General features: G+C 70.7%; 52 protein-coding genes, 4 tRNA genes and 2 pseudogenes (2 of these 58 only partly in view). 18 read left to right on the plus strand and 40 right to left on the minus strand.

All coding sequences use genetic code 11. From position 1 onward, the window contains the following. The 10 genes from NP777_RS28030 to NP777_RS28075 form a co-directional block, all read right to left on the minus strand. A protein-coding gene (locus NP777_RS28030) for a DNA-directed RNA polymerase subunit beta' (protein ID WP_256652953.1) crosses the window boundary here: on the minus strand, positions 1-2071 show its 5' portion. It extends 1853 nt beyond the left edge of the window; the window shows 2071 of its 3924 coding nt (coding positions 1-2071); its start codon is at positions 2069-2071; the stop codon falls past the left edge of the window. A gap of 98 nt (positions 2072-2169) precedes the next feature. Next, positions 2170-5652: a DNA-directed RNA polymerase subunit beta gene (rpoB, locus tag NP777_RS28035; protein WP_256652954.1), complete on the minus strand. Its 3483-nt coding sequence runs from the start codon at positions 5650-5652 to the stop codon at positions 2170-2172. A 609-nt stretch (positions 5653-6261) separates the two neighbouring features. Further along, positions 6262-6651: a 50S ribosomal protein L7/L12 gene (gene rplL, locus NP777_RS28040; protein WP_256652955.1), complete on the minus strand. Its 390-nt coding sequence runs from the start codon at positions 6649-6651 to the stop codon at positions 6262-6264. Positions 6652-6735: 84 nt separating this feature from the next. Further along, positions 6736-7299, minus strand: coding sequence for a 50S ribosomal protein L10 (rplJ, locus tag NP777_RS28045; RefSeq protein ID WP_037952871.1), 564 nt, complete (start codon positions 7297-7299; stop codon positions 6736-6738). A 275-nt stretch (positions 7300-7574) separates the two neighbouring features. Continuing rightward, positions 7575-8408, minus strand: a complete 834-nt coding sequence (locus NP777_RS28050; RefSeq protein ID WP_256652956.1) for a hypothetical protein — start codon at positions 8406-8408, stop codon at positions 7575-7577. Positions 8409-8615: 207 nt separating this feature from the next. After that, on the minus strand, positions 8616-9335 hold the full coding sequence (gene rplA / locus NP777_RS28055) for a 50S ribosomal protein L1 (protein ID WP_256652957.1): 720 nt from the start codon (positions 9333-9335) through the stop codon (positions 8616-8618). A gap of 95 nt (positions 9336-9430) precedes the next feature. Beyond that, positions 9431-9865: a 50S ribosomal protein L11 gene (gene rplK / locus NP777_RS28060; protein WP_020869305.1), complete on the minus strand. Its 435-nt coding sequence runs from the start codon at positions 9863-9865 to the stop codon at positions 9431-9433. Positions 9866-10045: 180 nt separating this feature from the next. Next, on the minus strand, positions 10046-10882 hold the full coding sequence (nusG, locus tag NP777_RS28065; protein WP_256652958.1) for a transcription termination/antitermination protein NusG: 837 nt from the start codon (positions 10880-10882) through the stop codon (positions 10046-10048). An 84-nt stretch (positions 10883-10966) separates the two neighbouring features. Further along, positions 10967-11257: a preprotein translocase subunit SecE gene (secE, locus tag NP777_RS28070; RefSeq protein WP_037952862.1), complete on the minus strand. Its 291-nt coding sequence runs from the start codon at positions 11255-11257 to the stop codon at positions 10967-10969. 107 nt (positions 11258-11364) lie between these two features. Beyond that, positions 11365-11437: transfer RNA gene (locus NP777_RS28075), tRNA-Trp, on the minus strand. A gap of 181 nt (positions 11438-11618) precedes the next feature. Between NP777_RS28075 and NP777_RS28080 the strand changes: the two genes are divergently transcribed. Beyond that, on the plus strand, positions 11619-12857 hold the full coding sequence (locus tag NP777_RS28080; RefSeq protein ID WP_256652959.1) for a pyridoxal phosphate-dependent aminotransferase: 1239 nt from the start codon (positions 11619-11621) through the stop codon (positions 12855-12857). A gap of 232 nt (positions 12858-13089) precedes the next feature. Then, positions 13090-14127: an adenosine deaminase gene (locus tag NP777_RS28085; protein WP_256652960.1), complete on the plus strand. Its 1038-nt coding sequence runs from the start codon at positions 13090-13092 to the stop codon at positions 14125-14127. A gap of 6 nt (positions 14128-14133) precedes the next feature. On the opposite strand, the gene NP777_RS28090 is transcribed toward NP777_RS28085, so the two are convergent. The 6 genes from NP777_RS28090 to NP777_RS28115 form a co-directional block, all read right to left on the minus strand. Then, a complete protein-coding gene (locus tag NP777_RS28090) occupies positions 14134-15189 on the minus strand; it encodes a UDP-N-acetylmuramate dehydrogenase (RefSeq protein WP_256652961.1) in 1056 nt (351 codons plus the stop codon). A 166-nt stretch (positions 15190-15355) separates the two neighbouring features. Continuing rightward, the gene (locus NP777_RS28095; RefSeq protein WP_256652962.1) at positions 15356-15790 is read right to left on the minus strand and encodes a MaoC family dehydratase; all 435 of its coding nucleotides are present in this window, start codon (positions 15788-15790) and stop codon (positions 15356-15358) included. After that, positions 15787-16260, minus strand: a complete 474-nt coding sequence (locus NP777_RS28100) for a MaoC family dehydratase N-terminal domain-containing protein (RefSeq protein WP_256652963.1) — start codon at positions 16258-16260, stop codon at positions 15787-15789. The genes NP777_RS28095 and NP777_RS28100 overlap by 4 nt, the downstream gene beginning before the upstream one ends. Positions 16261-16344: 84 nt before the next feature. Further along, on the minus strand, positions 16345-16509 hold the full coding sequence (gene rpmG, locus NP777_RS28105; RefSeq protein WP_009715907.1) for a 50S ribosomal protein L33: 165 nt from the start codon (positions 16507-16509) through the stop codon (positions 16345-16347). A gap of 87 nt (positions 16510-16596) precedes the next feature. Then, positions 16597-16669 (minus strand) — tRNA-Met (locus NP777_RS28110). 59 nt (positions 16670-16728) lie between these two features. After that, positions 16729-16801: transfer RNA gene (locus NP777_RS28115), tRNA-Thr, on the minus strand. A gap of 228 nt (positions 16802-17029) precedes the next feature. Here NP777_RS28115 and NP777_RS28120 point away from each other — a divergent pair. After that, on the plus strand, positions 17030-18310 hold the full coding sequence (locus NP777_RS28120) for a hydrolase (protein ID WP_256652964.1): 1281 nt from the start codon (positions 17030-17032) through the stop codon (positions 18308-18310). 24 nt (positions 18311-18334) lie between these two features. After that, entirely contained in the window at positions 18335-19000 is a 666-nt protein-coding gene (locus NP777_RS28125; protein WP_256652965.1) for an NAD(P)H-binding protein, read from the plus strand. Between the two features lie 32 nt (positions 19001-19032). Here NP777_RS28125 and NP777_RS28130 read toward each other — a convergent pair whose 3' ends face one another. Beyond that, positions 19033-19491, minus strand: coding sequence for a DUF3574 domain-containing protein (locus tag NP777_RS28130; protein ID WP_256652966.1), 459 nt, complete (start codon positions 19489-19491; stop codon positions 19033-19035). Between the two features lie 494 nt (positions 19492-19985). Further along, positions 19986-20831 carry a DUF1206 domain-containing protein gene (locus NP777_RS28135; RefSeq protein WP_391858590.1) on the minus strand — a complete coding sequence of 282 codons (846 nt, stop codon included), beginning with the start codon at positions 20829-20831 and terminating at the stop codon, positions 19986-19988. A gap of 174 nt (positions 20832-21005) precedes the next feature. Between NP777_RS28135 and NP777_RS28140 the strand changes: the two genes are divergently transcribed. Continuing rightward, positions 21006-22247: an amidohydrolase family protein gene (locus tag NP777_RS28140; protein ID WP_256652967.1), complete on the plus strand. Its 1242-nt coding sequence runs from the start codon at positions 21006-21008 to the stop codon at positions 22245-22247. Here NP777_RS28140 and NP777_RS28145 read toward each other — a convergent pair. Further along, positions 22244-22696: an MscL family protein gene (locus NP777_RS28145; RefSeq protein ID WP_256652968.1), complete on the minus strand. Its 453-nt coding sequence runs from the start codon at positions 22694-22696 to the stop codon at positions 22244-22246. The two genes, NP777_RS28140 and NP777_RS28145, sit on opposite strands and share 4 nt — an antisense overlap. A gap of 529 nt (positions 22697-23225) precedes the next feature. Between NP777_RS28145 and NP777_RS28150 the strand changes: the two are divergent. Beyond that, a pseudogene (locus NP777_RS28150) lies at positions 23226-23405 on the plus strand (glycoside hydrolase family 30 beta sandwich domain-containing protein); the annotation flags it as partial. A 16-nt stretch (positions 23406-23421) separates the two neighbouring features. On the opposite strand, the gene NP777_RS28155 reads toward NP777_RS28150, so the two are convergent. Genes NP777_RS28155 through NP777_RS28165 form a run of 3 tightly spaced genes read right to left on the minus strand, consistent with a single transcriptional unit; the run spans position 23422 to position 25282 of the window. Further along, the gene (locus NP777_RS28155; protein ID WP_256652969.1) at positions 23422-24306 is read right to left on the minus strand and encodes an oxidoreductase; all 885 of its coding nucleotides are present in this window, start codon (positions 24304-24306) and stop codon (positions 23422-23424) included. Positions 24307-24326: 20 nt separating this feature from the next. After that, a complete protein-coding gene (locus NP777_RS28160; RefSeq protein ID WP_256652970.1) occupies positions 24327-24521 on the minus strand; it encodes a hypothetical protein in 195 nt (64 codons plus the stop codon). Continuing rightward, the gene (locus NP777_RS28165; RefSeq protein WP_256652971.1) at positions 24518-25282 is read right to left on the minus strand and encodes a GntR family transcriptional regulator; all 765 of its coding nucleotides are present in this window, start codon (positions 25280-25282) and stop codon (positions 24518-24520) included. Before NP777_RS28165 ends, NP777_RS28160 begins: the two co-directional genes overlap by 4 nt. A 333-nt stretch (positions 25283-25615) precedes the next feature. Between NP777_RS28165 and NP777_RS28170 the strand changes: the two genes are divergently transcribed. After that, a complete protein-coding gene (locus NP777_RS28170) occupies positions 25616-26521 on the plus strand; it encodes an alpha/beta fold hydrolase (RefSeq protein WP_256652972.1) in 906 nt (301 codons plus the stop codon). Between the two features lie 197 nt (positions 26522-26718). Here NP777_RS28170 and NP777_RS28175 read toward each other — a convergent pair. After that, positions 26719-26800 (minus strand) — tRNA-Tyr (locus tag NP777_RS28175). 189 nt (positions 26801-26989) lie between these two features. On the opposite strand from NP777_RS28175, the gene NP777_RS28180 reads away from it, so the two are divergent. Then, entirely contained in the window at positions 26990-27478 is a 489-nt protein-coding gene (locus NP777_RS28180; RefSeq protein WP_256652973.1) for a YajQ family cyclic di-GMP-binding protein, read from the plus strand. A 72-nt stretch (positions 27479-27550) separates the two neighbouring features. Here the strand turns inward: NP777_RS28180 and NP777_RS28185 are convergent, their stop codons facing one another. The 12 genes from NP777_RS28185 to NP777_RS28240 form a co-directional block, all read right to left on the minus strand. After that, positions 27551-27943 (minus strand): YccF domain-containing protein, encoded by a 393-nt coding sequence (locus NP777_RS28185; protein WP_256652974.1) that lies wholly within the window; start codon positions 27941-27943, stop codon positions 27551-27553. Further along, positions 27940-28806, minus strand: coding sequence for a zinc metalloprotease HtpX (gene htpX / locus NP777_RS28190; protein WP_256652975.1), 867 nt, complete (start codon positions 28804-28806; stop codon positions 27940-27942). Before htpX ends, NP777_RS28185 begins: the two co-directional genes overlap by 4 nt. A 146-nt stretch (positions 28807-28952) precedes the next feature. Next, positions 28953-30524: an NADH-quinone oxidoreductase subunit N gene (locus NP777_RS28195; RefSeq protein WP_256652976.1), complete on the minus strand. Its 1572-nt coding sequence runs from the start codon at positions 30522-30524 to the stop codon at positions 28953-28955. Further along, positions 30521-32158 carry a complex I subunit 4 family protein gene (locus NP777_RS28200; protein ID WP_256652977.1) on the minus strand — a complete coding sequence of 546 codons (1638 nt, stop codon included), beginning with the start codon at positions 32156-32158 and terminating at the stop codon, positions 30521-30523. Before NP777_RS28200 ends, NP777_RS28195 begins: the two co-directional genes overlap by 4 nt. A 3-nt stretch (positions 32159-32161) precedes the next feature. After that, on the minus strand, positions 32162-34180 hold the full coding sequence (locus NP777_RS28205) for an NADH-quinone oxidoreductase subunit 5 family protein (RefSeq protein WP_256652978.1): 2019 nt from the start codon (positions 34178-34180) through the stop codon (positions 32162-32164). After that, a complete protein-coding gene (gene nuoK / locus NP777_RS28210; protein ID WP_256652979.1) occupies positions 34177-34578 on the minus strand; it encodes an NADH-quinone oxidoreductase subunit NuoK in 402 nt (133 codons plus the stop codon). The genes NP777_RS28205 and nuoK overlap by 4 nt, the downstream gene beginning before the upstream one ends. After that, positions 34578-35183 carry an NADH-quinone oxidoreductase subunit J family protein gene (locus NP777_RS28215; RefSeq protein ID WP_256652980.1) on the minus strand — a complete coding sequence of 202 codons (606 nt, stop codon included), beginning with the start codon at positions 35181-35183 and terminating at the stop codon, positions 34578-34580. Before NP777_RS28215 ends, nuoK begins: the two co-directional genes overlap by 1 nt. Then, a complete protein-coding gene (locus NP777_RS28220) occupies positions 35180-35872 on the minus strand; it encodes a NuoI/complex I 23 kDa subunit family protein (RefSeq protein WP_256652981.1) in 693 nt (230 codons plus the stop codon). The genes NP777_RS28215 and NP777_RS28220 overlap by 4 nt, the downstream gene beginning before the upstream one ends. After that, positions 35872-36837, minus strand: a complete 966-nt coding sequence (locus NP777_RS28225) for a complex I subunit 1/NuoH family protein (RefSeq protein WP_256652982.1) — start codon at positions 36835-36837, stop codon at positions 35872-35874. Before NP777_RS28225 ends, NP777_RS28220 begins: the two co-directional genes overlap by 1 nt. Beyond that, positions 36834-38150, minus strand: coding sequence for an NADH-quinone oxidoreductase subunit C (locus NP777_RS28230; RefSeq protein ID WP_256653025.1), 1317 nt, complete (start codon positions 38148-38150; stop codon positions 36834-36836). The genes NP777_RS28225 and NP777_RS28230 overlap by 4 nt, the downstream gene beginning before the upstream one ends. Before the next feature lie 341 nt (positions 38151-38491). Then, positions 38492-39145, minus strand: a complete 654-nt coding sequence (locus NP777_RS28235; protein ID WP_256652983.1) for an NADH-quinone oxidoreductase subunit B — start codon at positions 39143-39145, stop codon at positions 38492-38494. 35 nt (positions 39146-39180) lie between these two features. Then, entirely contained in the window at positions 39181-39603 is a 423-nt protein-coding gene (locus NP777_RS28240) for an NADH-quinone oxidoreductase subunit A (protein WP_256652984.1), read from the minus strand. A gap of 180 nt (positions 39604-39783) precedes the next feature. Between NP777_RS28240 and NP777_RS28245 the strand changes: the two genes are divergently transcribed. The 9 genes from NP777_RS28245 (at position 39784) to NP777_RS28285 (ending at position 52377) form a co-directional block, all read left to right on the plus strand. Further along, positions 39784-41058 (plus strand): sensor histidine kinase, encoded by a 1275-nt coding sequence (locus NP777_RS28245; protein ID WP_256652985.1) that lies wholly within the window; start codon positions 39784-39786, stop codon positions 41056-41058. A gap of 235 nt (positions 41059-41293) precedes the next feature. After that, positions 41294-42637 (plus strand): sensor histidine kinase, encoded by a 1344-nt coding sequence (locus tag NP777_RS28250; RefSeq protein WP_256652986.1) that lies wholly within the window; start codon positions 41294-41296, stop codon positions 42635-42637. Between the two features lie 211 nt (positions 42638-42848). Beyond that, positions 42849-43562: a response regulator transcription factor gene (locus NP777_RS28255; protein ID WP_256652987.1), complete on the plus strand. Its 714-nt coding sequence runs from the start codon at positions 42849-42851 to the stop codon at positions 43560-43562. Positions 43563-43813: 251 nt separating this feature from the next. Then, positions 43814-45766: a 2-oxoacid:acceptor oxidoreductase subunit alpha gene (locus NP777_RS28260; RefSeq protein WP_256652988.1), complete on the plus strand. Its 1953-nt coding sequence runs from the start codon at positions 43814-43816 to the stop codon at positions 45764-45766. Continuing rightward, positions 45759-46841, plus strand: a complete 1083-nt coding sequence (locus tag NP777_RS28265) for a 2-oxoacid:ferredoxin oxidoreductase subunit beta (RefSeq protein ID WP_256652989.1) — start codon at positions 45759-45761, stop codon at positions 46839-46841. Before NP777_RS28260 ends, NP777_RS28265 begins: the two co-directional genes overlap by 8 nt. 106 nt (positions 46842-46947) lie before the next feature. Beyond that, complete coding sequence (locus tag NP777_RS28270; protein WP_256652990.1) at positions 46948-49077, plus strand: APC family permease; 2130 nt, start codon at positions 46948-46950, stop codon at positions 49075-49077. 151 nt (positions 49078-49228) lie between these two features. Beyond that, positions 49229-50086: an SDR family oxidoreductase gene (locus NP777_RS28275; RefSeq protein WP_256652991.1), complete on the plus strand. Its 858-nt coding sequence runs from the start codon at positions 49229-49231 to the stop codon at positions 50084-50086. A gap of 137 nt (positions 50087-50223) precedes the next feature. Next, a complete protein-coding gene (gene rarD, locus NP777_RS28280) occupies positions 50224-51240 on the plus strand; it encodes an EamA family transporter RarD (protein ID WP_256652992.1) in 1017 nt (338 codons plus the stop codon). Between the two features lie 195 nt (positions 51241-51435). Next, positions 51436-52377 carry a M28 family metallopeptidase gene (locus NP777_RS28285; protein ID WP_256652993.1) on the plus strand — a complete coding sequence of 314 codons (942 nt, stop codon included), beginning with the start codon at positions 51436-51438 and terminating at the stop codon, positions 52375-52377. A 133-nt stretch (positions 52378-52510) separates the two neighbouring features. Here the strand turns inward: NP777_RS28285 and NP777_RS28290 are convergent, their stop codons facing one another. The 5 genes and pseudogenes from NP777_RS28290 to NP777_RS28310 form a co-directional block, all read right to left on the minus strand. Then, the gene (locus tag NP777_RS28290) at positions 52511-53458 is read right to left on the minus strand and encodes an ABC transporter permease (RefSeq protein ID WP_391858592.1); all 948 of its coding nucleotides are present in this window, start codon (positions 53456-53458) and stop codon (positions 52511-52513) included. Next, complete coding sequence (locus NP777_RS28295) at positions 53445-54428, minus strand: ABC transporter ATP-binding protein (RefSeq protein ID WP_256652994.1); 984 nt, start codon at positions 54426-54428, stop codon at positions 53445-53447. The genes NP777_RS28290 and NP777_RS28295 overlap by 14 nt, the downstream gene beginning before the upstream one ends. 72 nt (positions 54429-54500) lie before the next feature. After that, on the minus strand, positions 54501-55754 hold the full coding sequence (locus tag NP777_RS28300) for a LolA family protein (protein WP_256652995.1): 1254 nt from the start codon (positions 55752-55754) through the stop codon (positions 54501-54503). Positions 55755-55974: 220 nt separating this feature from the next. Further along, entirely contained in the window at positions 55975-56985 is a 1011-nt protein-coding gene (locus NP777_RS28305) for a polyprenyl synthetase family protein (RefSeq protein ID WP_256652996.1), read from the minus strand. Between the two features lie 333 nt (positions 56986-57318). Continuing rightward, positions 57319-57483: pseudogene (locus NP777_RS28310) on the minus strand (NAD(P)/FAD-dependent oxidoreductase); the annotation flags it as partial. A gap of 115 nt (positions 57484-57598) precedes the next feature. Between NP777_RS28310 and fahA the strand changes: the two are divergent. After that, a protein-coding gene (gene fahA / locus NP777_RS28315; RefSeq protein ID WP_256652997.1) for a fumarylacetoacetase crosses the window boundary here: on the plus strand, positions 57599-57671 show its beginning. It continues 1178 nt past the right edge of the window; only the first 73 of its 1251 coding nucleotides appear in the window; it begins with the start codon at positions 57599-57601; its stop codon lies off the right edge, out of view.

The raw sequence follows: 57671 nt of genomic DNA on the forward strand, positions 1-57671 counted from the left end.
CCGAGTAGTCGACGAACGGGTAGTCCTCGGGCAGCAGCTCGTTGAAGAGCGCGCGGCCCAGCGTGGTGCGCAGCCGGAAGCTGTCACCGGGCTGCCAGGCGCCCGCGGCGGAGCCGCTGTTGTCGGCAGCGCCCTCCTCGGCCACCGGCGGGGTCCAGCCCCGGGGCGGGACGGTGCCGATCGGGAAGCGGATGTCGATCTTCGCCTGGAGCGAGAGCTCCCGGGCGTCGAACGCCATGATCGCCTCGGCGCTGGAGCCGAAGGAACGGCCCTCACCGACGACCTCGCGCTCCTCCTCGTCGGTGGTGAGGAAGAACAGGCCCAGCACCATGTCCTGGGTCGGCATGGTCACCGGACGGCCGTCGGCCGGCTTGAGGATGTTGTTCGAGGACAGCATCAGGATGCGGGCCTCGGCCTGCGCCTCCGCGGACAGCGGCAGGTGCACGGCCATCTGGTCACCGTCGAAGTCCGCGTTGAACGCGGTGCAGACGAGCGGGTGAATCTGAATGGCCTTGCCCTCGACCAGCTGCGGCTCGAACGCCTGGATACCGAGGCGGTGCAGGGTGGGCGCACGGTTCAGCAGCACCGGGTGCTCGGCGATGACCTCTTCGAGCACGTCGTACACGACCGTGCGGCCGCGCTCGACCATGCGCTTGGCCGACTTGATGTTCTGCGCGTGGTTCAGGTCCACCAGGCGCTTCATCACGAACGGCTTGAAGAGCTCCAGCGCCATGGCCTTGGGCAGACCGCACTGGTGCAGCTTGAGCTGCGGGCCGACGACGATGACCGAACGGGCCGAGTAGTCGACGCGCTTACCGAGCAGGTTCTGACGGAACCGGCCCTGCTTACCCTTCAGCATGTCGCTGAGGGACTTCAGCGGACGGTTACCGGGGCCGGTGACCGGGCGACCACGGCGGCCGTTGTCGAAGAGGGCGTCAACAGCCTCCTGAAGCATGCGCTTCTCGTTGTTGACGATGATCTCGGGGGCGCCGAGGTCCAGGAGCCGCTTCAGCCGGTTGTTCCGGTTGATCACACGGCGGTACAGGTCGTTCAGGTCGGAGGTCGCGAAGCGGCCACCGTCCAGCTGCACCATCGGACGCAGGTCCGGCGGGATCACCGGGATGCAGTCCAGCACCATGCCGTTGGGGCTGTTCCGGGTCTGCAGGAACGCGGAGACGACCTTCAGGCGCTTGAGCGCACGGGTCTTCTTCTGGCCCTTGCCGGTCCGGATGATCTCGCGGAGCTTCTCGGCCTCCTCGTCGAGGTCGAAGGACTCCAGGCGCTTCTGCAGCGCCGCGGCGCCCATGCCGCCCATGAAGTACGTGCCGAAGCGGTCACGCAGCTCGCGGTAGAGCAGCTCATCGCCCTCCAGGTCCTGGACCTTGAGGTTCTTGAAGCGGTTCCACACCTCGTCGAGACGGTCGATCTCACGCTGGGCGCGGTCGCGCAGCTGCTTCATCTCGCGCTCGGCGCCCTCGCGCACCTTACGGCGCACATCGGCCTTGGCGCCCTCGGCCTCGAGCTCGGCGAGGTCCGCCTCCAGCTTCTTGGCGCGGGCCTCGAGGTCCGCGTCACGACGCTGCTCGATCTGCTGACGCTCGACGGAGACATGGGCCTCCAGCGAGGGCAGGTCGCGCGTGCGGCGCTCCTCGTCCACCCACGTGATCATGTAGGCGGCGAAGTAGATGACCTTCTCGAGGTCCTTCGGGGCGAGGTCGAGCAGGTAGCCCAGACGGCTGGGCACGCCCTTGAAGTACCAGATGTGGGTGACGGGAGCGGCCAGCTCGATGTGGCCCATCCGCTCACGGCGCACCTTGGCGCGGGTGACCTCGACACCGCAGCGCTCACAGATGATGCCCTTGAAGCGGACGCGCTTGTACTTCCCGCAGTAGCACTCCCAGTCCCGGGTCGGACCGAAGATCTTCTCGCAGAAGAGTCCGTCCTTTTCGGGCTTGAGGGTGCGGTAGTTGATGGTTTCCGGCTTCTTGACCTCACCGTGGGACCACTGACGGATGTCATCAGCGGTGGCGAGGCCGATCCGCAGCTCGTCGAAGAAGTTGACGTCGAGCACTTGTCGTCAATCCCTCTTTCAGGGTCGTGTCTTCGGGTCTGACTGGGGGTCCGGGGAGAGGCCGGGGCGCCCTGTGGCGAGTGCCCCGGCCAGACCCGTCAGACCTCTTCGACGCTGCTCGGCTCGCGCCGGGACAGGTCGATACCGAGCTCCTCCGCAGCGCGGAAGACGTCCTCGTCGGTGTCGCGCATCTCGATGGACATGCCGTCGGACGACAGCACCTCCACGTTGAGGCACAGGGACTGCATCTCCTTGATGAGCACCTTGAAGGACTCGGGGATGCCGGGCTCGGGAATGTTCTCGCCCTTGACGATGGCCTCGTAGACCTTCACGCGGCCGGTCACGTCGTCGGACTTGATGGTCAGCAGCTCCTGGAGGGCGTACGCGGCGCCATAAGCCTCCAGCGCCCACACCTCCATCTCGCCGAATCGCTGACCACCGAACTGAGCCTTACCACCCAGCGGCTGCTGGGTGATCATCGAGTACGGACCGGTGGACCGGGCGTGCAGCTTGTCGTCCACCAGGTGGTGCAGCTTGAGGATGTACATGTAGCCGACCGAGATCGGGTCCGGGAACGGCTCACCGGAGCGGCCGTCGAACAGCCGGGCCTTGCCGGACGACTGGACCAGGCGGTCGCCGTCGCGGTTCGGGATCGTCGAGTCGAAGAGACCGGCGATCTCGTCCTCGCGGGCGCCGTCGAAGACCGGGGTCGCGACGTTGGTACCGGGCTGGACCTCGTCGGCACCGATCGCCTGCAGCCGCTGCATCCACTCCTCGGAGCCCTCGACCTTCCAGCCGCGGGAGGCCAGCCAGCCGAGGTGGATCTCCAGGACCTGTCCCGGGTTCATTCGGGACGGGACACCCAGCGGGTTGAGGATGATGTCGACCGGGGTGCCGTCCTCCAGGAACGGCATGTCCTCGACCGGGAGGATCTTCGAGATGACGCCCTTGTTGCCGTGGCGGCCGGCGAGCTTGTCACCGTCGGTGATCTTGCGCTTCTGCGCCACGTAGACGCGGACCAGCTGGTTCACGCCGGGCGGCAGCTCGTCGCCCTCCTCGCGGTCGAAGACGCGCACGCCGATGACCTTGCCGGTCTCACCGTGCGGCACTTTCAGCGAGGTGTCACGGACCTCACGGGCCTTCTCGCCGAAGATCGCGCGCAGCAGGCGCTCCTCCGGGGTCAGCTCGGTCTCACCCTTCGGGGTGACCTTGCCGACCAGGATGTCCCCGGCGATGACCTCGGCGCCGATGCGGATGATGCCGCGCTCGTCGAGGTCGGCCAGGACCTCCTCGGAGACGTTCGGGATGTCCCGGGTGATCTCCTCGGGGCCCAGCTTGGTGTCCCGGGCGTCGACCTCGTGCTCCTCGATGTGGATCGAGGAGAGGACGTCGTCCTGCACCAGACGCTGGCTGAGGATGATCGCGTCCTCGTAGTTGTGGCCCTCCCACGGCATGAACGCCACCAGGAGGTTCTTGCCGAGCGCCATCTCGCCGTCCTCGGTGGACGGGCCGTCGGCCAGCACCTGGCCGGCGATCACCCGCGCGCCCTCGTCCACGACGACCTTCTGGTTGAAGGAGGTGCCCTGGTTGGAGCGGGAGAACTTGGCCACCCGGTAGGTGGTGTAGGTGCCGTCGTCGTTGGCCACCGTCACGTAGTCGGCGGAGACCTCCTGGACGACACCGTCCTTCTCGGCCTTGATGACGTCGCCGGCGTCGACCGCGCAGCGGTACTCCATGCCGGTGCCGACCAGCGGGGACTCCGCCTTGATCAGCGGCACGGCCTGACGCATCATGTTCGAGCCCATGAGCGCGCGGTTGGCGTCGTCGTGCTCCAGGAACGGGATCATCGCGGTCGCGACCGACACCATCTGGCGCGGCGAGACGTCCATGTAGTCGACGTCGTCGCCCGGGATGTAGTCGACCTCACCGCCACGGCGGCGGACCAGGACGCGGTTCTCGGCGAAGTGCAGATCGTTCGTCAGCGGCGCGTTGGCCTGCGCGATGACGAAGCGGTCCTCCTCGTCGGCCGTCAGGTAGTGCACCTCGTCGGTGACGACACCGTCGACCACCTTGCGGTACGGGGTCTCGATGAAACCGAACGCGTTGACCCGGCCGTACGAGGCGAGCGAGCCGATCAGACCGATGTTCGGGCCTTCGGGCGTCTCGATCGGGCACATGCGGCCGTAGTGCGAGGGGTGCACGTCACGGACCTCGAAGCCGGCCCGCTCACGGGAGAGACCACCGGGGCCGAGCGCGTTCAGACGGCGCTTGTGGGTCAGACCCGACAGCGGGTTCGTCTGGTCCATGAACTGCGACAGCTGGCTGGTGCCGAAGAACTCCTTGATGGAGGCGACGACCGGCCGGATGTTGATCAGGGTCTGCGGCGTGATCGCCTCGACGTCCTGAGTGGTCATGCGCTCGCGGACGACGCGCTCCATACGCGCCAGACCCGTGCGGACCTGGTTCTGGATCAGCTCGCCGACGTTACGGATGCGGCGGTTGCCGAAGTGGTCGATGTCGTCGGTCTCGACGACCACGGACTGGCCGTTGTCCCCGACGGTCTCGGTCTCACCGGCGTGCAGCTTCACCAGGTACTTGATCGAGGCGATGACGTCCTCGACCGTCAGCACGCCCGCGTCCAGCGGAGCGGCCGAACCCAGCTTCTTGTTGACCTTGTAGCGGCCGACCTTCGCCAGGTCGTAGCGCTTCGGGTTGAAGTAGAGGTTCTCCAGCAGCGTCTGCGCGGCCTCCCGCGTGGGGGGCTCGCCCGGGCGCAGCTTGCGGTAGATGTCGAGCAGCGCGTCGTCCTGGCCCTGGGTGTGGTCCTTCTCCAGGGTGGCGCGCATGGACTCGTACTCGCCGAACTCCTCGAGGATCTGCTCGGTGGTCCAGCCGAGCGCCTTCAGGAGGACGGTGACGGACTGCTTGCGCTTGCGGTCGATGCGGACACCGACCATGTCGCGCTTGTCGATCTCCATCTCCAGCCAGGCACCACGGGAGGGGATGACCTTGACCGAGAAGATGTCCTTGTCGGACGTCTTGTCGATGGAGGAGTCGAAGTAGACACCCGGCGAGCGGACCAGCTGCGAGACGACGACACGCTCGGTGCCGTTGATGCAGAAGGTGCCCTTGTCGGTCATGAGCGGGAAGTCGCCCATGAAGACCGTCTGGGACTTGATCTCGCCGGTCTCATTGTTGGTGAACTCGGCCGTGACGAAGAGCGGAGCGGCGTAGGTGAAGTCACGCTCCTTGCACTCGTCGATCGAGTTCTTCGGCGGCTCGAAACGGTGATCACGGAAGGTCAGGGACATCGACCCGGAGAAGTCCTCGATCGGGGAGATCTCCTCGAAGATCTCTTCCAGACCGGACTTGGTGGGGACGTCCTGACCGCTGTCCAGCGCAGCCTCGACGCGAGCCTTCCACGCGGCATTGCCGAGCAGCCAATCGAAGCTCTCGGTCTGCAGCGCGAGGAGGTTCGGAACCTCGAGAGGCTCCTTGATCTTCGCAAAGGAGATGCGCAGCGGGGCGGTGCTGGCGCCATTGTTCGTATTGGCAGTCGAGGCGTTGCGCGAGGCGGCCAAGAGGGGGTCCTTCCGAGGGCTCGGACTCACTACGCGCGTACCGGTCCCACCGAGAGCCCATGGATGAAATCCCAGGTCAGAGGGTTTTCATCGGTAGTGCTCGAAGGTAGGTATGCCCCTGGTGACGGGCAGGGAGCAGCTAACAGGCAGCGCAAAGGGTCAGTGTAGCCACTTGGCACACTGATGTCCAGCGCCGAGTTTCTGAGACCGGCAGTGCCAATCTCTCCCTCCGGTGAGGGGCGCGCCCCTCGTTGTCTTCTCACGCCCTGTCGGCAGCCCGCGCTGTCGATGCGCATATCGATACTGCCCGCTTCGCCGACGATCCATGCCTCGGACTTTCGGATCGGTGTGACGTCGCGTCCTGAGAATTGCGCGCTGCGTGCCGTTCGTCAAGGCCCCCCACTCCGGCGAGATCGTCACAGGGCGTGGCGACGGGCAACGAAGATCACCCTACCTCCACAAGCCCATAAGGCAATGTAACCGTCACGGGAACGCCGAAGGGCGACCACCCGAACGGGTGATCGCCCCTGGCGTGGAACCGGGCCGCACCGCCGGACGTCCTACGGGCGTGTGGCGGCGCGCCGCGAGGTCATCCGACCTCGCGAGGGGTCACTTGACCTCGACGGAGGCGCCGGCGCCCTTGAGGGACTCGGCGGCCTTCTCGGCGGCGTCCTTGGCGACCTTCTCGAGAACGGGCTTCGGGGCGCCGTCCACGAGGTCCTTGGCCTCCTTCAGACCCAGGGAGGTCAGCTCACGCACGACCTTGATGACCTGGATCTTCTTGTCGCCGGCACCGGTGAGGATGACGTCGAACTCGTCCTTCTCCTCCTCGGCCGGGGCAGCGGCGCCCGGGGCACCCGGGGCGGCGGCGACGACGGCGGCCGGGGCGGCGGCGGTGACGTCGAACTTCTCCTCGAAGGCCTTCACGAACTCGGAGAGCTCGATGAGGGTCATTTCCTCGAACTGCGACAGCAGGTCTTCCTGGCTGAGCTTCGCCATGGTGGCGGTCCTTCCACTAATTCGGCGGGTGGTGCCGGATGTACATGTCGGCGGGCTTCCGGGCCCGCTGCGACCGGGGCCTGATTACTCGGCGGCCTCGGCCTCGGCGGGAGCCGGGGTGTCGGCACCGCCCTGCTCGGCCTGCTTCTGCCGGAGCGCCTCGGCGGTCCGGACGAACTTCGACAGCGGGGCCTGGAAGAGCGCGGCAGCCTGGGACTGCTTGGCCTTCATCGCACCCGCCAGCTTGGCGAGCAGCACCTCACGGGACTCGAGGTCCGCGAGCTTCTTGATCTCGTCGGCGGACAGCGCCTTACCGTCAAGGACACCGCCCTTGATGACGAGAGCGGGGTTGTCCTTGGCGAAGTCACGGAGACCCTTCGCCGCCTCGACCGGGTCACCGGTCACGAAGGCGACGGCCGACGAACCCGCGAACAGGTCGTCGAGCTGGTTGATCCCGGCCTCGTTGGCCGCGATCTTGGTCAGCGTGTTCTTCACCACACGGTACTGAGCGTTCTCACCGAGCGAACGGCGCAGCTCCTTCAGCTGCGCGACGGTGAGACCGGTGTACGCGGTTACGAGAGCCGCGTTGGAGTTGCGGAACTTCTCCCGCATCTCGTCGACGGCTGCGACCTTGTCAGGACTCGCCATGAGCCTCGGCCTCCTTCCGGGTGATGAGGACCGCTTCGGCCTGAAGGAAGGAGACTGACAACGCGAAAACGCCCCGGCGCAGGCGCTCGGGGCGTAACTCGACCGGCACGGACCCACGGCCCGTTCGGGAGTGCAACCTTAAGTCACCTACGCAGGTCGCCCGCAGCTAGCGGATCCTTCAGCCACCGGAATCCCTTGCGGGACACGGCGACAACCAGCGGTCTTTGGCTTCGTCAAGAGATTACGCGAACGGGCCGCGGCCAGGCAAATCGGCTCTACTGCTGGAGCATGTCCTGGAAGTCCACGGTGTCCGAGGAGGACGGCTCGGTGACGGTCACGCTGGTGCCGTAGTCCGAGTAGAAGACCGTGGAGTCGTAGGCGCCGTTGTTGCTCTGCGCCTGCTCACGCTTCTTGACCAGCAGGTTCTCCTCGTCCACCCACAGGTCGATGGTCTCGGTGTCCATACCGGAGGACTCCAGCTGCTTCTGCAGGGCGTCCAGGTCCGACTGGCCGAGCTCCTTGGACTGCATCTTGGCGATCTCGGAGACCTTGACCGTGCCCGTGTAGTGGGTGGCCTTGACGCCCTTCACGTCCTCGCTGCCCACGCTCTTGACCTTGCCCGTGGCGAGCAGCAGCTCCACCGAGCGCGACGGGTTGTTGTTCTGCATCTGGTCCTTCAGGAAGGCGCCCGAGGGGCCCGCCTTCTGGGCCAGCACGTCGTAGTCGTACTTCACCCAGTGCTTGCCGCTGCCCGCCTGGGCGGCGAACTCGTCGCCCATGTTCAGGAACATGGCGTCCGGGGTGTACTTGGCGTCCATCGGCTTGCCCGCGATCGGGGAGGAGGCGATGGCGCCACCGTTCTGGGTGATGGACATGTTGGCCCGGATGCCGTTGGCCCAGTCCATGTCGCCGGACATCTGCGAGTTCTGCTCGCCCATCTTGGTGGTGCCCTCGACCTTGGCCGAGTTCTTCTTGTCCGTCTGCTGCGAGGCGAGCTTGAGCGCCGCCAGCGGGCTCATCGCGGACTGCCCGGACTTGTCGCCGCCGGTCTTGTCGCCGGCCTTGTCACTGTCGGACTTCTCGCTCCCGCACGCGGTGAGGCCGACCATCAGAACGAGACTTCCAGCGGCTATCGCCCATCGCGCACCAACATGAGTACCGCGCACGGCTCCCCCTAGTTTTTATTTCTCTTTTACGTGTACCGCAGAGTGACTCTAGCGGAGGGGACCGACAACGGAAGACGCCGGGCCCCCGCACCATCGACGCGGTGCGGGGGCCCGGCGGTTGCACACCGTGGTGCGCTGATCAGGGGCGCCTCAGATGGCGTCTTCCTCGACCAGCAGGTTGCGGGTGCGGTTGGCGTCCAGCGGGATGCCGGGGCCCATCGTGGTGGTGAGGGTCGCCTTCTTGATGTAGCGGCCCTTCGCGGCGGACGGCTTGAGACGGTTGATCTCCTCGAGCGCCGCGGCGTAGTTCTCCACCAGCCGCGTCTCGTCGAACGAGAGCTTGCCGATGATGAAGTGCAGGTTCGAGTGCTTGTCGACGCGGAACTCGATCTTGCCGCCCTTGATGTCCGTGACGGCCTTGGCCACGTCGGGGGTGACGGTGCCGGTCTTCGGGTTCGGCATCAGACCACGCGGACCGAGCACCCGGCCGAGGCGGCCGACCTTGCCCATGAGGTCCGGGGTGGCGACGACGGCGTCGAAGTCCAGGCGGCCCTTGGACACCTCGTCGATGAGCTCGTCGGAGCCGACGATGTCGGCGCCCGCGGCCTCCGCGGCCGCAGCACGGTCACCGGTCGCGAAGACCAGGACCCGGGCGGTCTTACCGGTGCCGTGCGGCAGGTTCACGGTGCCACGGACCATCTGGTCGGCCTTGCGCGGGTCGACGCCCAGGCGCATGGCGACCTCGACGGTCGCGTCGAACTTGGTGGTGGAGGTGTCCTTCGCCAGCCGGACGGCCTCGAGCGGGGCGTATGCGCGCTCCCGGTCGATCTTGGCGTCCGCAGCGCGGAGGGTCTTGCTGCGCTTGCTCACTCTTGCTCCTGATGTCTGTGGAGTTCGTGGTCCGGGCCAGCGCTTGGCCCTGCCACAGGGGGTCGCGGGGGCTGTCGGCCCGCACGCGCGAGGTGTCAGCCCTCGACCGTGATGCCCATGGAGCGGGCGGTGCCGGCGATGATCTTCTCGGCGGCGTCCAGGTCGTTGGCGTTCAGGTCGGGCATCTTGGTGGTGGCGATCTCACGCACCTGGTCGCGGGTGATCTTGGCGACCTTGGTCTTGTGCGGCTCGCCGGAGCCCTTCTCCACGCCCGCGGCCTTCAGGATCAGCTTGGCGGCCGGCGGAGTCTTGGTCACGAAGGTGAAGGAGCGGTCCTCGTAGACCGTGATCTCCACCGGCACGACCATGCCGCGCTGCGACTCGGTCGCGGCGTTGTAGGCCTTGCAGAACTCCATGATGTTGACGCCGTGCTGGCCCAGCGCGGGGCCGACCGGCGGGGCCGGGTTCGCGGCACCGGCCTGGATCTGGAGCTTGATCAGCCCCGTGACCTTCTTCTTCTTGGGAGGCATGCTCTCTCCGGGTCCTAGTGAGAGGTTGTTCGCCTCCGAACCGGATCATCCGGATGGAGGCATACCGCACAACGATAACGGGTATAGCTGTGCGCCTTAAAACCGAGCAGGTCAGACCGGCCGTAAAAGCCCGTCTGACCTGTTCGGAAGTTCTCGTGAAGAGCCTCAGTCCGGAAGGACTCAGTTCTTCTGGATCTGGTCGAAGCTCAGCTCGACCGGGGTCTCCCGGCCGAAGATCTCCACCAGGCCCTTGACCTTCTTCGAGTCGGCGTTGATCTCGTTGATCGTCGCCTGGAGGGTCGCGAACGGGCCGTCGGTGACCGTGACCGAGTCGCCCACCTCGAAGTCCAGCACCTGGACCTCGACCTTGCGGCTCGGCGCCGGCACGCCGCTCTCCTCGGCGGCGGCCTTGGCGGCCTTCTCCTCGGCCTCGGGGGCGAGCATCTTGACGATCTCGTCCAGGGTCAGCGGGTACGGGTCGTAGGCGTTGCCCACGAAGCCGGTGACGCCCGGGGTGTTGCGGACGACACCCCACGACTCGTTCGTCAGGTCCATGCGGACGAGCACATAGCCGGGCAGCTTGTTCTGCCGGACGTTCTTGCGCTCGCCGTTCTTGATCTGGACGATCTCTTCCTCGGGGACCTCGGCCTGATAGATGAAGTCCTCGACGTTCAGCGAGACGGCACGCTGCTCCAGGTTGGCCTTCACGCGCTTCTCATAGCCCGCGTAGGTGTGGATCACGTACCACTCACCGGGCAGCCCGCGCAGTTCCTGGCGGAGCGCCTCGACCGGGTCGACCTCGACCTCGGCCTCGGTCTCGACCGCTTCGTCCGCCTGGGCCGCCTCGGTCTCGAGGGCGTCCTCGTCCTCGACGCGCAGCGCGTCCTCCTCGGCGGGAACGCCCGCCGAGGCGTCGGCCGCTGCAGCCTGGTCGGAGTCCGCCGCCTCGACGATGTCGAGCTCGTCCTCACGGGACTCGACGGGCTCGGCGGCGTCGTTCAGGTTCGGGTCAGACACTGTGGCTGCTTCTTCCTGGCTTCAAAGGGGGTGGAACGTGCGAAAGGGGCGACGCCGGAACAGCGGCCGCCTTTCGCGAGGGTCTCAGCCAAAGACGTACTTGATGGCGTTGTTGAACCCATAGTCAATCACGGTCACGATGCCGATCATGATGACGACGAAGACGATCACCACGCTGGTGTACGTCGACAGCTGACTGCGCGTGGGCCAGACGACCTTCCGCAGCTCAGCGATGATCTGGCGGTAGAAAAGCGCGAGCCGGCCGAAGGGCCCCTTCTTCGCGCGCTTGCCACCACGACGACCTCGCTTGGTCGTCTCCTCATCCTCGGGACGACCGCTTTCAGGCGTCGCGGTGGAGCCAAGGGCTTCCGTCACTCGTCCTCACCTGAATCCGGGTCGTGGCCGTGCCGCGTCCGGCCCGGCCGCACAGCGGTGCTTGTCCTTGCGTACGCATGCACGCACCCTCATCACAGTGCGTGTAGCAGGGCCGGAGGGACTTGAACCCCCAACCGCTGGTTTTGGAGACCAGTGCTCTACCAATTGAGCTACGACCCTTTGCGGCACTCCCAACCTACCGCATACATCCGGCTGCACGGAGTGTGCGGTCGGATCCGGCTGTTGATCGGCCAACGACGGATGAGTGTACGTGCTTGACGGCCGGGCGTCGAACGAGAAGCGCGCGAAGTCTCCGCAAACCCGTGTGCCACCCATTTCGCCCGTCTGCGACGATGCATCCATGACCGCTGCTACTCCCCCAGTACAGTCCCCGACCGACCGGCGGGTATCGGCCCGGATCGGCTCGATCTCCGAGTCCGCGACCCTCGCCGTCGACGCCAAGGCCAAGGCCCTCAAGGCCGCGGGCCGCCCGGTGATCGGCTTCGGCGCCGGTGAGCCCGACTTCGCCACGCCCGACTACATCGTCGACGCCGCGGCCGCGGCGTGCCGCGACCCGAAGTACCACCGCTACACCCCGGCCGGCGGCCTCCCCGAGCTCAAGGCCGCGATCGCCGCGAAGACGCTGCGTGACAGCGGGTACGAGGTCGAGGCGGCCCAGATCCTGGTGACCAACGGCGGCAAGCAGGCGATCTACGAGGCGTTCGCCGCGATCCTGGACCCGGGCGACGAGGTCATCGTCCCCGCGCCCTACTGGACCACCTACCCGGAGTCGATCCGGCTGGCCGGCGGTGTCCCGGTGGAGGTCGTCGCCGACGAGACGACTGGCTACCGCGTCTCCGTCGAGCAGCTGGAGGCGGCCCGCACCAAGAACACCAAGGTGCTGCTCTTCGTCTCCCCCTCGAACCCCACCGGCGCGGTCTACAGCCGTGAGCAGATCGAGGAGATCGGCCGCTGGGCCGCCGACAACGGGCTGTGGGTGCTGACCGACGAGATCTACGAGCACCTGGTCTACGGCGACGCCGAATTCCACTCGCTGCCGGTCGTGGTGCCCGAGCTGCGCGACAAGTGCATCGTGGTCAACGGTGTCGCCAAGACGTACGCGATGACCGGCTGGCGGGTGGGCTGGGTCATCGGCCCCAAGGACGTCATCAAGGCCGCGACCAACCTCCAGTCGCACGCCACCTCGAATGTGAGCAATGTCGCTCAGGTCGCCGCGCTGACCGCCGTCTCGGGCGACCTGGACGCCGTGGCCGCGATGCGCGAGGCGTTCGACCGCCGCCGCCGCACCATCGTGCGGATGCTGAACGAGATCGACGGCGTCGAGTGCCCGGAGCCGGAGGGCGCCTTCTACGTCTACCCCTCGGTCAAGGGGCTGCTCGGCAAGGAGATCCGCGGCAAGCGGCCGCGCACCACCGTCGAGCTGGCCGAGATCATCCTGGAGGAGGCCGAGGTCGCGGTGGTACCGGGCGAGGCGTTCGGCACCCCGGGCTATCTGCGGCTGTCCTACGCACTGGGCGACGAGGACCTGGTCGAGGGCGTCTCCCGGCTGCAGAAGCTGCTGGGCGAGGCGAGCGCGTAAGGCGCGAGGCACATAAGCGGGTTCCCGGCCATGGCCGGGAACCCGCTTATGTGTTCAGGCCAGTCCTCGTTCGGAGAACGGGCTGCCTGTCCGCAGACCTGTGCGGCAGTATCTGCAGGTGACTCCTCCCCCGAAGGGGCTTCTCACTCGACCGCTGTGTGGTCTCATGACGGACAAGCCCTGCCCGGCGCCCAACGGCACGGAGTGAAGCCTAGCAGTAACGGAGAGTTGATTGGAACGCGTTCGTGATGTCCGCCGCTTGCCCAAAGCGCATCTGCATCTCCACTTCACCGGCTCCATGCGCCCCGGAACCCTCCTCGAACTCGCCGACAAGTACGGCGTCCACCTCCCCGAGGCGCTGAACGGCGGTGAGCCGCCGAAGCTGCGCGCCACCGATGAGCGCGGCTGGTTCCGCTTCCAGCGGCTGTACGACATCGCACGCTCCTGCCTGCGGGAGGCCGACGACATCCGGCGGCTGGTGCGCGAGGCGGCCGAGGAGGATGTGCGGGACGGGGCCCAGTGGCTGGAGATCCAGGTGGACCCCACCTCGTACGCCCCGCGCCTGGGCGGGCTGACCCCCGCCATGGAGGTCATCCTGGACGCCGTCGAGAGCGCCTCCGCGGCGACCGGGCTCGGGATCAGGGTGGTGGTCGCCGCCAACCGTATGAAGCATCCGCTGGAGGCCCGCACCCTGGCCCGGCTCGCGGTGCGCTTCGCGGACCGCGGCGTCGTCGGCTTCGGCCTCTCCAACGACGAACGGCGCGGATTCGCCCGTGACTTCGACCGGGCCTTCGCCATCGCCCGGGAGGGCGGGCTGCTGGCGGCGCCGCACGGCGGTGAGCTGTCGGGCCCCGGCAGCGTGCGGGACTGCCTGGACGACCTCGGCGCGGCCCGGGTCGGCCACGGGGTGCGCGCGGCGGAGGACCCGCGGCTGCTCGCCCGGCTCGCCGAGCGCGAGGTGACCTGCGAGGTGTGCCCGTCGTCGAACGTGGCGCTCGGGGTCTACGAGAAGCCGGAGGACGTCCCGCTGCGCACGCTGTACGACGCGGGGGTGCCGATGGCGCTCGGGGCGGACGACCCGCTGCTCTTCGGCTCGCGGCTGGCGGCGCAGTACGAGCTGGTGCGCGAGCACCACGGCTTCACGGACGCCGAACTGGCCGAGCTGGCACGTCAGTCGGTGCGCGGCTCGGCCGCGCCGGAGGAGGTCCGGACGCGGATGCTGGCGGATATCGACGGCTGGCTGGCGGGCCCTGACTACTCACATGAGTAGTCAGCCTCAGATGCTCACGCCCACCGTCACCGGCTCGTTGACCAGCCGGATCCCGAACGCCTTCTCGACCCCGGCCACCACCTCGCGGGCCAGCGCCAGCAGGTCCTCGGTCGTGGCCTCGCCCCGGTTGGTGAGGGCGAGCGTGTGCTTGCTGGAGATCCGGGCCGGGCCGGTGCCGTAGCCCTTGGTGAAGCCCGCCCTGTCGATCAGCCAGGCCGCGGAGGTCTTGATCAGGCCATCGCCCGCCGGGAAGGCGGGCGGCACGATGTCCGGGCCCAGGCGTTCTGCGACACGGGCCAGGAAGGCGGCGTGGGCGTCCTGGTCGAGCACCGGGTTGGTGAAGAAGGACCCCGCGGACCAGGTGTCGTGGTCCTCGGGGTCGAGTACCATGCCCTTGCCCGCGCGCAGCCCCAGGACGGTCTCGCGGGCGACGGCGGCCGGCACCCGGTCCCCCACCTCGACGCCGAGCACCCGCGCGGTCTCGGCGTACCGGACGGGCGCGGAGAGCCCGCCCGCGTCCTCCAGTTCGAAGCGGACCCGGAGCACCACATGGCGGTCGGGGTCGGCCTTGAAGCGGCTGTGGCGGTAGGAGAAGGCGCAGTCGGCGTTCGGGATGGTGACGACCTCGTCGGCGCGGCGGTCGTAGGCGATCACCTCGGCGATCGTGGCGGAGACCTCCTGGCCGTAGGCGCCGACGTTCTGTATCGGCGTCGCACCCGCGGAGCCGGGGATTCCGGCGAGGCATTCGATGCCCGCGAGCCCCGCTTCGACCGTACGGGCCACGGCGGCCGACCAGTTCTCGCCCGCGGCGAGCTCCAGGCGGGTGCCGTCGAGCGCGAAGCCGCTGGTGGCGATGTGCAGGGCGGTGCCGTCGAAGCCCTTGTCGGCGATGACCAGGTTGCTGCCGCCGCCGATCACCAGCAGCGGGGTCCCGGCCGCGTCGGCCGCACGGACCGCGGCGATGACCTCGTCGTCGGTCGTGGCGGTGAGCAGCCGGTTGGCCGGTCCGCCGAGACGGAAGGTGGTGAGGGGCGCGAGAGGGGCGTCGTGGAGTTCCTGCACGCGCTCAAGGGTACGGGGGCGCCCCCTGGGCTCCTGCCGGCGGCTGCCCCCGGTGTGGGGAATCCGGGGGCCGGCGGGCCTGCGGGCCGTAAGGGGCTCGGACGGACCGCACGCGCTCCGGCGTGCTCTCATCCGCCCGGGGGCCGCATCGGGCGCGGTCGGGGGCTCAGACGAGCCGTACCACGGCGCGGGCCCGGCCCAGCACCTTCTGGCCGGCGCTGGTCGCCGTGATGTCGAGGCGCACCGTACGGGCCTCGTCGTCCAGTTTGGCGGTCACCTTGGCGCCGATCTCGATGACCGCGCCCTTGTCGTCGTTGGGGACCACGACCGGCCGGGTGAAGCGGACGCCGTACTCGACGAGGGCGCCGGGGTCGCCGGCCCACTCGGTCACCACGCGGGCCGCCTCGGCCATGGTGTAGGCGCCGTGCGCGATGACGTCGGGGAGGCCGACCTCCTTGGCGAACTGCTCGTTCCAGTGGATCGGGTTGAAGTCGCCCGACGCTCCCGCGTAGCGCACGAGGTCGGCGCGGTTCACCCGGAACTCGCGCGTCGGCACCTCGGTGCCGACCTCCACGGCGTCATACGAGATCTTGGCCGTCATCTGCTCTCCTCCTCCACCTCTGCGTCAGCGGCGCGGGCCACCAGCGTCGTGAACGACGTCGCTACATGATCACCCGCCTCGTCGTGGACCTCGCCGCGGACGGACAGGATGTCGTTGCCGGCCAGCGACTTGATCGAGTCGATGATCGAGGTGACCCTCAGCCGGTCCCCCGCGCGGACCGGGCGGGTGTACTCGAACCGCTGGTCGCCATGGACCACCCGGCTGTAGTCCAGTCCCAGCTGCGGGTCCTCGACAACCTGCTTCCCGGCCGCCTTGAAGGTGATCGTGAAGATGAAGGTCGGCGGGGCGATCACATCGGGGTAGCCGAGGCCCTGGGCCGCCTCGGGGTCGGTGTAGACCGGATTGGTGTCACCGAGGGACTCGGCGAATTCCCGGATCTTCTCCCGGCCGACCTCGTACGGGGCGGTGGGCGGGTAGGTCCGCCCCACGAACGACTGGTCGAGCGCCATCGGCGCACACCTCCTGCGATTGAATTACCAACGAAACGAGGCCGCCCCCCGCGAGTGGGGGCGGCCTCGAATGAGAGTTTATTGCTATCGCGTCTCACGGTGCGCGGTGTGCGCGTTGCAACGCGGGCAGTGCTTCTTGATCTCAAGACGATCCGGGTCGTTGCGCCGGTTCTTCTTGGTGATGTAGTTCCGCTCCTTGCACTCCACGCAGGCCAGCGTGATCTTCGGGCGGACGTCGGTGGCAGCCACGTGAGTGCTCCTTGACGAACGGACTAGGGGATTAACGCAGAAAGAGTAGCCGATCGAAGGACCGACCCCACAATCGGCTACTGTCAGTAGCGGTGACCGGACTTGAACCGGTGACACAGCGATTATGAGCCGCTTGCTCTACCGACTGAGCTACACCGCTTCGATGCGAGTGACTCCCCGCTCGACCAGCGTAGCGGAACGGGAAGCCTCACACATCAGAGCCCCAATACGGAATCGAACCGTAGACCTTCTCCTTACCATGGAGACGCTCTGCCGACTGAGCTATTGGGGCGAGCGATGAAGACATTACACGGTCGGCCGCCGAAGGTGAAATCCGTATCGGCCCCTCGTCACCCTGAACTCATGCACCACACCGGTACGACTATTCGGCTCCTCCGCGAAGCCGCCCCCACCTCGTCCTAGGCTTCGCTTCGCACCCGCGTGATCTTGGCTGCGCACGCATCCGGCGCGTGCCCGGCGCGTCACCCGTCGCGTGCCCGGCGCGAATCCCAGGAGCGCGATGCCCGAGAGCCAGCAGCAGCCGCAACAGCCGCCCAGGAACGGCGGAGCGGCCCCCGGTGAGCCCACCGCCCTGGTGCTCGGCGGCGTCCGGCTCGCCGACGGGCGCACCGTGGACGTCCGGCTCAGCGGTGGGCGGATCGAGGCCGTGGGCACGGCGGGCAGCCTCGTTCCCGGCACCCGGCTGGACCTCGGCGGCTATCTGCTGCTGCCCGCCCCCGCCGAACCCCACGCCCACTGCGACACCGCCCTTACGGCCGACATGGCGGGCCCGGTCCCGTACGCCCCCGGGGACGTCCAGCGCCGCACCGTCGAGGCCGCCCTGCTCCAACTGGGCCACGGGGCGACGGCGCTGCGCACCCATGTCCGCGTCGGCGGGGTGCACGGACTGCGCTCCCTGGAGGCGGTCCTGGAGGCCGGCCGTGCGCTGCGCGGGCTCACGGAGGTGAGCGCGGTGGCGGTGCCCAGGGTGCTGACCGGCGCCGCCGGGGCGGACGGTCTGGCGATGCTGCGGGACGCGGTGGGGATGGGCGCGTCGGTCATCGGCGGCTGCCCCGACCTCGACCCGGATCCGACCGGCCACGCCGAGGCGGTCCTCGACCTCGCCGCGCGCCACGGCTGCGCCGTCGATCTGCACACGGACGGTGACGACCCGGCCCGCCTCGCCCGGCTCGCGGCGATGGCCGGGGGCCTGCGGCCGGGCGTCACGATCGGCCCCTGCGGCGGGCTGTCCCGGCTGGCCGCGGAGACGGCGGGGAGGATCGCCGAGCGGCTGGCGGCGGCCGGGGTGACCGTCGTCTGCCTCCCGCAGGGCGACTGCGCCGGGCTGGAGCACCAGGGCAGGCGGGGGGCGCGCACCCGCGCCTGCGCGCCGGTGCGGCTGCTGCGCGCCGCGGGCGTCCGGGTGGCCGCGGGCAGCGGGGCGCTGCGGGACGCGGTGAACCCCGTGGGGCGCGGCGATCCCCTGGAGGCCGCCTTTCTGCTGGCGTCCCGGGGCGAATCGCGGCCGGAGGAGGCGTACGAGGCGGTGTGCGCGCGGGCGCGGGCCGCGATGGGGCTCGCCGAGGTGCGGGTGGAGGCCGGATTCCCGGCGGAACTGCTCGCGGTGCGCGGGGACGGCCTCGCCGGGGTGCTCTCGCTCGCGTACAGCAGGGTCGTGGTGCACCGGGGGCGGGTGGTGGCCCGTACCAGCGCGGTGCGGGAGTACTGCGACTCGGCGGCCGCGGCGGCGCTGGATCTGCCCCGGCAGGCGCGGCCGCAGAGCGGCGGCGAGCAACAGTAGGCCGCACGGCGTACGGTCGGGATCATGCGCATTGTCATCGCTGGTGGACATGGACAGATCGCGCTGCGGCTGGAGCGGCTGCTCACCGCGCGCGGAGACGAGGTGGCGGGCATCATCCGCAAGCCGGAACAGGCGGGCGACCTGCTGGCGTCGGGCACCGAACCGGTCGTCTGCGACCTGGAGTCGGCCTCGCTGGAGGACGTGGTCAAGCATCTGGAGAACGCGGACGCGGCCGTCTTCGCGGCCGGGGCGGGCCCCGGCAGCGGTGCCGCCCGTAAGGACACCGTCGACCACCGGTCCGCGGTGCTCTTCGCGGACGCGGCCGAACGGGCCGGGGCCCGGCGGTTCCTGATCGTCTCCTCGACCGGCGCCTCCCACGAGCCGCCGCCGGACACCGACCCCGTCTTCGCCGCCTATCTGCGCGCCAAAGCCGCGGCGGACGACGACATCCGCGCCCGGGACGGCCTCGACTGGACCGTGCTGCGCCCGGGCCGGCTGACGAACGACCCGGGCACGGGCCGGGTGAAGCTGACCGAACGCGCCGGCCGCGCCGAGATCACCCGCGACGATGTGGCCGCGGTCCTGGTCGCTCTCCTGGACGAGCCCCGTACGGCGGGCCGCACGCTGGAGCTGATCAACGGCGACACGGCGGTGGCGGACGCGGTGGGGGCGGTCGCCGGGCAGGGGTGAGGAGCCGGGGCGGTCCGGCCCGGCCCGGCCCCTCAGAAGTCCACCCGGGCCGGGGCGTCGGCACGGGCCACGGACTCCTGGGCGTACTGCCGCTCGTACGCCGTCCGGATCCGCTCGATCCGCGGGTCCTGCGTGTCCGCCTCGGACGCCGGGTAGAGCAGGATCACCTCGTACGAGCGCTCCCGCTCGATCGTCCCGTTCTCGTCCCGCCACTGCCCCCGGCCGTCGTGGATCGTCAGGCCGGCGGGGAACCGCGGGGTGACCTGCCGGTCCACGAAGGCCAGGAACTGCTTCTCGGTGACGGGCGGCCCGCCGTCGGGGCGCTCGGTGCCGAAGAAGAGCCGGGTCTCGACGTAGGGCTTGCCGCGGCCCACGGCGCCGGAGGCCGCCGCGGCGGGCGGGTCGTCCAGCGCGGCGTACGCGGCGACGGGGGTGGCGGCGGCGAGGACGAAGGCCGCCCCGACGGCGGCGAGACGGACGCGTGGCTTCATGGTCGGCATCGTCCGATCGTCCCGGCGCCGGGGACCTCCGGGAAGAGCGCCTTACGGTGCGCGTTACGTGCGAGGCGCGGGGCGCGTACGTGCGAGGCGGGGGACGCGTACGTGCGAGGCGGGGGACGCGTACGTGCGAGGCGGGGGACGCGTACGCAGGAGGCGCGGGACGCGTACGTGCGAGGCGGGGGACGCGTACGTGCGAGGCGGGGGACGCGTACGCAGGAGGCGCGGGACGCGTTCCTGCGGGGCGCGGGACGCGTACGTGCGATGCGCGGGACGCGTTCCTGCGGGGCGCGGGGCACGGTCGTGCGAGGCGCGGGACGCGTACGTGCGGGACGCGTTCCTGCGAGGCGCGGGGCACGTTCGTGCGAGGCGCGGGGCACGTTCGTGCGAGGCGCGGAGGCCGGCCCGGCCCGGTGTCAGGCGGCAGCGGCCCGGCCCGGGACCACCGTCGGAGGCCCGCCCCGGGACCGCGCGGCCCGGAGCGTCGCTCAGACCCTGCGCCACCGCGCCAGCGCGAACGAGAACACCCCGAAGAGCGCCAGCCCCAGCGCCACCGCCATCAGCAGCCAGGGCCCCGCCGCCGTCCCGGCGAAGGTCCGCAGGGTGTCGTCGATGCCCTTCACCTTGCCCGGGTCGTAGCGCACCGCGGCCGTGAGCGCGAAGCCGCCCGCCACCGCGAACACCGCCCCGCGGGCCACCCCGCCGCAGATCCCGAGCGCCTCCACGGCCCGCCGCGTCCGCCGGGACATCGCGCCCGCCTTGAGGTACTTGCGGAAGCCGCGCCGGATCGCCCGTACCGCGATCCACACCCCCGCCACCGCCACCGCGGTCCCGGCGGCGGCGACCAGCCACCGGCCGTACGGCAGGTCGAGCACGCGTGCCGTCACGTCCTTCGACTGCCGGTCGCTGGAGCCGCTGCCCTGCTCACCGGCGGCGAAGGAGAGCACCGAGTACGCGACGACGCCGTAGAAGACCGCGCGGGCCGCCCCCGCCAGCCGTTTCCGGGCCGCGCGCCCGTCCGGCCCCGCGGCCCCGAAGACCGCCTCGGACAGCCGCCACAGCGCCATGCAGACCAGCCCGACGCCGACCGCCCAGACCAGCGCCGCGCCGAACGGCTGCTCGGCGAGTGTCTGGAGCGCCCCGCCCCGGTCGGCCTGTTCGCCGTGGTCGCCCGAGGCGATGCGCAGCGCCAGGACGCCGATGAGCAGATAGAGCACTCCCCGGGTGGCCAGCCCCCAGCGGGCCGCCGCCTCGATGGCCCGGGTGCCCGCCTCGCGTGAGGTGCGTGTGCGCGTTGCCGAACCCAATCCGCGTGCGATCGACGATGCGTTCACCGTTTCCTCCCCAGTTGTCGCTCATCGTTTGCCCTGGACGTACGTGCGGAAACGGGACTTTCTCTTGTTGGTTGAAGCGATCCGCCCTACTCTGCCGCCAATCGAATCTGACGAACCGTCAGATGAAGGGGAACGGACAGGCCCACCACCAGGAGACCGGGGAGAGATGGCGAGATGACCGGCGAGACGAACGGCACCACCGAGCTGCCCCTGGTCATCAGCGTCGATGACCATGTGATCGAGCCCGCGCACCTCTTCGAGACCTGGCTCCCGGCCAAGTACCGGGACCGCGGCCCCAAGCCCCTCACGGCCGGGATCGGCGAACTGGCCTATATCGGCGGCAAGTACAAGTTCACCACCGACCCGGACGGCCAGCTGACCGACTGGTGGCAGTACGAGGGCGACCTCTTCCCCTACAAGCGGATCATCGCCGCCGTGGGCTTCTCGCGCGACGAGATGACCCTGGACGGCATCACCCGCGAGCAGATGCGCCGCGGCTGCTGGGACCCCAAGGACCGACTCGCCGACATGGACCTCAACCATGTCGAGGCGTCACTGTGCTTCCCGACCTTCCCCCGCTTCTGCGGCCAGACCTTCGCCGAGGCGAAGGACAAGGAGGTCGGGCTGGCGTGCGTCCGCGCGTACAACGACTGGATGGTCGAGGAGTGGTGCGGCGACAGCGGCGGCCGCCTCATCCCGCTCTGTCTGATCCCCCTGTGGGACGTCGACCTCGCCGTCCAGGAGATCCGCCGCAACGCGGCCCGCGGCGTCCGCGCGGTGACCTTCAGCGAGATCCCCACCTACCTCGGGCTCCCCAGCATCCACAGCGGCTACTGGGACCCGTTCTTCGCCGAGTGCGAGGCCACGGGGACCGTCGTGTGCATGCACATCGGTTCCTCCTCCCAGATGCCCGCCGCCTCCCCCGACGCCCCGCCGGCCGTCCAGGCCGCGCTGAGCTTCAACAACGCCATGGCGTCGATGATGGACTTCCTCTTCAGCGGCGTCCTGGTCTCCTTCCCGCGCCTGAAGCTGGCCTACGCCGAGGGCCAGATGGGGTGGATCCCCTACGCCCTGGAGCGCGCCGACGACGTCTGGGAGGAGCACCGCGCCTGGGGCGGCGTCCGCGACCTCATCCCCGAGCCGCCGTCCACGTACTACTACCGGCAGATCTTCTGCTGCTTCTTCCGCGACAAGCACGGGGTGGCCTCGCTGGACACGGTCGGCGTGGACAACGCCACGTTCGAGACCGACTACCCCCACGTCGACTCCACCTGGCCGCACACCCGCCGCATCGCCGCCGAGCATGTGGCCGACCTCTCCCCCGAGACCACGTACAAGATCCTCCGCGGCAACGCGATCCGGATGCTGGAACTGGACCTCGACCGCCGCGGCCAAGGGCGCGGCGGCTGCGGCTAAGGGCGCGGCGGCTGCGGCGGCTCGTTCGTGCGCGGCTGGTCAGAGGCGCAGTAGCGGCACTTGCGCGCCGCCTCGGGGATGTCCTCGGCGAGGCACTCCGGGCAGGTCTTGAGCGGGCCCGGCTCCCCGAAGACCTCCGCGCCCCGGCGGCGCTGGGTGTACTTGTACGGCACGACGATCAGGAAGTAGATGACGGCCATGAAGATGACGAAGTAGATCAGGGCGGAGATGAACGACCCGATGTTGAGGTAGGTCGAGGTGTTCCCCTGGGCGCCGAGCTGCCAGCCCAGCCCGACCGATTTGCCGCCCTGGAGCCGGGCGATGATCGGATTGATCACGGAGTCGGTGAACGCCTTGATCAGCGTCGAGAACGCCAGCGCTGTGACCAGGCCGACGGCGACAACGATGACATCACCGCGCATGAGGAAGTTCTTGAAGCCCCTGAGCACGATCCGCCCTCTCTGTCCTGATACGGGGGAATCACCACCCTAGGAGCGGTCTTACGGAGCCCACGGCGCGCCACACGGACCACCGCCCGTACGGCGGCAGGTCCGGCACCGGCGGAAGCCGCGCCGGCCGCGAGCCCGCCCGCGCGGTGAACGGCGCCGCCTTTCCGCGATGACTTAAGCCATGCGATGAAATAAGCCGTGCCGCGAGGATTGACGTCCTTCGCCCGGCCTTGAATCATTCACATCACCGAGCACCGTGACCACACCGGCGCTCCGGTGCGACGTGGCCGTGGGCATACCGGCCACCGGGCTCACGCTTCCCCCTCACGGCCGTGACCGCACCGGCCGACCCTGTCCGCACAGGAAGGCATCGACTTTAATGAGACCTGTCAGGACCCTGACAAGATCGATCTGCCACACCGCGCTCCACCCTGATGGGCGCCCTCGCGGCGGTCGCGGTGGCCGTCGGCCCCTGGCCGGCTTCCCCAGCGGGCGCCCAGGCGGCCCACACCGGCTCGGCCTCGGCGACGCCAGCTCGGCCGTCCCGAACGTGGCCTGGAAGAACCCCGACGGCTCCAAGGCGCTGATCGCCTACAACGACACCGGCGGCCAGCAGACGCTGAAGGTCAACTGGGGCGGCCAGTCCTTCGCCTACCAGCTCCCCTCCGGGGCCTCCGCCACCTTCACCTGGACCGGCAACCACTCGTAACCGCGGCGCCAGGGGTTCAGCCGGGTCCGTCGCCGGCGGCCGCGAGGAGTGGCACCACCAGATCGCTGATCGGCGTCGGGATGCCGTGGGCCCGCCCGCGGCGCGACACGACACCGTTGCGGGTGTCCCATTCGAGCGGCCGGCCGGCTTCGCGGTCGGCGAGGATGGAGGTGCCCATATCGGCCGGGTAGGACCGGAAGCCGTCAACGATCTCTCGCGGCACGTCGTCGCTCAGTACCGCGCCCTCGGCTCGGGCGACCTCGAGGCACTCCCGCAGATAGGCCAGAGACAGCTCGGCGATATCGGCCCTGGCGAACATGCCGGAGCGGCGGCCCGTGAGGACCATCAGCCCGGCGACCGCGTTCTGCAGCAGCTTGCGCCACGCCACAGAGGTGAAGTCCATGGCCAGGTCGACCGAACACCGAGTGCCGCGCAGAGCCTCCAGCGCCACACGCGACGCCGGAGCGTCCGGCAGGGTGAGGCGCGCTTGGCCGCGCAACCACACCGAGCCGTCGGACCGCGCCTGGGCGGGGAACCACACGACCGAGGGGATCACCCGGGCGCCGGAGAGGTGGGGCGCGACCATCGATACCTGCTCGACGCCGTTCTGCAGAACACAGACGACGGTGTCCGCACCGCATAATCCCGTCAGCCACGGTGCCGCCGTCTCGATCTGCGTCGACTTGACGGCGAGGAAGACGAGGTCGACCGCTCCGGCGGCCCGCGCCGGGTCGATCCGCACGGGCCCCGGCACGACGACGCGGTCCTCGCCCACGCGCAGTTCGAGGCGTTCACGCGCGGTGCGGCCACAAATCCTCGGCGTACGGCCGACCTCGTGCAGCGCCGCCGCCACGGTCGTGCCGATCGCGCCCGGCCCCACGACCGCGACGGTCGGATCCATCGGCATCATCGTCTCCCCCGTCACCGGGAGGGCCTGGCCGCTGCCCGGGGAGCGGGCCCAGGCGGTCCGGTGAGGAGTCCGCGTAGCTCGCTCATCGGCCGCGCGGGAGCGACGAGCTCCGTCCAGGGATACGTCTCTGCGCTGCCGGAGCGGCCCTCGTCGATGGTGGTCCCGGCCATGTCGAACACGGCGAGGTCGATGCGTGGGGCGGTCATTCGGGGCTCCTCGTGGATCCGGGTGGCGTGCTGCGGACCAGGGGCGTCCGCATGTCGGGGGCGTTCTGGATGGTGAACGCGACCTCGGTGGGCAGATAGCGGTCGTCGTGGTACTCGATGACCACGCCCTCGGCGTTCGTCGTAGTGCGGCGTTGCCGGAGCAGCGGCGAGCCCTCGGGGACGCCCAGCCACGCCGCGTCGACCGCGTCCGCGGCGACCGCGTCGATGACGTGCGACGCCGCCGCGAACACCACGCCGCGGGACCGCAGGAACTCCCACTGCGATCCGGCGTCCGAGTCGAACTCGAACAACAGCCGGCCGACGGATTCGACGTACAGGGCGCGCTCGAGCATCGTCGGCACGTCGTCCAGCGTCCGCAGCCGCAGCCCCCGCACCACCATGGAGCCCTCGTCGAGCCGCAGCGCGGCCGCGGCCTCCGAGCCGGCGATGCGCAGTCCCAGTTCCAGCGTGCGCTGCCCGGGGACCCGACCGAGCGAACGCGCCCATGACGAATAGGACATCAACGTGTCGAAGGGCTGACCGACCGCGTCGGCGCGGACGGTCGAGCGCCGTCCGCGGCTACTGGAGATCACTCCTTCCGCGCGCAGCGTCGCCAGCGCTTGACGCACCGGCGCCCGCGAAGCGTTCCACTCCGCGCACAGTTCCGCCTCCGACGGCACGGGCTGTCCGACGAGAAGCTTCCCGCTGCGGATCCGCTCCCGGAGACTTTCCGCGATCGCAGCGTGCAGGGCCATGGTCATACCGGCATCGTCACATGTACGTACACGTTGATCAAGCCTCGCTTGTACTCGCACCGGCGCAGAGCGTCCGTGCGGTGAACACGAATCAAAAATTCCGTCGACAGCCGGGCTCTCACTTGCGCCTCGCCATTCGCCATGCCCAATCTACTTGGCATGACAAGTTTGCCGCGGGGACCGGCATCGCCGCCGCGCCCAGCAGGTGATCGGGTTCGCGCCGTGCGCGGCAGCCCTGGCCGCGGTCACCTTCGGACCGGTCGGCGCGTTCATCGGCGCACCGCTGGTCCCGTCGCTTGCCGCGGACGTCCCTCCCCCACGGCAACTCAGGAGCGCGAAATGAACCAGCACCCCGTCGAAACGGTCACGACGAGCGATCTCGAGATCGCCTACGAACGACACGGGCGCCCGGCCGCCCCTCCGGTCGTCCTTCTGCATGGATTTCCGTACGACGTACGAAGCTACGACGGAGTCGCCCGGATCCTCGCCGCGGCAGACGCCGAGGTATTCGTTCCGTACCTCCGCGGGTTCGGCCCCACCCGCTTCCGGCGCCCCACGACGATCCGGTCCGGCCAGCAGGCAGCCCTGGCCGGCGACCTCGTCGCGATGATCGAGGCCCTCGGCCTCGACCGCCCGGTCGTCGCGGGGTACGACTGGGGCGGACGCGCCGCGACCATCACCGCGATGCTCCGCCCCGACCTGATCACGGGACTCGTCAGCGTCGACGGCTACAACGTCCACGACCTGGCCACCAGCGGCGCCCCGACACCACCGGACCAGGAACGGAAGCTCTGGTACAACTACTACCTTCACTCCGAACGCGGCCGCCGCGGGCTCGAACGACACCGCGAGGCATTCGCCCGCCTGCTCTGGCAGGAGTGGTCGCCCGGATGGGACTTCACGGACAAGGAATTCGCCGCGACCGCGCCCTCACTCCATAATCCCGACTTCGTGGCCGTCGCCGTCCACTCCTACCGGCACCGGTTCCAACTCGCCACGGGCGCGCCGGAATACCAGGCCGACGAGGACCGCATCGCGGCACTGCCCCGGATCCGGGTCCCCACCATCGCCGTCAGCGCACTTGACGACGGGCTCCGCGCGCCGAAAACGACCGCCGAACACGCCGCGCGCTTCCCCCACCTGATCGACGACGTACGCCTTCGCGTCGGCCACAACCCGCCCCAGGAGGCACCGGAGGAATTCGCGGACGCGATCGCCAGAATCCGCTTCGCTCACGGAGAGTAGACCCGGGTCTCGTCGCGATACAGCTCGACCAGGTCGATCTCCACGGCCCGCGAGCCCACGGAGCCGATCAGCACGGGGCGACCCCGGCGGGCCGGGCGACCACGGCGCCCGCAGCACACGGCCGAACCCCGGGGCCGGCCATGAACGAAAACGGCCCCCGACCGCGTTTCCGCAGCTCGGGGGCCGTTTCCCTCGTGTGGCGGCGCCAGGATTCGAACCTGGGTAGGCTAAGCCGACGGATTTACAGTCCGCTCCCATTGGCCACTCGGGCACACCGCCTGGGATGTGGCCAGGTGCCCCGCTCTCGCGGCGCTGCTCCCTGGCAACGACGTAAACAATACCTGATGCGCGGGGGTGCTTCGCCACCCGGTTGATCGCCGCTTGATCATGGCCGAGATCGCTAGGCTGGCCGGAGCGGTCCGCTGGGCCGTGCCACTGACGGATCTACGTACGAGGAGCCAACTCAAGATGGCCGACTCCAGTTTCGACATCGTCTCGAAGGTCGAGCGGCAGGAGGTCGACAACGCTCTGAACCAGGCGAGCCGCGAGATCTCCCAGCGTTACGACTTCAAGAACGTCGGCGCCTCGATCGCCTGGTCGGGCGAGCGGATCGAGATGCGGGCCAACTCCGAGGAGCGGGTCAAGGCGATCCTCGACGTCTTCCAGTCCAAGCTGGTCAAGCGCGGGATCTCGCTGAAGTCCCTGGACGCGGGCGAGCCGCAGGCGTCGGGCAAGGAGTACAAGATCTTCGCCTCGCTGCAGGAGGGGATCTCGCAGGAGAACGCGAAGAAGGTCGCCAAGATCATCCGCGATGAGGGGCCCAAGGGCGTCAAGGCGCAGGTGCAGGGCGAAGAGCTGCGCGTGACCTCCAAGAGCCGGGACGACCTTCAGGCCGTGATCGCCCTGATCAAGGGCAAGGACCTCGACTTCGCGGTGCAGTTCGTCAACTACCGGTAGGCGGCGCCCGACCGGTGCGGCAGGGGCGGTGCGGCATGGCCGTGCCGCCCCTGGTGTTGTCGGCGCCCTCCGTCAGCGGTGGGCGAAGGGCTGGTCGGAGGGGACGATTTCGTGGCCGAGGGGGGCCAGGGAGATCGGGATGAGCTTGAAGTTGGCCAGGCCCAGGGGGATGCCGATGATCGTCAGGCAGAGGGCGACGCCGGTGATGAGGTGGCCGAGCGCCAGCCACCAGCCCGCGAGGACGAGCCAGAGGACATTGCCGACGCAGGAGGCGGCTCCGGCGTCGCGGTGGGGGACGGCGGTGCGGCCGAAGGGCCACAGGGCGAAGCCGGCGATGCGCCAGGAGGCGATCGCGAAGGGGATGCCGATGATGGTGACGCAGAGCAGGACCCCGGCGAGGAGATAGAGGATCGCCATCCAGATGCCGGAGAAGATCAGCCAGATCACGTTCAGGAGGGTTTTCACGGTCGGCGGCCCCCTGCCATCTGCTCGAGGCGGGCGATGCGCTCCCGCATGGGCGGGTGAGTGGAGAAGAGCTTGGCCATGCCCTCACCGGCGCGGAAAGGGTTGGCGATCATCAGGTGGCTGGCGGTCTCCAGACGGGGCTCGGGCGGCAGCGGAAGCTGCTTGGTGCCCGCTTCCAGCTTACGCAGGGCGCTGGCGAGGGCCAGGGGGTCGCCGGTGAGCTGGGCGCCGGAGGCGTCCGCCTCGTACTCGCGGGAGCGGCTCACGGCGAGCTGGATGATGGAGGCCGCGAGCGGGCCCAGGATCATGATCAGCAGCATGCCGAGGAAGCCGGGGCCATCGTCGTCGTCGGACCGGCCCATGGGGATCAGCCAGGCGAAGTTCACCAGGAACATCACGACGCTGGCGAGCGCGCCCGCGATCGAGGAGATCAGGATGTCGCGGTTGTAGACATGGCTGAGCTCATGGCCGATGACCCCGCGCAGCTCGCGCTCGTCCAGCAGCCGCAGGATGCCGTCGGTGCAGCACACCGCCGCGTTACGGGGGTTGCGGCCGGTGGCGAAGGCGTTGGGGGCCTCGGTCGGGGAGATGTAGAGCCGGGGCATCGGCTGGCGCGCGGCCGTGGAGAGCTCGCGCACCATCCGGTACAGCCCTGGTGCCTCGAACTCGCTGACGGGGCGGGCGCGCATCGCGCGCAGGGCCAGCTTGTCACTGTTCCAGTAGGCGTACGCGTTGGTCCCGAGTGCGACGATCACCGCGATGATCAGTCCGGTACGGCCGAAGAGGCTGCCGATGACGATGATGAGCGCGGATAGACCACCGAGGAGTACGGCGGTCTTCAGCCCGTTGTGCCGGCGGTGCACGGTGTGCCCTCCCGATGTGCCGCAGGGGAACCCCTTTGCCTGGTGTCTCCACCTTCCAGTGGACCCTCCTGAAAAAGTCAACGCCAGGCGAAGGGCACCAGTTCCCTTGTGCACATGGGGCGGACCCGCAGGGGCCGCGGGGGTGCTTACAGCAAGGTGCTCGAGGCGAACCGGAGGACGAGTTGCGGGGCACCGGAGAGGGCGATGCCGGCGGCCGCGGTGAGGGCGATGGCGGCCGTAAGGGGGACCGCGCGGGGGCGGGTGACGGCCGGCCCGGTGGCGGGCACGAGCTCCGCCTCCGCGGCGGGCTCCGGGGCGCGGAAGAGCACCGTCGTCCACTGGAGGTAGTAGTACAGCGCCACCACCACGTTCAGCGCCATCACCACCGCCAGCCAGCCCAGCCCCGCGTCCACCGCCGCCGAGAAGACGGTCACCTTGGCGAAGAGGCCGATGACGCCCGGGGGCAGCCCGGCCAGGCACAGCAGGAAGAAGCCGAGGGCCAGGGCGGCGGCCGGGCGGGCCGCGTACAGGCCGCGGTAGTCGGTGAGCCGGTTGGCCGGGCTGGTACGGGCCACCAGGGCGGCCACGGCAAAGGCGCCGAGGTTCACGACCGCGTACATCAGGGCGTACGCCACGGTGGAGCCGATGGCGCGGGAGGCGTCCTGGCCGGAGTCGGCGTAGCCGGCCGCGGCGATCGGGACCAGCAGATAGCCCGCCTGGGCGACGGAGGACCAGGCGAGCAGCCGTACGGCGCTGAAGGAGCGCTCCGGGCGCTGGCGCAGCGCCGCGGCGTTCCCCGCGGTCATGGTGAGGGCGGCCAGGACGGCTACGGCCGGGCCCCACACATCGGCGTACGAGGGGAAGGCGAGGACGGTCACCAGGATGAGACCGGAGAACCCGACCGCCTTGCCGACGACGGACAGATACGCCGCGACGGGCACCGGCGCGCCGGCATAGGTGTCGGGCACCCAGAAGTGGAAGGGCACGGCGGCGGTCTTGAACGCGAAGCCCACCAGGGTGAGCACGACACCCGCCTGGGCGAGCGTGTCCAGCCGCGGGTCGACATGGGTGAGGGCGCCGGCGATCCGGGTCAGGTGGAGGCTGCCGGTCGCGGCGTAGACGAAACTGACGCCGAGCAGCATCACGGCGGTCGCGGTGACCGAGGAGAGGAAGAACTTCAGCGCGGCCTCGGAGGAGAGGCGGTCGCCGCGGCGCAGGCCCACCAGGGCGAAGGCCGGGAGCGAGGCCACTTCCAGGGCGATGACCAGGGTGGCCAGATCACGGGAGGCGGGCAGCAGGGCGGCCCCGGCGGCGGAGGACAGCAGCAGGAACCAGAACTCGCCCGCGGGGAGTTTGAGATCGTCGAGGGCGCTGAAGGACAGCAGCGCGGTGAGCAGCGCCCCGCCGAGCACCAGGAACTGGATGACGAGCGTGAACGTGTCGGCCGTATAGCTGCACGCGTGGGCGCCGGTGGTCAGGCAGAAGGTGGAGCGGTCGCCGTCCAGCAGCGGCAGCAGGGCGAGCGCGGCCAGGGCCAGTCCCGCTATCGCTCCCCAGCCCAGCAGGTGCTTCCTGCGCTCGGGCAGGAAGAGGTCCGCGACGAGGACGGCGAGGCCGGCCAGGGCCGCGATGGTGGGCGGTGCGACGGCGAGCCAGTCGACGGACTGGACGAGGCTCGTGGCGAGGCTCGTGGCGAGGCTCGAGGCGTTCGGAGTCATCGGGTGCCTCCCGCGAGGAGCTGCTGCACGGCCGGGTCGGTGAGGCCGAGGAGGGCCGCGGGCCACAGTCCGGCGAGGACGGTGAGGGCCACCAGGGGGCTCCAGGCGGCGAATTCATGGCCGTGGACGTCGGCCAGGGCGGGCCGCTCGGCCTCGGTCCCGGTGCCGGGCTCGATCGGATGGTCGCCCATGCAGACGCGCCGTACGACGATGAGCATGTAGGCGGCGGTGAGCAGGGTGCCGAAGGCGGCGAGCGCCATATAGGTGAGATACGCCGGGCGGCTGAGCCCGTCGGCGGGGTCGAAGGCGCCGAACATGGCGAGCATCTCGCCCCAGAACCCGGCGAGTCCGGGCAGCCCCAGGGAGGCCACGGCGCCGAAGGCGAGCAGCCCGCCGAGGCGCGGCGCCCTGCCGTAGAGGGCGGCGCCGCTGGTGCCCGAGAGCTGGTCGAGGTCGGTGGTGCCGGAGCGGTCCTTGAGGGCGCCGACCAGGAAGAAGAGCAGTCCGGTGATCAGGCCGTGGGCGATGTTGGCGAAGAGCGCGCCGTTCACGCCGGTGGGGGTGAGGGTCGCGATGCCCAGCAGCACGAAGCCCATATGGCCGACGGAGGAGTAGGCGATCAGGCGCTTGAGGTCGCCCTTGGCGCCGCCGCGTTCAAAAAGCGCGGAGCCTCCGTTGAGGGTGGTGGTGGGAGACGGGAGGGCGAGGGCGAGACAGGCGAGCGATCCGTAGATGATGCCGACCACGGCGAACGCGGCGAGGTAGGGCGCGTAGGTGTGGGCCGCGTCGGGGGTCATCGGCAGCACGATGCGGACGAGGCCGTACGTGCCCATCTTGAGCAGCACGCCCGCCAGCAGCACCGAGCCGACGGTCGGGGCCGCGGTGTGGGCGTCCGGGAGCCAGCTGTGCAGCGGCCACATCGGGGCCTTGACGGCGAGTCCGACGATGATGGCGAGGGCCGCGGTCAACTGGGTGGTGTGGCTGAGCCCGGAGCCCTTGTCGGTGGCGAGTGCCACCATGTCGAAGGTGCCGCTCTTCAGCCCGACGAGGAGGAGGCCGAGCAGCATGACGACGGAGCCGAGCAGTGTGTAGAGGATGAACCGCCAGGCGGCGCGCTCCCGTTCGGCGCTTCCCCACCGGTTGATGAGGAAGTACATCGGGATGAGGACCATCTCGAACGCCAGGAAGAACAGCATCAGGTCCAGCACCGCGAAGCTGGCCAGGGTGCCGGACTCCAGGAGGAGCAGCAGCGCGACGAAGGCTTTGGGGGACGGTCCTGCGGGCCGGTTGAAGTAGGCGTAGAGCGCGCTGAGGAAGGTCAGCAGAGCGGTCAGCACGAGCAGCGGCAGCGAGACGCCGTCCACGCCGAGGTGGATGCGGATGTCCAGGGCCGGGATCCAGCCGATGTCGGTCTGGGCCTGCATCCTGGCCGGGTGGTCGTGGTCGAAACCGGCGGCCAGGGCGATGGCGGCGGCGAGCACCACGCCGGTGACGGTCACGCCGTGGCGCATGACGGCCTGGTCGGGCCCGCGGCCGCGCAGTCCGGGCGGGGCCGGGAGCAGGGCGGCGACGGAGCCGAGCAGCGGGAGCACGACCAGGGCGGCGAGGAGGAGTTGCTGGACGGTGTGGTTCACGGGTCAGGCTCCCGCTGCGACGAGGACGGCGGCCACGGCCAGGACGAGGGAGCCCGCGAGCAGCGCGCCGAGGTAGGTCTGCACATTGCCGGTCTGGGCGCGCCGTACGGCCGTGCCGAGCAGGCGGGGCGCACCGCCCGCGCCGCGTACGTACGTCTCCACGACCTCGCGGTCGAGGAAGCGGACGAGCCGGGCGGCGGCCCGCACGGGCCGGACGAACAGGGCGCCGTACACGGCGTCGAGGTGGAAGCCGACGGCCGCGTGGCGGTGCAGCGGGCCCAGGAGCAGCCGTCCGGGGTCGGCGGGGTCGCTGGCGCCCGCGATGGAGCCGTAGGCCGCCTCGTGGGTGGCGATGGCCTCGGCCTCGGAGACGGCGTCGGCGGCCTCGGGGTGGGCGGCCACCGCGCCGAGCGGGACCCGGCGGGCCCGCGCCGAGGTGTGCCGCCAGGCGCCGTACATGACGAGGGCGCCGCCGAGGGCCAGCCCGGTACCGAGCACGGACGTGGTCAGGGTCGGGGTGAGGGACTCGCCGTCGAACCAGTCGGGCAGCCTGCCGTAGGCGAGGCCGAGGGCGGCCGTGGGGAGGAACAGCAGCCACAGGACGGCGTTCATGGCCACCGGCTGCTTGCCGTGGTCGGGGACGGGCTCGCCCCGGCCGCGGAAGGCGAGCAGCCACAGCCGGGCCGCGTATCCGGCGGTCAGGAGCGCGGTGAGCAGCCCGGCGAGGAGCACGGTCCAGCCGACGCCCGCCGGGACGCCGGAGGTGTGGCCGGTGGCGGCGTGCTCGGCCGCCCCGAGGACGGCCTCCTTGGAGAAGAAGCCCGCGAAGGGCGGGATGGCGGCGAGCGCGAGCAGCGCGACCGTCATCGTCCAGAAGGCGTCGGGGATGCGCTGGGCCAGGCCGCTCATCCGGGACATGGCGGCCAGGGAGTTGCTGCCGGCGGCGTGGATCACCACGCCCGCGCCGAGGAAGAGCAGGGCCTTGAACGCGCCGTGGGTGATGAGGTGGAAGACGGCGGCGCCGCGGTCGTCGACGGCCAGGGCGCCCGTCATATAGCCGAGTTGGCCGACGGTCGAGTAGGCGAGGACGCGTTTGATGTCGTCCTGGGCGAGCGCGGCGAGCGCCGAGCCGACCATGGTCACGGCCGCCATGGCGGCCAGTACGGCGAGCGCGGCGGCCGAGGAGGCGAAGACGGGCAGCAGCCGGGCCACCACATAGACACCGGCGGCGACCATGGTGGCCGCGTGGATCAGCGCGGAGACCGGGGTGGGACCGGCCATCGCGTCCGGCAGCCAGGTGTGCAGCGGGAACTGCGCGGACTTGCCCGCGACCCCGGCCAGCAGCAGCAGCGCGATCAGGGTGGGGTGGTTCAGCGGCACCCCGGCGGTCTCGGAGGTGAGCCGGGTGTGGATCTCGCTGATGCGGAACGTGCCGGTGTCGCCCGCGAGCGCGAAGATGCCGATCAGGAACGGGACGTCGCCGAGCTTGGTGACCAGGAAGGCCTTCAGGGACGCCGAGCGCGCGGCCGCGGTCTCCCAGTAGTGGCCCACCAGGAAGTACGAGCAGATGCCCATGATCTCCCAGCCGACGAGCAGCACGATCAGGTCGTCGGCGTAGACGACGAGGAGCATCGCGGCGGTGAAGAGGGAGACGAGCGCGGCGTAGGAGGGGTAGCGGGGGTCGTCGCGCAGATAGCCGGTCGAGTAGATCTGCACACAGCAGGCGACGACGGCGACGAGGACCGCGACCAGGGCGGCGAAGCCGTCGATCTGGAGGGCCAGGTCGACGGGGACCGAGCCGGTGTCGGCGAGCCGGGTCGCGGCGGTGAGCGGGGCCGTGCCGCCGCCCGCTCCGCCGCCCTGCCGCACGGCGACGAACACGGCGAGCCCGGCCGCGGCGAGGGTCGGCAGCACCGCGAGGGGGCGCACGAAACCGGGGGCGCGGCGGCCGAGCAGAAGCCCGGCGACGGCGCCGAGGAACGGCAGGAGGGGGACGAGAACGGCGGCGGTCGTGGTCGTCACGCGGTCTGCCTCCGGGCGCGTCGTGCCTGGTCGGCGGCGTTGTCAGTGGGGGCTGCCATGCTGTCGTCCATCGGGTCCTGGCCGGCCGACGGGGGGTCGGCCAGGTCCCGCAGCCGGTCGACGTCGGAGGTGCCGCGGTTGCGATACACGAGCAGGACGATGGCGAGGCCGATGCCGATCTCGGCGGCGGCGATGGCGATGGTGAAGAGGGTCAGCGCCTGGCCCGCGTGCAGGGTGTCGCGGAGCCAGACGTCGAAGGCGACGAGGTTGAGGTTGACGGCGTTGAGCATCAGCTCGACCGACATCAGCACCAGGATCGCGTTGCGGCGGGCGAGGACGCCGTACAGACCGGTGCAGAAGAGGAGGACGGCGAGCACGGCGGGGTAGGCGAGGTGCATCAGCGCTTCTCCTTGCCGTGGCCGAGGCCCCGGCCACTGTCGGCGCCACCAGTGTCGGCGCCGCTCTTGCGGGAGAGGACGATCGCGCCCACGAGTGCGGCGAGGAGCAGCACGGACAGCGCCTCGAACGGCAGCACCCAGTGGCGGAAGAGGCTCTCACCGGTGACGGCGGTGGAGCCCTGCACGCCCTTGTCGAGCTCGATCCAGGTGGTCCGGAAGGCGTCCACGACCACCCACACCAGGACGCCCGCGGCGGCCAGGGCCACGGCGAGCGCGGCCGGGCGGTTGCCCGAATCGGCGTCCGGGGAGCGGCCGATGGGCGCCTTGGTGAGCATCAGCCCGAAGAGGAGGAGGACGACGACGGAGCCGACGTAGATCAGCACCTGCACCCAGGCGATGAACTCCGCCGTGAGCAGGAGGTATTCCACGGCGAGGCCGCCGAGCGCCACGACCAGCCACAGGGCGGCGTGCACCAGTTGTTTGGTGGTGACGGTGACGACGGCCGCGCCGAAGGTCGCGATGCCCACCAGCAGGAAGGCGATCTCGACTCCGGTCGGCGACAGGAACCCGTGGCCGGTGGCGGCCAAGTGGACCGCAGGGCTCACGAGGCGGCTCCGTTCCCGTGCTCGTTCCCGGCGGTCCCGTTGGTTCCGTTGGTTCCGTTGGTCCCGTTGGTCCCGCCGGATTCGCCGCCGGATCCGCCGGATCCGCGCTCGGTCTCGGCCTGCGCTGTCTCGGCGGCCTGCGCGGCTGCCTCGGCGGCCTGCGCTGCCTCGGCGGCGGCGAGCTTGTCGGCGGCCTTACGGGCGGCGGCGATCTCCTTGGGCTCCTCCGCGCGCGGGTCGAGCGCGGGCGGCGCGGGCACCGTCCACATCCACTCGCGGAGCTTGTCCCGCTCATGGGTGAGATCGCGGATGTCCTCCTCCGCGTACTCGAACTCCGGCGACCAGAAGAGCGCGTCGAAAGGGCACACCTCGATGCAGATACCGCAGTACATGCACAGCGCGAAGTCGATCGCGAACCGGTCCAGCACATTGCGGCTGCGCTCGCGCCCGCCCGGGGCGGCCGGGGGGACGGTCTCCTTGTGCGAGTCGATATAGATGCACCAGTCCGGGCATTCACGCGCGCACAGCATGCAGACCGTGCAGTTCTCCTCGAACAGCCCGATCACCCCGCGGGTGCGGGGCGGCAGCTCGGGCTGCGCGTCCGGATACTGCGCGGTGTGCGACTTCCGGGTCATCGTGCGGAGGGTGACGGCCAGGCCCTTGGCCAGACCGGATCCGGGGATGCCCATCAGGAGATCACCACCTTGACGACGCCGGTGAGGGCGATCTGGGCCAGTGAGAGCGGAATGAGGCAGGTCCAGGCGAACCGCTGCAGCTGGTCCTCGCGCAGCCGCGGATAGCTGACCCGCAGCCAGATCACGACGAAGGCGAGAACGGCGGTCTTCAGCAGGGTCCACAGCCAGCCGAGGCCGTCGGCGGACGGACCGTGCCAGCCGCCGAGGAAGAGGACGGCGGTCAGCCCGCACAGGACGACGATGCCCGCGTACTCGGCGAGCAGGAAGAGCGCGAACCGCAGGCCCGTGTACTCGGTGTACGCACCGAAAATGATCTCGGAGTCGGCGATCGGCGCGTCGAACGGCGGGCGCTGTAGCTCGGCGAGACCGGCGGTGAAGAACACCATCCCGCCGACGATCTGCCACGGCACCCACCACCACTCGAACGCGTCGAGGATGCCGGGCAGCGAGACCGTACCCGCCGCCATCGCCACGGAGGCGGCGGTGAGCAGCATCGGCAGCTCGTACGCCATGAGCTGGGCGGCCGTGCGCAGGCCGCCGAGGAGGGAGAACTTGTTGGCCGAGGCCCAGCCCGCCATCAGCGAACCGAGCACTCCCACGCCCAGCACGGCGAGCACGAAGAAGATGCCCGCGTCCAGGACCTGTCCGACCGCGCCCTCGGCGGGGCCGATCGGGATCGCGACCAGGACGAGGAGGTACGGCAGCAGGGCGACGGCGGGCGCGAGCTGGAAGATCCGCCGGTCGGCCCCGGCCGGTACGACGTCTTCCTTCTGCGCGAACTTCACGCCGTCCGCGACCAGCTGGGCCCATCCGTGGAAGCCGCCCGCGTACATCGGCCCGAGGCGGCCCTGCATATGGGCCATGACCTTGTGCTCGGTCTGCCCCACGACCAGGGGCAGCACGAGGAAGGCGAGCAGGAGGGCGAGCAGTCGCAGCGCGACGTCGAGGACGTCGTTCACGCGGCGCCTCCTGGCTGGTCGTCGGTGTTCGTGTCGTTGTCGGTGTCGTTGTCGGTGTCGTTGTCGGGGGCGGCGTCCGGGGTGACGTCCGGGTGGGCCGCGGTGCCGGGGGCGTCGGGGGCGGATTCGGGGGCGGGTGCGGGTTCGGGTTCGGGTTTCCCGCCGCGTCCGTCTCGGGCCGCTTCGGTCTCCGCTTCCGGTTCCGGTGCCCGCGGCTCACGCGGCGGCTCGGCGTCCTCGTCCCGCGCGGGGCGCGCGTGGTGCCAGGGAGCGTCGGACGAGCGCCGCTGCGGCGCGGGGCGCCGCGGGCGATCCGGGGCCTCGGGCGCCACCGGCTCGGCGGAGGCCGACGGCTTGTCGGCGGCGGCGCCCGTGGCCGAGGCTTCGGCCGGGGCCTCCGCCGAACGCTGACTCGCCGAACCCTCGCCCGCGGTGCGGGAGCGCCGGGCCGGACGTTCGGCCGCCGGAGCGGGAGTCTCCCCCGCCGTCTCCGCCGCACCGGCCGAACGCTGACTCGCCGAACCCTGGCTCGCGCTGCGCGCACGCCGGGCCGGGCGTTCGGCCGCCGGGGTCTGGCCTTCCGCGGCCTCCGCGGCCTCCGCGCCCGCCGGGCGCTGGCTCGCCGAGCCCGCCGTCGCGCTGCGGGTGCGGCGGGCGGGGCGCTCGCCCGCCGCGCGGGCGCCGCGCGCCGGGCGCGCCGGGGCAGGGGGCAACTGGCCCTTGAGCGGGCCCCACTCGTTGGGGTCGGGGACGCCCGGCGGCAGCATCTGGCGCCGCTTGGGGCCGCCATGTTCGGACTCCCCCGGCTCCTTCGCGCCCGGCCATGCCTTGACGACCCGGGCCGCCAGTACGAAGTCCTTGCGCAGCGGATGTCCCTCGAAGCCGTCGGGGAGCAGCAGTGGCGCGAGACCGGGGTGGCCGGGGAAGCCGATGCCGAACATCTCGTGGGTCTCGCGCTCATGCCAGGCCGCCCCGGCGTAGACGCCGGTCGCGGTCGGCAGCGCGGCCGCCTCGTGCGGCACGGTGGTCCGCAGCAGCAGAGCGCGCACCGCGGGCCCGGCCCCGGGCCCAGCCCCAAGCGTGGCCCCGGGGGCTCCCAGGGCGACGACGCGCGCGGCCACCCGGAAGCCGGTGCCCGGCTCGTCGACCGCGCTCAGCCAGTCGAAGTAGGTGCAGCCGAGGGTGTCGCGGGCCGTCTCCAGCGCCGCGATCCAGGAGTCGGCGGGGACGTCGACGGTCAGCAGGCCGTACGCCTCCTCCGCCGTGGCACCCTCGCCGAACAGCTCGGCGGCGGAACGCGGCAGCCAGCCCACGGGCGGCGCGGCCTCGGCAGCGGGCTCGGCCGCGGCCTCGGCAGCGGGCTCCGCCTCGGGGACATCCGCGCCCTCCGCCGCCCCGGTCGCCTGCCCGGACCCGCTCGGCCCGGACCCGCTCGGGCCGGACCCGCTCGGGCCCACAGCCCCGGTCGGCTCGGCCCCGCTGGGCTCCACGGCCCCGCTCGATCCGACGGCCCCGGTCGATCCGACGGCCCCGCTCGATCCGACGGCCCCGCTCGATCCGACGGCCCCGCTCGATCCGACGGCCCCGGTCGGCTCCGCCGTCCCGCCGGGCCCCGCCGTCTCGTTCCTCGGCTCGTTGGCCTCGTTCCGCTCGGTCATCGCGTGTCTTCCCGCCCCGGGGGCGTGACCAGCCCGCTGCGCAGCGCGGCCGCCGATGGACGACCCGCGACCGGGGGCGCGGCGCCGGGCCCGGAATTCCCGTAGCGCTCGCCCAGCGACTCGCGCGCGATCTTCTCCTGAAGCTTGAGGATGCCCTGCAGCAGCGCCTCGGGGCGGGGCGGGCAGCCGGGGACGTAGACGTCGACGGGGATGATCTGGTCGACGCCCTTGGTGACGGCGTACGAGTCCCAGTAGGGGCCGCCGCAGTTCGAGCAGGCCCCGAAGGAGATCACGTACTTCGGCTCCGGCATCTGCTCGTACAGCCGCTTCACCGCAGGCGCCATCTTGTCCGTGACCGTGCCGGAGACGACCATCAGGTCGGCCTGGCGCGGTCCCGGCGCGAAGGGGATCACGCCGAGCCGGATGAAGTCGTGGCGGGCCATCGACGCCGCGATGAATTCGATCGCGCAGCAGGCGAGCCCGAAGTTGAAGACCCACAGGCTGTAGCGGCGGCCCCAGTTCAGGACCACCTTCATCGGCTCGGGGGCCAGCCGGGCCAGCGGGCCGAGGCGGCGCGGCTCCGGCAGGTCCACCGGGGCGGGCGCGGGCACCGGCGGCCCGGAGACCGCCGTTGACGTCCGCGTCGGCATTGACGTCGGCGTTGGCGTTGGCGTCGGGTTCGGTGTCACGTCCACTCCAGGACGCCCTTCTTCCATGCGTACAGCAGACCTACGGCGAGGAACCCGAGGAAGATGAACATCTCCACCAGCGTGGCGGCCCCGAAGCCGGGCGCCGCGAAGACCGTCGCCCACGGGAACAAGAAGATCGAGTCCACGGCGAAAATCACATACAGAAAAGCGTAGACGTAGTAGCGGACCTGGGTGTGGGCCCAGCCCTCGCCCACGGGGTCCACTCCGCACTCGTAGGTCAGCAGCTTCTCGGGCGTGGGCACGACAGGCCGCAGCAGCCGCCCGGCCCCGAAGGCCACGGCGACGAAGATCACGCCGATCGCCGCCAGCAGTCCGACCACCGTATAGCCGTGGAAGTAGTCGCCCGCGAGCTGGACGCTGGTGACGCTGGTGGTGCGTACGGTCGTCGCCTCCGGCACGTCCGCCCCTCGCTCCCTGGTCTCGTGGTCCTTGTCCGCTCCTCGTCGACCTCGCGTGTTCGACGATCCGTACGGACGGGAAGTCTAGGCCCTGCCGCCGCCCGGCCGGGCGGCCCGTCCGCCATGCGGTGGGGGTAGCACCATGGCGGAGCCCCCGCGGGGCCGGGCAGTCTTGCTGTCATGACCTCCAGTTCCCTCGTCGACGGGCCCGTCGGCGGTCCCGACGGCTCCGACGGCGGCGGCCACGGCGGCGGCCGTGACCGCGCCGACGAACGGCTGCCGCGCCCGCCCGCGTTCGCCTTTCCCGCGCAGACCTGGCAGGAGATCGCGTATCTCCTGGCCAATCTGCTGGTGGGCATCGTGTGCTTCGTCCTCACGCTGGCCTGGCTGGCCGTGGGCATGGGGTTGGCCGTCACGGTGGTGGGCCTGCCCCTGCTGGCCCTGGGGCTGCGGTTCAGCCGGCTGCTCGGCCGGTTCGAGCGGAACCGCGCCAGGGCGCTGCTCTCGGTGCGGATCGACGAGCCCAGCCCCTTGCCGTACCAGCCGGGCAGCGGTCTCCTCGGCAAGCTGTGGACGAGTCTGCGGGACCCGGTCGGCTGGCGGGCCACGCTCTACACCCTGATCCGGCTGCCGTGGTCGGTGGTCACCTTCGCGATCACCCTGACCTCGCTGTTCGCGGCCTGGCCGGTGCTGCCGTGGATCGCCCGGGGGCTGACGCATGTGGACCGGGCGATGGTGCGCGGGCTGCTGTTCCCCTCCGACGAGCTGGAACGGCGGATCGCCGAGCTGGAGTCGGATCGGGGCACGGTGGTGGACACGGCCGCCGCCGACCTGCGCCGGATCGAACGCGACCTCCACGACGGTGCCCAGGCCCGGCTGGTCGCCCTCGCCATGGGGCTCGGTCTGGCGAAGGAGAAGCTGGAGGAGGATCCGGAGGCCGCCGCCAAGATGGTGGACGAGGCCCACGGCGAGGTGAAGCTCGCCCTCCAGGAACTGCGCGACCTCGCCCGCGGCATCCACCCCGCCATCCTCACCGACCGCGGCCTCGGCCCCGCGCTCTCCGCGCTTTCGGCCCGCTGCACCGTGCCCGTGAAGGTGGCGGTCGAGCTGCCCGAACGCCCGGCACCGGCGATCGAGGGCATCGCCTACTTCACCGTCTCCGAGCTGCTGCAGAACATCAGCAAGCACAGTGGTGCCCGTACCGCCGAGGTCGAGCTGTGGCGCACCGAGGACCGGCTGCTGATCCAGGTGCGGGACGACGGGCGCGGCGGGGCGTCCACCGACGGGGGCTCGGGGCTCGCGGGCCTGGCGGAGCGGCTGGGCTCGGTGGACGGGCTGTTCGTGGTGGACTCGCCGTCCGGCGGGCCGACCGCCGTGACCGCCGAGCTGCCCTGGCGCCACCGGACCGGCTCGGCGGCGGGCGAGGCGGTGGCGCGGTCCCGGCGAAGAGTCTGAGGATGGCGGGCTTTGCCCCACCCCGCCCCTTCCCGAAACGGGGGCTCCGCCCCCAGACCCCCGCTCCGCAAACGCCGGAGAGGCTGGAAGTTGCCCCCCGAGGTAGGGCTAACCCCCCGGTGAAGAGACCGATCCGCCGGATGGCCGGGCCGGCCCCGCTCCGGGACTCTTGGGGAAACGCAGACAACAGACAGCAGACAAGCGACCGATCAGGCCCCGGAGGACGGACGAGACGATGGCCACCGCATACCGCCCCTACGAGCCGGGGACCGAGCCCCGTGGCCATCTGGTGCCCGCAGTGCTGAAGGCGCCGTTCCAGGGCCGCGTATGGCGTGAGTTCCTCTACGTCCTGATCAGCCTGCCGATGGCCATCCTCACCTTCGTCTACACGATCTCGATGCTCTCGATCGGCGCCGGGCTGCTGATCACCTTCCTCGGCGTCCCGGTGCTCGGCGCCGCCCTCGCGGGCTGCCGGGCGCTCGGCGTCGTCGAGCGGGCCCGCGCCCGTGCGCTGCTGGGCCTGGAGGTGGCCGAGCCCGAGCCCGTCCTCGGCCGGAAGGGCGGCCGCGGGGGCAGGCGCGGACCGGTCGCCTGGGTGGGCGCGCTGCTCAGGAGCGGCACCTCCTGGCGGCATGTGATCTACGCGCTGATCCATCTGCCGTGGGCGGTGTTCTCCTTCGGCTTCGCGGTGGCGTTCACCTGCTACGGCTGGGGCTTCGCGACCTATCCGCTGTGGCACTGGGTCTTCCCCCGGTACGTGGACGAGCCGGGCCTGCAGGTCTTCGGGGACGACCACGGACACAACTTCTATCTGGACACCCCGTTCGAGATCGCCGCGACCTGCGCCGCCGGGGTGCTGGTCCTGCTGCTGACCCCGTGGATCATGCGGGCGCTGACCTCGGTCGACCGGATCATGGTGACCGGGCTGCTGGGCCCGTCCCGGCTGGCGAGCCGGGTCTGGGAGCTGGAGTCGGACCGGGGCACGGTGGTGGACACGGCCGCCGCCGACCTGCGCCGGATCGAACGCGACCTCCACGACGGCGCCCAGGCCCGGCTGGTCGCCCTCGCCATGGACCTGGGCCTGGCGAAGGAGAAGCTGGAGGAGGACCCGGAGGCCGCCGCCAAGATGGTGGACGAGGCCCACGGCGAGGTGAAGCTCGCCCTCCAGGAACTGCGCGACCTCGCCCGCGGCATCCACCCCGCCATCCTCACCGACCGCGGCCTCGGCCCCGCACTCTCCGCGCTCGCCGCGCGCTGCACCGTCCCGGTGAAGGCGACCGTGGACCTTCCGCAGCGGCCCGCGCCCGCGATCGAGGGCATCGCCTACTTCACCGTCTCCGAGCTGCTGCAGAACATCAGCAAGCACAGTGGCGCCCGCACCGCCGAGGTCGACGTCTGGCGCGCCGACGACCGGGTGATGCTCCAGATCACGGACGACGGCCGGGGCGGGGCCGACACCTCCGCGGGTTCGGGTCTCGCCGGTCTCGCCGAGCGGATCGACGCGGTGGACGGGGTCCTCGTCGTCCACTCCCCGACGGGCGGCCCGACCACGGTGACCGCCGAGCTCCCCTGGCGCTGACGGCACACGAGCCCGGCACTGACGGCACACCCTGACGGCACACGAGCCCGGCGCTGACGGCGCACCCTGACGGCACACGAGCCCGGCGCTGACGGCGCACGGCCCTCGCGCTGACGGCGCGCCCCCTCCACTTGTACGCGGCTCATGCGCGACCGGTTCCGCGCAACCGGACGCGGCCGGTTCTGTGCGACGCGAGCGGCCCAACCCTGGGATGCTGGTCCCGTCGAACCGAGTGAAACGGGGGCCGAGCATCGTGGCGGACAGAGTACGGGTGGTCATCGCCGAGGATTCGGTGCTGCTGCGGGAGGGGCTGACCCGGCTGCTGACCGACCGCGGCCATGACGTGGTCGCGGGCGTCGGGGACGCGGAAGCGCTGATCAAGTCGGTGCGGGAGCTGGCCGACGAGGGCGCGCCACCGGATGTGGTGGTGGCCGACGTACGGATGCCGCCCACGCACACCGACGAGGGGGTGCGGGCGGCCGTCCGGCTGCGCCGCGACCACCCGGGTCTCGCGGTGCTGGTCCTGTCGCAGTACGTGGAGGAGCAGTACGCCACCGAGCTGCTGGCCGGGAGCAGCCGGGGCGTGGGCTATCTGCTCAAGGACCGGGTGGCCGAGGTGCGCGAGTTCGTGGACGCCGTGGTGCGGGTCGCCCAGGGCGGCACGGCGCTCGACCCGGAGGTGGTCGCCCAGCTGCTGGGCCGCAGCCGCAAGCAGGACGTGCTGGCCGGGCTCACCCCGAGGGAGCGGGAGGTCCTGGGGCTGATGGCCGAGGGCCGTACCAATTCGGCCATCGCCCGGCAGCTCGTGGTGAGCGACGGCGCGGTCGAGAAGCATGTGAGCAACATCTTCCTGAAGCTCGGCCTGTCGCCGAGTGACGGGGATCACCGTCGGGTGCTCGCCGTTCTCACCTATCTCAATTCCTGAAACTCTCAATTCCTGAAAACAGGCTCCCGCGCGCCAAAGCGGGGCCAAAGGCTGAACGGGGGATCAGCGGAAATGACAGCACGGGGGGAGGGACACGTCGTGCCAAACCAGGACATATATGGTTCTTCTTTCGGCGTCCACCATGTGATCCGACCAAGGAAGGCCACCCTTACCGACGTACGATGGTCATGGGACAACAACCGGTCGGCACCGACTGTCCGGGAGCGCCGCCTCAAGGGAGGTCCGAAGCAGTGACCAGCCAGGTCAGCAGCCCGGCCGAGCAGGCCGAACCAGCCGATCAGCAGGGCGGGCAGACGCCCGCCGGGGGACAGCGATCAGGAGACGGTGGCAAGGAGGTCCGCCGTCTGGACCGGGTGATCATCCGGTTCGCGGGGGACTCCGGCGACGGAATGCAGCTCACGGGTGACCGGTTCACCTCGGAGACGGCGTCGTTCGGAAACGACCTCTCGACCCTGCCGAACTTCCCGGCGGAGATCCGCGCCCCCGCCGGCACGCTGCCCGGAGTGTCGAGCTTCCAGCTCCACTTCGCCGATCACGACATCCTCACACCAGGTGACGCACCGAACGTACTGGTGGCGATGAACCCGGCCGCGCTCAAGGCCAACCTCCCCGATGTGCCGCGCGGGGCGGAAATCATCGTCAACACCGACGAGTTCACCAAGCGCCCGATGGCCAAGGTCGGCTATGACCAAAGCCCCCTGGAGGACGGCTCGCTGGACGGCTATCGCGTCCACCCGGTGCCGCTCACCACGCTGACCATCGAGGCACTGAAGGAATTCGGGCTGTCCCGCAAGGAGGCCGAGCGCAGCAAGAACATGTTCGCGCTCGGGCTGCTGTCGTGGATGTACCACCGGCCGACCGAGAACACCGAGAAGTTCCTGCGCCAGAAGTTCGCCAAGAAGCCGCAGATCGCCGAGGCGAACGTGGCCGCCTTCCGGGCGGGCTGGAACTTCGGCGAGACCACCGAGGACTTCGCGGTCTCCTACGAGGTCGCCCCGGCCAGCACCGCGTTCCCCACCGGCACCTACCGGAACATCTCCGGAAACCTGGCGCTGTCGTACGGGCTGATCGCGGCCTCCCGCCAGGCGGATCTGCCGCTGTTCCTGGGGTCGTACCCGATCACCCCGGCCTCGGACATCCTGCATGAGCTGTCCAAGCACAAGAACTTCGGTGTGCGCAGCTTCCAGGCCGAGGACGAGATCGCCGGTATCGGCGCCGCGCTGGGCGCGGCCTTCGGCGGCTCCCTCGCCGTGACCACCACCTCCGGCCCCGGTGTGGCGCTGAAGTCGGAGACCATCGGGCTCGCGGTGTCGCTGGAGCTGCCGCTGCTGGTGATCGACATCCAGCGCGGCGGCCCCTCCACCGGGCTGCCCACCAAGACCGAGCAGGCGGACCTGCTCCAGGCGATGTACGGGCGCAACGGCGAGGCCCCGGTGCCGATCGTGGCCCCGAAGACCCCGGCCGACTGCTTCGACGCCGCGCTCGACGCCGCCCGGATCGCCCTGACCTACCGCACCCCGGTGTTCCTGCTGTCGGACGGCTACCTGGCCAACGGCTCGGAGCCCTGGCGGGTGCCGGACGTCGACCAGCTGCCCGACCTGCGGGTCCAGTTCGCGGCCGGCCCCAACCACGTACTGGCCGACGGCACCGAGGTCTTCTGGCCGTACAAGCGCGACCCGGAGACCCTGGCCCGCCCCTGGGCGGTGCCCGGAACGCCCGGTCTCGAGCACCGGATCGGCGGCATCGAGAAGCAGGACGGCACGGGGAACATCTCCTACGACCCGGCCAACCACGACCACATGGTCCGCGTCCGCCAGGCCAAGGTGGACGGCATCGCGGTGCCGGACATCGAGGTGGACGACCCGACCGGCGACGCCCGCACCCTGGTCCTGGGGTGGGGTTCCACCTACGGCCCGATCACCGCGGCGGTGCGCCGCGTCCGCACCGCGGGGGACCGGATCGCCCAGGCCCATCTGCGCCATCTCAACCCCTTCCCGGCCAACCTCGGCAAGGTGCTGGAGGGTTACGAGAAGGTCGTGGTGCCGGAGATGAACCTGGGTCAGCTCGCGACGCTGCTGCGCGCCCGCTATCTGGTCGACGCCCGCTCCTTCACCCAGGTCCGCGGACTGCCCTTCAAGGCCGAACAGCTCGCCACCGCCCTCAAGGAGGCCATCGATGACTGACACCATCGCCGAGGGCGCGGCATCGGCTCTGCACGCGCTCTCCCTGGTGCCCAAGAGCGACACCAAGCAGACGATGAAGGACTTCAAGTCCGACCAGGAGGTCCGCTGGTGCCCCGGCTGCGGTGACTACGCGGTCCTCGCCGCCGTTCAGGGCTTCATGCCCGAACTGGGCCTGGCGAAGGAGAACATCGTCTTCGTCTCCGGCATCGGCTGCTCCTCGCGCTTCCCGTACTACATGAACACCTACGGGATGCACTCCATCCACGGCCGCGCCCCGGCCATCGCCACCGGCCTGGCCGCCTCCCGCCGCGATCTGTCGGTGTGGGTGGTCACCGGTGACGGCGACGCGCTGTCGATCGGCGGCAACCACCTGATCCACGCGCTGCGCCGCAATGTGAACCTGAAGATCCTGCTCTTCAACAACCGGATCTACGGCCTGACCAAGGGTCAGTACAGCCCCACCTCCGAGGTCGGCAAGATCACCAAGTCGACCCCGATGGGCTCCCTGGACGCGCCGTTCAACCCGCTGTCGCTCGCGCTCGGCGCCGAGGCGGGCTTCGTGGCCCGTACCGTCGACTCCGACCGCAAGCACCTGACCGAGGTGCTGCGGCAGGCGGCGGCCCACCCGGGCACCGCGCTGGTGGAGATCTACCAGAACTGCAACATCTTCAACGACGGCACCTTCGAGGCCCTGAAGGACAAGGACCAGGCCCAGGAGGCCGTGATCCGGCTGGAGCACGGGCAGCCGATCCGCTTCGGCGCCGACCAGTCCAAGGGCGTCATCCGCGACCAGGCCACCGGGGACCTCGAAGTGGTCACCGTCACCGCGGAGAACGAGCACCAGGTGCTGGTGCACGACGCCCACGCGGCCTCGCCCACCACGGCGTTCGCGCTGACCCGGCTCGCCGACGCGGACACCCTCCACCACACCCCCATCGGGGTGCTGCGCGATGTGGAGCGCCCGGTCTACGACACCCAGATGTCCGACCAGCTCGACAACGCCGTGGAGCTCAAGGGCAAGGGCGACCTCGGGGCGCTGCTCGCGGGCGGCGACACCTGGACCGTCGTGGGCTGACCCCCGACAGCGCGCCCAGCGGGCGCGTTCGTACATACGGGCACAGGCGGGTGCCCGGCCGGAGCGTCTGACCGCGCCCCGGCCGGGCACCCGCTCTGCTATCCGCATGGCCGACACCGCCGCCCCGCTCCAGCCGCCCGACCGCCCCGGCTACCGCCTCAAGCGGCTGCTGCTCGGCCCGCCCCTGGTCACCGAGCGGATCCAGCGCGAGAAGCTGCGCAATCCGGCCGCGCTGGGCGTGCTGGCCTCCGACTGCATCTCCTCGACGGCGTACGGCAGCGAGGAGATGCTGCGGGTGCTGGTGCCGGTCATCGGGGTCGCGGCGTTCACCATGCTCCTCCCGGTGACCGGGGCGATCCTGCTGGTCCTGCTGGTGGTCACGCTCTGCTACAGCGATGTGGTGATGATCTACACGCGGGCGGGCGGCTCGTATGTGGTGGCGCGGGAGAACTTCGGTCCGGACATCGCCCAGATCGCGTCCGTGGCGCTGCTGGTGGACTACATCGTGACCGTCGCCGTCCAGGTCTCGGCGGGCACCAACGCGATCATCTCGTTCGCCCATCTCGTCGGCGGCACCTGGACCGGTATCGACCATCTCCAACTGCCCATCAGCGCCCTGGTGATCCTGATCCTCGCCTACGGCAATCTGCGCGGGCTGCGGGAGGCCGGGCGGATCTTCATGGTGCCCGCCTACCTGTTCATCATCGCCGTGGGCCTGATGCTGGTGGTCGGCGTGATCCGCGGGCTCACCGGGACGCTGCCGCACGCCGATGTGCACGCCGCGGGCGCCGTGCCCCTCGGCACCGCGGGCAGCGGCTGGCTCTACGGCGCCTCGCTCTTCATCGTGCTGCGCTCGTTCGCCAACGGCGGCTCCTCGCTGACCGGTCTGGAGGCGATCTCCAACAGCGTCTCGGTCTTCCGTGACCCCAAGGGCCGCAACGCCCGCCGCACGCTGGTCACGATGAGCTGCGTCCTGGGCACGCTGGTCCTCGGGGTCTCCACCCTGGCCCACTTCACCCATGCCATCCCGTACCGCGACGGCACCCCGACCGTCCTGGCGCAGGAGGCCCATCTGGTCTTCGGCGGCGGGGTGCTGGGCGCCCTGGGGCTGGCGTTCGTCCAGCTGGCGACCGCGCTGATCCTCTACACGGGCGCCAACACGCCCTTCACCGGCTTCCCGTTCCTGGCCAGCTTCGTGGCCGAGGACCGCTTTCTGCCCAGGCAGCTGACCCGGCGCGGCCACCGGCTGGCCTTCTCCAACGGGATCGTGTCGCTGGCCGTGGTGGCGCTGGCGCTGCTGGTGGTCACCGAGGCCAATGTGGACCGGCTGGTGGCGCTGTACGCGATCGGGGTGTTCACCGCCTTCACCATGGCCGGGTCCGGGATGACCGCCTATCACCTGCGGCGCCGGGAGCCGGGGCGGACGTGGAAGGTCGCGGTGAACCTCATCACCGCGGTGGTCTCCGCCGCGGTGGTGCTGATCTTCGGGATCACCAAGTTCACCGAGGGCGCCTGGCTGGTCGTGGTGGTCTTCCCGCTGGGGGTCTGGGCGCTGATCCGGATCAATCGCGAGTACCGCGCGGAGGCGGCCGCCCTGGAGGCGGTGGAGCGCCCCGGGGACGACGTTCCGCGCTGGCGGCGCCATGTGGTCTTCGTCCTGGCGGACACCATCGACCTCGCGACGGTCAAGGCGCTGCGGTACGCGCATGAGCTGCGGCCCGACGAGGTCCGCGCGGTGCACTTCATGGTGGACGAGACCCACGCCCGGCGGCTGATGGCGCGGTGGGAGGCCACGGCGGGGGTGACGGTGCCGCTGGAGGTCGTGGAGTGCCCGGACCGGCGGCTGCGCCACGCGGTGATGGAGCTGGCGGCCCGTACCACCGAGGACGGGCGGACCGCGCTGACCCTGTTGGTGCCGCGCCGCACCTACGCCTCCCCGCTGGGCAAGCTGCTGCACAGGGGCACGGCGGAGTCGCTGGCCAAGGCACTGGAGCGGCTGCCGGGCGTCGCGGTGACGATCCTGCCGTTCGCCGTCAGCCTCGCGGCACGGGAGGGTGAGCCGCGGGAGGGTGAGCCGCGGGAGGGTGAGTCGCGGGAGGGTGAGCCGCGGGAGGGTGAGCCGCGGGAGGGTGAGCCGCGGGAGGGTGAGCCGCGGGAGGGTGAGCCGCGGGAGGGTGAGCCGCGGGAGGGTGAGTCGCGGGAGGGTGAGTCCGGGGAACGGGGGCCTGGGGAGTAGGGGCCCGGGGAGCGGGGGCCGGAAGGCGGGGGCCCTGGGAGCGGTCCGGCCCCCGAATGCACACACTTACTTAACCGAAGGTACCTTTCCATTGGTTAGCGCTTCCCTTATGGTGGGTGTGCTGATCCCGCGAACCAGGAGAGTCACGCATATGAGCATCGTCGTCACCGGAGCCACCGGCCACCTCGGCCGCCTCGTCGTCGAGGGGCTGCTGGAGAAGGTTCCCGCCGACCAGATCACCGCGGTCGTGCGCGACACCGCGAAGGCCGCCGACCTCGCCGACCGCGGGGTGCGGCTGCATGTGGCCGACTACAACCGGCCCGAGACGCTCGCCGGAGCCTTCGCCGCCGGCGACAAGGCGCTGCTGATCTCCGGCAGCGAGGTCGGGCAGCGGGTGCCGCAGCACCAGGCCGTGATCGACGCCGCCAAGGAGGCCGGTGTCGCGCTGCTCGCCTACACCAGCGTCCTGGGCGGCCCCGCCGCCGACTTCACCCTGGCCGACGAGCACAAGGTCACCGAGCAGGCGATCACCGACTCCGGTCTGCCGTACGTACTGCTGCGCAACGGCTGGTACAACGAGAACTACACCGAGAACCTCTCCACCGTCCTGGAGCACGGCGCCGTCGTGGGCGCCGCGGGCGAGGGCCGGGTCGCCTCCGCCGCGCGTGCCGACTACGCGGCCGCCGCCGTCGCCGTCCTGACCGGTGAGGGCCACGAGGGCAAGGCGTACGAGCTGTCCGGCGACACCGCCTGGGGCTTCGCCGAGTACGCCGAGGTGGTCGCCCGGCAGTCCGGCAAGGAGATCGTCTACGGCGCCGTCTCCCCCGCCGAGTACCAGTCCATCCTCACCGGCGCGGGCGTCCCCGAGCCGCTCGCCGTGATCCTCTCCGATGTCGAGTCGGCCATCGGGCGCGGCCGGCTGGACGCCACCCCCGGTGACCTGTCCCGGCTCATCGGCCGTCCGACCACCCCCATCGCGGACTCGGTGGCGGCCGCGCTCAAGGGCTGACCCGCCCCGTAGGCACCACGGCCCGCCTGTCATCACCGTATTCCAATACGGGAATGACAGGCGGGCCTCACCAGCGCTACCTTCGGACCCTCGGAACGGGCCCGCCGGGGGTTCGTCATGCCGTCGGGGAGGGTGCCGTGACGCCGCAGGACCAGCAGGACCGCGCCGATCGCACCGGTCTCCTCTACGGCTTCGCGGCGTACGGCATCTGGGGGCTGGTGCCGCTCTTCTGGCCGCTGCTGGAGCCCGCCGCGGCGATGGAGATCCTGGCCCACCGAATGGTGTGGTCGCTGGCGGCCGTCGGTCTGGTGCTGCTGGTGCTGCGCCGCTGGAGCTGGATACGGCCACTGCTGCGGCAGCCCCGCCGGCTGGGCATGATCACGCTCGCCGCGACCGTGATCTCGGTCAACTGGGGCCTGTACATCTGGGGCGTCAACAGCGGTCATGTGGTGGAGACCGCGCTCGGATACTTCATCAACCCGCTGGTCAGCATCGCCTTCGGGGTGCTGCTGCTGCGTGAGCGGCTGCGGCCCGCGCAGTGGGCGGCGGTCGGCGTCGGGGTGGTGTCCGTGGCCGTGCTGACGGTGGGCTACGGCAAGCTGCCGTGGATCGCGCTCACCCTCGCCTTCAGCTTCGCGACGTACGGCCTGGCCAAGAAGCGGGTCGGGCTCGACGGGCTGGAGTCGCTGGCCGCCGAGACCGCCGTGCAGTTCCTGCCCGCCCTCGGCTTCCTGATCTGGCTCGGGACGCACGGCGGCAGCACGTTCGCGAGCGAGGGCGCCGGGCACGCGGCGCTCCTGGCGAGTTCCGGCTTCGTCACGGCGCTGCCGCTGATCTGCTTCGGGGCCTCGGCGGTGCGGCTGCCGCTGTCGACGATCGGGATGCTCCAGTACGTCGCGCCGACCTTCCAGTTCGCCCTCGGGCTCGTCGTCTTCCACGAGTCGATGCCACCCGAACGGTGGGCCGGCTTCGCCCTCGTCTGGCTCGCGCTCGCGCTGCTGACCTGGGACGCGCTGCGCACCGCCCGGCGGGCGCGACGGGCGCTGGCCGACGCCGCCGCGCGGGCGGCGGCGCTGTCGGCGACAGTGGAGACCGACGTCGTACCGGACGCCGAGGTGTCCGATCTACGGCCGGGACCGATATCCGGCGGGTGATGTCCGGTTTCCGCCCTTGACGCGGAGTCAGCCACGCCCGGAGCATCAGCACGTTCACCGCTCCACCGCCCCACGGGCACGTGCACCACACAGCGTCACGTCATTCCGTCCTGTCCACGTTCGGAACCGGAGCCCCCCATGTCCTCATGCGCGCAAGCCCGCCCCCGAAGATCCCTGATACGGCGTGCGGCCACGATGGCCGCCGCCGGTACGGCGGTCGCCGCCCTGGTCTCGGCCGCCCCCGCCACCTCCGCCGCCGCATCGGCACGGCACACGGCGGACGCCCGTACCACCCTCGCGGCACCCGACATCTCCGTGGCCAATGTGAAGGCCCATCTGGCCCAGCTCCAGTCCATCGCCACCGCCAACGGCGGCAACCGCGCCCATGGCCGCCCCGGCTACAAGGCGTCGCTCGACTACATCAAGGGCAAGCTGGACGCCGCTGGATACACCACCACCGTGCAGCAGTTCACCTCCGGCGGTGCCACCGGCTACAACCTCATCGCCGACTGGCCCGGCGGTGACACCAACAACGTGGTGTTCTCCGGCGCCCACCTCGACTCCGTCACCGCGGGCCCCGGGATCAACGACAACGGCTCGGGCTCCGCCGGAATCCTGGAGACCGCGCTGACCGTCGCCCGCCAGGGCGCGAAGCCCACCAAGCATCTGCGGTTCGCCTGGTGGGGCGCGGAGGAGCGGGGCATGGTCGGCTCCACCTACTACATCAACAACCTGCCGACGGCCGAACGGGCGAAGATCGACGGCTATCTCAACTTCGACATGATCGGCTCGCCCAACCCCGGCTACTTCGTCTATGACGACGACCCCGGGATCGAGTCGGTCTTCAAGGCGTTCTTCTCCGCCAAGGGCGTGCCCACCGAGATCGAGACCGAGGGCGACGGCCGCTCCGACCACGCGCCGTTCAAGAACAAGGGCATCCCGGTGGGCGGTCTCTTCAGCGGGGCCGACTACATCAAGACCGCCGCCCAGGCCCAGAAGTGGGGCGGCACCTCGGGGCAGGCGTTCGACCGCTGCTACCACCGCTCCTGCGACACCTCGAGCAACATCGACGACACCGCCCTGGACCGCAACAGCGACGCCATCGCCTACGCGGTCTGGACGCTCGGCGGCGCCTGATCCCGGATGATGTGCCGTGTTCGGTTCCGCGGGCTCAGGCCGCTTCGGCCGCCCAGGCCGCTCAGGCCGTCCGGTGCGCTTCGGCCACTCAGGCCGCCCGGTGCGCTTCGGCCACTCAGGCCGCTCAGGCCGCTCAGGCCGTGATGTCCTTCGCGGTGAACCGGGCCCAGGCCGCAGAGCCGAACACGGCCACGTACAGCCCCTGCAGCCCCAGGTTCTTGACCAGCTCGTCCCAGTAGACCGGCTCGCGGAGGAGATCGGCGAAGCTGAGCCAGTAGTGCGGGAAGAGATACGGGTGGATCGCGTGCAGCTGCGGGATGGTGTCGAGGATCTGCGCGGTGATCACCAGCCCCACCGTCGTGGCCATGGCCGCGATCCCGCTGTTGGTGAGGGTGGAGATGAACAGCCCCACCGTGGCGATCCCCACCAGCGACAGGGCCACCAGGGCGGCCACGCCGAGCGCCCTGAGCAGCGCCTCCTCGAACGAGACGGTGATGCCCGAGATCAGCGTGACATCGCCGAGCGGGAACAGCAGCGCCCCCGTCACCAGGCTCGTGAGGGCCACGACCAGGGTCGCGATCAGGCAGAAGGCCATGGTGGTGGTGAATTTGGCCAGCAGCAGACGGGTCCGCCCGGCGGGGGCGACCAGCAGATAGCGCAGCGTCCCCGAGCCCGCCTCACCGGCGATGGCGTCACCGGCGATCACGCCGACCACCATCGGCAGGAAGACCGGCAGCGTCGCCGCCAGTGACGCGAAGACCAGGAAGATCCCGTTGTTGGTGATCTGAGGGAAGAAGGCGGGGCCCTCCCCCGCTCCCCCACGGCCGCCGCCGAAGCCGCCGCCGTCGCTGGTCTCGATCTTCACCGCGATGCCGATGAGGATCGGGATCAGCGCGAGCACGCCGAGCAGGGCCAGGGTCCGCCAGCGGCGGAGGGTGATGGCCAGCTCGGAGCGGAAGAGCGCCAGGGCCCACAGGGGGTTCGGGCGGGACGGGTTCGCGGCCCGCCCGGCCGGTGCGCCGGTGTGGGCCGTCCTCGGTACACCGGTGTCGGCCACCCTCCGTTCCTCAGCCCGCGACATCGAAGCCCTCCCCGGTCAGCGCGACAAAGGCGTCCTCGAGCGATGCGCGTTCGGCCCCGAAGGCCCGGACCCGCACCCCGGCGCGTACGAGGGCGGCGTTGAGATCGGCCAGCTCCAGCGGTGCGTCGTCCACGCCGGGGCCGGGCACCGGCAGTTCGCCGGAGACGCGCTCGTCCAGGACCACCAGATCCGTCACCCCGTGCTCCTTGAGCACCCGGACCGCGTCCACCGGGTCCGGGGTGGTGACGGCCAGCCGGCCGCGGCTGCCCGCCGCCAGCTCGGCCACCGTGCCCTGGGCGATCAGACGGCCCTGGGCCATCACGGCGGCATGAGTGCACACCTGTTCGATCTCGTCGAGGAGATGGGAGGAGAGGAAGACGGTGGTGCCCTCCTCGGCCAGCTCGCGCACCAGGGCGCGGATCTCGCGCATGCCCTGCGGATCGAGGCCGTTGGTCGGCTCGTCCAGCACCAGCAGCTCTCGCGGCTGGAGCAGCGCGGCGGCCAGGCCGAGGCGCTGCTTCATGCCGAGCGAGTACGCGCGGGCCTTCTTCCCGGCCGCGGCGGCCAGCCCCACCCGGTCCAGGGCGCCCGCCACACGGGTGGCGCGGGTGCGGGGGTCGGCGGTGGGGTCGGCCGCGTCGTAGCGCAGCAGATTGTCGCGGCCGGTCAGAAAGGGGTACAGGGCGGGGCCCTCGATGAGGGCGCCCACCCTGGGCAGCACGCTCCGGGCGGCGCGCGGCATCGGCTCACCGAGCAGTCTGGCTCTGCCCGAGGTGGGCTCGATCAGGCCCATGAGCATGCGGATGGTCGTCGTCTTCCCCGAGCCATTGGGCCCGAGGAAGCCGAAGACACTGCCCCGCGGCACGGACAGATCCAGCGCGTCGACGGCGAGCTGCCCGCCCCGGTAGCGCTTGGTGAGCCCGCGGGTCTCCACCGCGGCGTCATCCCCCTCGGTGGACCGCTGCTCCACGGGCTCCCCTTCGTTCAGCGTCGTATCCGCGCCCTACGTCGTCCGTGACCGCGCCTTATGCGCCCAGTGGCCTCACTTGGCCGCGTTGGCGGCCTTGATCAGGGCGTCCTTGTCGACCGCGCCGACGAACACCTTGCCATCGGCGGTGACCAGCGCGTTCACCAGCCGGGTGCTGACCACGGTGCCGGAGCCGAACTTCCCCTTGACCTCCTTGCCGAAGCCGCCGAGGAGGCCGGAGGCCCCACCCGGGCCGCTGTCGCCGCCGGGTGTCGTGGGCGCCGCGGCGCCGCCGGGGGTGTCGAGCCGGGCGACCGAGTCCCAGCCCTCGCCGACGACCTTCAGCCCGGACAGGGCGCCCTGGGCGTCCTTGAAGTCCTTGGAGTCCTTGGAGCCGAAGCCCTTCGGGGCGTCCTTGTGGCCGGCCTTGGGCTCCTCGGTGACCTTGGCGCCCTTGGGCGGCGTGAAGTCGAAGGTGCCGGCCTTGGGCTTGCCGAAGTCCACCTTGGTGAAACCCACATCGATGATCGCCTTGCCGCCGCTCTTCGGGGAGAGCGTGAACTTCAGCGGGACACCGTTGTCCGCGTCCACCGCGATACGGACGGATCCGATCGTGGAGTCGCTGTTCTGCTTGGGCTTGATCAGCAGGTCGTACGCTTCCCGCCCGGCGACCCGGGAGGTGCCGTCGACGGTCACATCGGTGGTGTCGTCCACGGCGGAGAGCACCGTCTTGGCCATCTCCTGGGGCGTGGCGCCCCGCAGGTCCTTCGGCATCTCCCGCCGGTGGTCGCCCTTGGCCTTCGCGTCCTTGGGGGCGGTGGCGTGGAAGGCGGAGTTGCTCCCGCTGTCGTACGCCCAGATCTCGCCGCCGTTGTGGATCATGCTGTACTCGGCGGCGTTCTCGACGATCGACACCCGCTGCTTCTCGGGGCCGTCGGTGGCCACCCGCAGGGTGTGGGAGCCGGAGATCAGCTCCATCAGCTTGGATTCGGGCGCGGCGGACGCGTCGCCGCCCTGCGCCCCGCCCAGGTCGGCGATGGAGCCGCCACCCGGGAGCGAGGGGATGCCCAGATCGGTGGTGATCTTCACCGAACCGGACATCTGCTGGGCGTCCGATGCCGCCATCTTGCTGATGAGCTCTTGTGCCGAGATCTTCGGCAGATTGGGGTCGCCGGTGCTGGCAAGCGCCGGGACCAGTCCTATGGTCGCCGCCGCGATGCCCGCGACGGCGACCGGAGCGGCGTACCGGGCGGCCTTCTTCCCTCGTGATGGCCGCTCTTCATCCCAGAAGCCGTCGTCGGCGACCTGTGTCGGTCGGATCCGTGCCATGTGTGCTCTACCTCCGTCGTCGGCGGCGGTTCGTCAGCTTGCACTCGTCCACCTCTCGGGCCATTGTCACCCGATCCCGCCATGTGGTGGTCTTTTCATCCCACCAAATCGTTCGACGTGGCGCGTCAGCCCGCAGGATCACCTCGGCGTAATGCTCGGGTATGACGCCGCTCCACCGGGAGTCAGGGGCCGATCGGGGTGGATTGGTGGCGGGCGGGGGTCACCCGGCCCGGTGGACCACCGCGTCGCACAGCCCCTCGAGGGCCGCCTTCGCCGGGCCCTCGGGCAGCGGCGCCAGCATCGAACGGGCCTCCGCCGCATAGCGGACCGTGACCCGGCGGGCCCGCTCCAGCGCCGGATGGGCGCGCAGCCGCCGCAGCACCTCGGCATGGCGCGCGTCATCGGTGAGATCGCCCGCGAGCAGCTCGCACAGCTCGCGGTCCTCGGCCGAACCGGTCTCCTCGGCCTGCTCCCGCACATAGAGCACGGGCAGGGTGGCCACGCCCTCGCGCAGATCGGTACCGGGGGTCTTGCCGGACTCATGGCTGTCGCTGGCGATGTCCAGTACGTCGTCGGCGAGCTGGAAGGCCATGCCGAGCCGCTCGCCGTACTGGGTGAGGATGCTGACGATGCTCTCGTCGGCGCCCGCCATCATCGCGCCGAACCGGCCGGAGACGGCGATCAGCGAGCCCGTCTTGCCGGCCAGCACATCCAGGTAGTGGTCGACCGGGGCGCGGCCGTCGCGGGGGCCCGCCGTCTCCAGGATCTGACCGGTGACCAGCCGCTCGAACGCCTCGGCCTGGATCCGCACCGCCTCGGGGCCGAGGTCGGCCAGGATGTGCGAGGCGCGGGCGAAGAGGAAGTCGCCGGTGAGGACCGCCACCGAGTTGCCCCAGCGGGCGTTGGCGCTGGGGACGCCGCGCCGCACCTCCGCCTCGTCCATCACATCGTCGTGGTACAGCGTGGCCAGATGGGTGAGCTCGACGACCACCGCCGAGGGCACCACTCCGGGCGCATGGGGGTCGCCGAACTGCGCGGCCAGCAGCACCAGCAGGGGCCGGAACCGCTTCCCCCCGGCCCGCACCAGATGCTGGGCGGCCTCCGTGATGAAGGGCACATCGCTTTTCGTGGCCTCCAGCAGGCCCTCTTCGACCGCCGTCAGCCCGGCCTGGGTGTCGGCTTCCAGAGTCCGGTCCCGCACGCTCAGCCCCAAGGGCCCGACGAAGCTCACGGGGTACTCCTGTCTGCCTACGAATGACGCGAATGTCGATGTGTCGCTGCCTCCACCAACAGGCAGCGTATCCGGTCGGGTATCGATCACTGTGGGCGCCTTCCCGCCTTGTGCGCCTCTCACCGTTCTCTCCCGAACCGAACCACTTCACATCGCAGTACCGCGATCGCAGCAGATCATTCATGCCCCGGACCCCATCCGGCCAGCCGACCGGACCCCACCCGGCGGGCCGGCCGGACTGCCGGACAGTCCGCCGGGCGGTCCGCCGAACCAGCCGCCGGGCGGGGCCGGTCACCGGCATGGGGCGGGCCGACGGCCGCGGGCGAGGCCCGCTCATCCGCGCATGGCGGCCACCGCCTTCGCCAGCCGTGGCGACGCGTACCCCGTACCGCAGACGAACCGCCTCACCGGGCCGAAACTCGCCGCCGCGGGCAGCCCGGTGACGTACAGCCCAGGGACAGAGGAGCCGTAACCCGCGTCGAGCGGCGCCGCCCCGGCCACCGGCGTTGCCCCGGCCACCGGCATCGCCCCGGCCACCGGCGTTGCCCCGCGCCCCCCGCGCCATAGGGTGTGCTGCGTCCCACAGTGACGAGGAGAAGGCGAGGCAGCCCCGATGCCGCAGCGATCCCCGCTGGATCTGCACGAAGGCGACCCCTTCGGCCCGCACAACCTCCCCTATGGCGTCT

This window comes from Streptomyces rugosispiralis, from assembly GCF_024505145.1.
In the GTDB taxonomy this organism is placed as follows: Bacteria; Actinomycetota; Actinomycetes; order Streptomycetales; family Streptomycetaceae; genus Streptomyces; species Streptomyces rugosispiralis.

What these genes read in the sequence shown, in the direction of transcription:
- NP777_RS28155 (WP_256652969.1), bottom strand. Translation starts at nt 24,306, where the DNA reads ATGGATCCGACCGTCGCGGTCGTGGGGCCGGGCGCGATCGGCACGACC.
- NP777_RS28080 (WP_256652959.1), top strand. Translation starts at nt 11,619, where the DNA reads ATGACCGCTGCTACTCCCCCAGTACAGTCCCCGACCGACCGGCGGGTA.
- NP777_RS28285 (WP_256652993.1), top strand. Translation starts at nt 51,436, where the DNA reads ATGGCCGCCGCCGGTACGGCGGTCGCCGCCCTGGTCTCGGCCGCCCCC.
- NP777_RS28100 (WP_256652963.1), bottom strand. Translation starts at nt 16,260, where the DNA reads ATGGCGCTCGACCAGTCGTTCGTGGGGCGGACCTACCCGCCCACCGCC.
- NP777_RS28165 (WP_256652971.1), bottom strand. Translation starts at nt 25,282, where the DNA reads ATGACCATGGCCCTGCACGCTGCGATCGCGGAAAGTCTCCGGGAGCGG.
- NP777_RS28275 (WP_256652991.1), top strand. Translation starts at nt 49,229, where the DNA reads ATGAGCATCGTCGTCACCGGAGCCACCGGCCACCTCGGCCGCCTCGTC.
- NP777_RS28180 (WP_256652973.1), top strand. Translation starts at nt 26,990, where the DNA reads ATGGCCGACTCCAGTTTCGACATCGTCTCGAAGGTCGAGCGGCAGGAG.
- NP777_RS28195 (WP_256652976.1), bottom strand. Translation starts at nt 30,524, where the DNA reads ATGACTCCGAACGCCTCGAGCCTCGCCACGAGCCTCGCCACGAGCCTC.
- nuoK (WP_256652979.1), bottom strand. Translation starts at nt 34,578, where the DNA reads ATGCACCTCGCCTACCCCGCCGTGCTCGCCGTCCTCCTCTTCTGCACC.
- NP777_RS28140 (WP_256652967.1), top strand. Translation starts at nt 21,006, where the DNA reads ATGACCGGCGAGACGAACGGCACCACCGAGCTGCCCCTGGTCATCAGC.
- NP777_RS28170 (WP_256652972.1), top strand. Translation starts at nt 25,616, where the DNA reads ATGAACCAGCACCCCGTCGAAACGGTCACGACGAGCGATCTCGAGATC.
- NP777_RS28270 (WP_256652990.1), top strand. Translation starts at nt 46,948, where the DNA reads ATGGCCGACACCGCCGCCCCGCTCCAGCCGCCCGACCGCCCCGGCTAC.
- NP777_RS28300 (WP_256652995.1), bottom strand. Translation starts at nt 55,754, where the DNA reads ATGGCACGGATCCGACCGACACAGGTCGCCGACGACGGCTTCTGGGAT.
- NP777_RS28095 (WP_256652962.1), bottom strand. Translation starts at nt 15,790, where the DNA reads ATGACGGCCAAGATCTCGTATGACGCCGTGGAGGTCGGCACCGAGGTG.
- NP777_RS28220 (WP_256652981.1), bottom strand. Translation starts at nt 35,872, where the DNA reads ATGGGCATCCCCGGATCCGGTCTGGCCAAGGGCCTGGCCGTCACCCTC.
- NP777_RS28160 (WP_256652970.1), bottom strand. Translation starts at nt 24,521, where the DNA reads ATGACCGCCCCACGCATCGACCTCGCCGTGTTCGACATGGCCGGGACC.
- NP777_RS28265 (WP_256652989.1), top strand. Translation starts at nt 45,759, where the DNA reads ATGACTGACACCATCGCCGAGGGCGCGGCATCGGCTCTGCACGCGCTC.
- NP777_RS28130 (WP_256652966.1), bottom strand. Translation starts at nt 19,491, where the DNA reads ATGAAGCCACGCGTCCGTCTCGCCGCCGTCGGGGCGGCCTTCGTCCTC.
- NP777_RS28235 (WP_256652983.1), bottom strand. Translation starts at nt 39,145, where the DNA reads ATGCCGACGCGGACGTCAACGGCGGTCTCCGGGCCGCCGGTGCCCGCG.
- NP777_RS28125 (WP_256652965.1), top strand. Translation starts at nt 18,335, where the DNA reads ATGCGCATTGTCATCGCTGGTGGACATGGACAGATCGCGCTGCGGCTG.
- NP777_RS28255 (WP_256652987.1), top strand. Translation starts at nt 42,849, where the DNA reads ATGCTGGTCCCGTCGAACCGAGTGAAACGGGGGCCGAGCATCGTGGCG.
- rplK (WP_020869305.1), bottom strand. Translation starts at nt 9,865, where the DNA reads ATGCCTCCCAAGAAGAAGAAGGTCACGGGGCTGATCAAGCTCCAGATC.
- NP777_RS28050 (WP_256652956.1), bottom strand. Translation starts at nt 8,408, where the DNA reads ATGGTCGGCCTCACCGCGTGCGGGAGCGAGAAGTCCGACAGTGACAAG.
- NP777_RS28290 (WP_391858592.1), bottom strand. Translation starts at nt 53,458, where the DNA reads ATGTCGCGGGCTGAGGAACGGAGGGTGGCCGACACCGGTGTACCGAGG.
- NP777_RS28120 (WP_256652964.1), top strand. Translation starts at nt 17,030, where the DNA reads ATGCCCGAGAGCCAGCAGCAGCCGCAACAGCCGCCCAGGAACGGCGGA.
- rplL (WP_256652955.1), bottom strand. Translation starts at nt 6,651, where the DNA reads ATGGCGAAGCTCAGCCAGGAAGACCTGCTGTCGCAGTTCGAGGAAATG.
- NP777_RS28250 (WP_256652986.1), top strand. Translation starts at nt 41,294, where the DNA reads ATGGCCACCGCATACCGCCCCTACGAGCCGGGGACCGAGCCCCGTGGC.
- rplJ (WP_037952871.1), bottom strand. Translation starts at nt 7,299, where the DNA reads ATGGCGAGTCCTGACAAGGTCGCAGCCGTCGACGAGATGCGGGAGAAG.
- NP777_RS28245 (WP_256652985.1), top strand. Translation starts at nt 39,784, where the DNA reads ATGACCTCCAGTTCCCTCGTCGACGGGCCCGTCGGCGGTCCCGACGGC.